The sequence below is a fragment of the Streptomyces sp. NPDC043867 genome, from assembly GCF_056435845.1.
This window is the reverse complement of record NZ_JBWKDS010000012.1, coordinates 122,689-166,613: the sequence shown is the minus strand read 5'-3', so window position 1 is coordinate 166,613 and position 43,925 is coordinate 122,689. Positions and strand designations below refer to the sequence as shown.

Below are 43,925 nucleotides of genomic sequence, written 5' to 3'. Positions count from 1 at the left end.
CGAAGAGGACGGCCTCCGCTTCGGGCGGCTAGACGTTGCAGGGGTTTCTGGGTTTCTGTGGCGGATCCACCCCGTTCCGGCGGTGACGAGGGAGGCGGTTCCGGCCGGAACCGCCGCCCGCGCGAGCGGAGCGCGACGGCCGCGGCCGCCGGGGCCGTTGTCCGACCCGTGGTCCACCATGGACGCATGAGTGAGCTGACCCGCATTCCCGCCCCCGACGGGGTCGCCCCCGCCGCCGCGTACGCGCATGTCGTCACGGGTACCGGGCGCTTCGTGGCCGTCTCCGGCCAACTCGCCCTCGACGAGGACGGAGAGGTCGTCGGCGAGGGCGACCCCGCGGCACAGGCCCGCCAGGTCTTCGAGAACCTGCGCCGCTGCCTCGCCGCGGCCGGGGCCACGTTCGACGACGTCGTCAAACTCACCTACTTCGTCACGGACATGTCCTGCATGCCCGCCGTCCGCGCGGCCCGCGACGCCCACATACCGGCCGACCGCCTCCCGGCCGCGTCGGCGGTCCAGGTCGCCGCGCTGGTCCGCCCGGAGTTCCTGATGGAGATCGAGGCGTACGCGGTGATCGGCGAGTGAGCGGACTCGCCCTCCGCGCCATGACGCGCGCCGACTGCCGCCGGGTGGCCGAGATCCGCGCCCGCGGCTGGCAGAGCGCCTACCGGGGTCTCGTGCCGCAGCCGTACCTGGACGCTCTCGACCTGGAGGAGGAGGTCGCGCGGCGGCGGACGTTCTTCGACCGGGGTGGCGACGGTGTGGTGGACGTCGTCGCCGAGCGGGACGGGGACGTGGTCGGCTGGGCCTGTCACGGCCCCTGCCGGGACGGTGAAACCCCCACGTCGGACGCCGAGTTGTACGCGCTCTACGTCCACCCCGACCGGTTCGGCGGCGGCGCGGGCCGGGCGCTGCTCGGTGCCTCGGTCGCCCGGTGCGCCGCCGCCGGCCACCCGCGCATGCTCCTGTGGGTACTCCGGGAGAACCACCGCGCCCGGCGCTTCTACGAGCGGTCGGGATTCGCCGCCGACGGCGCCCAGGAGCCGTTCGAGGTCGACGGCGTCACGGTCCCCGAGGTGCGCTACGTGCGCGTGCTCGACGGCACGGGGCCCCGCTGAGTCACGGCATCGGCGGCTGCCGCGGCATCAACAGCCGTCACCGCTGCGGCAGTCGGCCCAGGGCCCGGACGGCCGCTTCCGCGAGGGCCGGGTGCGCGAGGCACTCGGTCAGGACGGGGCGGGCGCGGGCGTCGCCCAGCGCGCCCAGCCCCTCCACGCACGCGAGGGCGACCCTGCGGTACGGATCGTGCGGCCGCAGTCTGCGTTCCAGCGTGGTGACGAGCGCGGGCACGGACTCCGGTGCGCGCAGCGCCGCCAGGAGCCGTACCGGGTGCAGCGCGTAGGCGACGCGCAGTTCGTTGGTGGCGAGCGCGGCGGCGGCGCGGGCCGTGCGCGGGTCGCCCAGTACGGCGAGCGCGTGCGCGGCGGACGCGCAGCGCTGCGGATCGCGGTGGTTGAGCAGCAGGACGAGGGCCTCGAAGGCCCGCCGGTCACCGGCGGTGCCGAGCCGGAAGGCGACCAGCTCCCGGGCCCAGAGGGGCTGTCCGGGCTCGGTCAGCGCGGCCGCGAGTTCGTCGGGGTCATCGGTCGCCACGAGCCGGTCGTACGTCGCGGAAGGCCCGGCCTCGGTGCGCAGGCGCTCCGTGAGTGATCGCAACTCCTCGTCCATGGCGCCGAGCCTAGAGCGGCACCCGGGGCGCGGGGACCTACATCACAAACTGGGGGCTGGCGCGCTCGTTACCGGCCGGTTAAGCTCAGACGAGCGAGTTACCCACTCGCGTTCTGCTTGCGGTGGCCTGGTGACGCAGCCGCCGCGAGTGCCAGTCGGTTCGGTACCTCAGGTACCTCAGTGCGACACGGCTCCGGGACAGGGCCGGTCGGTCTTCACCGCTCCAGGGGCGGCTGTGCTGCCACCTCCTGGACGGCTCCGGGCGTGTGCGCTCGTCAGCCCGGCAACACCCGCATCCCACGCACCGTGTGCGCCCCTTCGGCGCACCCGTGTGCTCCTCAGTCGTCACCCTCTTCCTGGAGTCCCGCGATGGCCACTCCCCTGTCCGACACCCCTCTGTCCCCGCTGAAGACCGTCGCCGTCGTCGGCCTCGGCACCATGGGCACCGGCATCGCCGAGGTCCTCGCCCGGGCCGGCCGCGAAGTCGTCGGCATCGACGTCAGCGAGGCCGCGGCCGCCCAGGCCGTCACCGCGGTCGAAGCCTCCACCGCCCGCGCCGTGCAGCGCGGGCGCCTCACGGAGCAGGAGCGCGGGGACGTCCTCGCCCGCTTCCGTACCTTCACCGATCTTCAGGCGGCGGCCGACGCCGACCTGGTCATCGAGGTGACCCCGGAGTCGTACGAGATCAAGCAGCAGGTGTTCCGCGCGCTCGACGAGGTCGTGCGTCCGGAGACGATTCTCGCGACCGGCACCAACGCCCTCTCGGTGACGCGGCTGGCGGCCGACTCGGCGCGTCCGGAGCGGGTGCTCGGACTGCACTTCTTCAACCCGGCCCCGGCCATGAAGCTGGTCGAGGTGGTCTCCTCGGTGCTGACCTCGCCGCAGGCCGTCGCCGCGGTCACGGACCTCGCCGTCCAGCTCGGCAAGGAGCCCGTCGCGGTAGGCGACCGTCCCGGATTCGTCGCGGACGGGCTGCTGTTCGGCTACCTCAACCAGGCGGCCTCGATGTACGAGGCCCGGTACGCCTCCCGCGAGGACATCGACGCGGCGATGAGGCTCGGCTGCGGTCTGCCCATGGGCCCGCTCGCGCTGCTCGACCTGATCGGCATCGACACGGCCCGCACGGTGCTCGAGGCCATGTACGCGGAGTCCCACGACAGGCTGCACGCGCCCGCCCCCATCCTCAAGCAGCTCACCGAGGCGGGTCTGACCGGCCGCAAGGCGGGGCGCGGCTTCTACTCGTACGAGGCTCCCGGCAGCGACACGGTCGTCGGGGACGCGCTGACGCCGGCCGCGGGCGCGTCCACGACGCCGGGACGGGACGTGCGCTCCGTCGGCGTCGCGGGCTCCGGCACGATGGCCTCCGGGATCGCCGAGGTCTTCGCCAAGGCCGGTTACGACGTCGTCCTCGCCGCCCGCAGCGAGGAGAAGGCGGCGGTCGCCAAGGCCCGGATCGGCAAGTCGCTCTCGCGCTCCGTCGACAAGGGCCGGCTGACCGCCGAGGCCGCCGCGCAGACCCTGGACCGGATCACCCCGGCCGGCTCGTACGACGCCTTCTCCGACGTCGACCTGGCCGTCGAGGCCGTCGCCGAGGACCTGGAGATCAAGCAGCAGCTGTTCGCCGCCTTCGACAAGGTCTGCAAGCCGGGTGCGGTGCTGGCCACCACCACCTCGTCGCTGCCCGTCGTCGCCTGCGCCCGCGCCACCTCGCGCCCGCAGGACGTGATCGGCATGCACTTCTTCAATCCGGCGCCCGCCATGAAGCTCGTCGAGGTGGTCCGCACCGTGCTGACCGCGGACGACGTGCACGCCACGGTCCGCGAGGTGTGCGCGAAAATCCGCAAGCACCCGGTGGACTGCGGCGACCGGGCCGGTTTCATCGTGAACGCGCTGCTCTTCCCGTACCTGAACAACGCGATCAAGATGGTCCAGGAGCACTACGCGACCCTCGACGACATCGACGCCGCGATGAAGCTCGGCGGCGGCTACCCGATGGGCCCGTTCGAGCTGCTGGACGTGGTCGGCCTCGATGTGTCGCTGGCCATCGAGAAGGTCCTGCACAGCGAGTTCCGCGACCCGGGCCTGGCCCCGGCGCCGCTGCTGGAGCACCTGGTGGCCGCGGGCTGCCTCGGCCGCAAGACGGGCCGCGGCTTCCGCGAATATGCCCGGCGCTGAGGCGCGCGAGGACCGGCACGGGGAGTCCGCCGACTGGGGCGGGCTCCTCGGCCCGGCCGGCGGCCCCCCGCCCGGGGAGGGCGGGGGGATCTGCGCATCCGCGCACTCCACTGCGCGGATGCAGTACGTTCGGGTCATGTCCCAGCCCGCCAAGTCCTCCCGTACCGCAGCCACGCCCGACGCGCCGGAAAGTGCCGCGGGCAGTCGCGCCGCCGCGCAGCGGCTCAAGATGCGCCGAGAACTGGCGGCCGCGGCCATGGAGCTGTTCGCCACCAAGGGGTACGAGGCGACGACCGTCGACGAGATCGCGGCGCAGGCCGGAGTGGCACGGCGTACGTTCTTCCGCCACTTCCGCTCCAAGGAAGAGGCGATCTTCCCCGACCACGACGACACCCTGATCCGGGCGGAGGCGGTGCTCAACGCGGCGCCCGCGCACGAGCACCCGCTGGACACGGTGTGCCGCGGCATCAAGGAAGTCATGCGGATGTACGCCGCGCGCCCCGAGATCTCCGTGTCGCGCTACAAGCTCACGCGCGAGGTGCCGACGCTGCGCGAGGCGGAGATCGCCTCCGTGGCCCGTTACGAGCGGCTGTTCACCCGGTACCTGCTCGGCCACTTCGACGAGCACGCGCACGACGACGACGCCAACGACGATCCGCTGCTGGCGGAGGTCGCGGCGTCGGCCGTGGTCACCGCGCACAACCACGTGCTGCGGCGCTGGCTGCGGGCGGGCGGACAGGGGGACGTCGAGGCGCAGCTGGATCACGCCTTCTCGATCGTGCGGAAGACGTTCGGCTCCGGTATCGGCGCCGGCCGCGACGTCGCCCCGCAGACGGCGCCGGCCTCCTCCGCCTTCACGGAAGGGGACGTCCTGGTGACCGTCGCCCGGGTCGACGCCCCGCTGGACCAGGTGATGCGCACCATCGAGCAGGCGCTCAAGGACCGGTCGTAGCGCCCTCGCCCCCGACTCGCGGCACGCTGCCGCACCTCAGCGCCGGACGGGCTCTCTTTGAGCCCGTCCGGCGTTTTCGTACCCATTTTTCGGGGCGACTTGATCGATCATCGCTCACGTGTTACGTAAAGATTTCACCTGAGCGGGATTTCTGGCACTGCGTGCCTTGTCAGGTGACACGGCGTGCCATACGTTGAAGGTGTCCGGGCGGCCGGCGTGCAGAGACCTCACGTACGCCGGCTGTCCCCGCAAGCCTCCCTCGGGCACCGCCCGCGGGTACCCCGGCAAGCGCGCCCGGACGCCTGCGTCACAGGCAACCTTCCGCGCCACAAAGCGCCGCCAGCAGCAACTCCGCCGAACCGACGGCACCCTCACACCCAGCAGCACCGACGTGACCCCAAGCGTCTTCCCTCAAGACGCCATTCGCCGGAGGCAACACAGTGAAGGAAATCCTGGACGCGATCCAGTCGCCGGAGTCGACTTCCGCCGACTTCGCCGCCCTGCCGCTCCCCGAGTCGTACCGCGCGATCACCGTGCACAAGGACGAGACGGAGATGTTCTCCGGGCTCGCCACGCGCGACAAGGACCCCCGCAAGTCGATCCACCTGGACGACGTGCCGGTGCCGGAGCTCGGCCCGGGCGAGGCCCTGGTGGCCGTCATGGCCTCCTCCGTCAACTACAACTCGGTGTGGACCTCGATCTTCGAGCCGGTGTCCACCTTCAGTTTCCTGGAGCGCTACGGGCGCCTGTCGGAGCTCACCAAGCGCCATGACCTGCCGTACCACATCATCGGCTCCGACCTCGCCGGCGTCGTCCTGCGCACCGGCCCGGGCGTGAACTCCTGGAAGCCCGGTGACGAGGTCGTCGCGCACTGCCTCTCGGTCGAGCTGGAGTCCTCCGACGGCCACAACGACACGATGCTCGACCCCGAGCAGCGCATCTGGGGCTTCGAGACGAACTTCGGCGGCCTCGCCGAGATCGCGCTCGTCAAGTCCAACCAGCTGATGCCGAAGCCGGACCACCTCAGCTGGGAGGAGGCCGCCGCCCCGGGCCTGGTGAACTCCACCGCCTACCGGCAGCTGGTCTCCCGCAACGGCGCCGGCATGAAGCAGGGCGACAACGTCCTCATCTGGGGCGCGAGCGGCGGCCTCGGCTCGTACGCGACGCAGTTCGCCCTGGCCGGCGGCGCCAACCCGATCTGTGTCGTCTCCAGCGAGCAGAAGGCGGACATCTGCCGCGCGATGGGCGCCGAGGCGATCATCGACCGCAACGCCGAGGACTACAAGTTCTGGAAGGACGAGCACACCCAGGACCCCAAGGAGTGGAAGCGCTTCGGCAAGCGCATCCGCGAGCTCACCGGCGGCGAGGACATCGACATCGTCTTCGAGCACCCCGGCCGCGAGACCTTCGGCGCGAGCGTGTACGTCACCCGCAAGGGCGGCACGATCACCACCTGTGCCTCGACCTCGGGTTACATGCACGAGTACGACAACCGCTACCTGTGGATGTCCCTGAAGCGCATCATCGGCTCGCACTTCGCGAACTACCGCGAGGCCTGGGAGGCCAACCGGCTCATCGCCAAGGGCAAGATCCACCCGACGCTGTCGAAGGTGTACTCGCTGGAGGACACCGGCCAGGCCGCGTACGACGTGCACCGCAACCTCCACCAGGGCAAGGTCGGTGTGCTCGCGCTCGCCCCCCGCGAGGGCATGGGTGTGCGCGACGAGGAGAAGCGCGCCAGGCACATCGACGCCATCAACCGCTTCCGGAACGTCTGAGGTCCCCTGATGACAGAGCGTCAGAAGGACCGGCCGTGGCTGATGCGCACGTATGCCGGTCACTCCACCGCCGAGGCGTCGAACGAGCTGTACCGGCGCAACCTCGCCAAGGGGCAGACGGGTCTGTCGGTCGCGTTCGACCTGCCGACCCAGACCGGCTACGACCCCGACCACGTCCTCGCCCGCGGCGAGGTCGGCCGGGTCGGGGTGCCGGTCTCGCACCTCGGTGACATGCGCCGGCTGTTCCAGGACATCCCCCTGGAGCAGATGAACACCTCGATGACCATCAACGCCACCGCCATGTGGCTGCTGGCGCTCTACCAGGTCGTCGCCGAGGAGCAGGGTGCGGACGTCACCAAGCTCCAGGGGACGACCCAGAACGACATCGTGAAGGAGTACCTCTCGCGCGGGACGCACGTCTTCCCGCCGGGTCCGTCGCTGCGGCTGACGACGGACATGATCACCTACACGGTGAACCACATCCCGAAGTGGAACCCGATCAACATCTGCAGCTACCACCTGCAGGAGGCGGGAGCCACTCCGGTCCAGGAGATCGCGTACGCGATGTCCACGGCGATCGCCGTGCTCGACGCGGTGTTCGCGTCGGGCCAGATCCCCGAGGAGCGCAGGGGTGATGTCGTCGCCCGCATCTCCTTCTTCGTGAACGCGGGCGTCCGCTTCATCGAGGAGATGTGCAAGATGCGGGCGTTCGGCCGGATCTGGGACCGGATCACCCGCGAGCGGTACGGCATCGAGGATGCCAAGCAGCGCCGCTTCCGGTACGGCGTCCAGGTCAACTCCCTCGGCCTGACCGAGGCCCAGCCGGAGAACAACGTCCAGCGGATCGTCCTCGAGATGCTGGCCGTGACCCTCTCCAAGGACGCCCGCGCGCGTGCCGTGCAGCTCCCCGCGTGGAACGAGGCGCTGGGGCTGCCCCGGCCCTGGGACCAGCAGTGGTCGCTGCGCATCCAGCAGGTGCTGGCCCACGAGAGCGACCTGCTGGAGTACGAGGACATCTTCGAGGGCTCGCACGTCATCGAGGCGAAGGTGGCGGAGCTGGTCGAGGAGTCCTTCGCGGAGATCGACCGCATCCAGGAGATGGGCGGCGCGATGGCCGCCGTCGAGTCCGGCTATCTGAAGTCGCAGCTCGTCTCCTCGCACGCCGAGCGGCGGGCCCGGATCGAGGGCGGCACCGAGAAGATCGTCGGCGTCAACGTCTTCCAGTCGACCGAGCCGAACCCGCTCACCGCCGACCTGGACGCGGCGATCATGACGGTCGACCCGACGGTGGAGGCCGGCGTGGTGGCCGCGCTCGGGAACTGGCGCGACAACCGCTACCAGCCGCCGTTCAACCACCCGCGCCCCTGCAAGGCGCTGGAGCGGCTGAAGGAGGCCGCCAAGGGCAGCGAGAACCTCATGGAGGCCACCCTGGAGTGCGCCCGCGCCGGCGTCACGACCGGCGAGTGGGCCGGGGCCCTGCGCGAGGTGTTCGGCGAGTTCCGCGCTCCCACCGGCGTCTCCTCCGCACCCGTCGCGATCGCCGCCGCGGAGGGCACCGCGCTCGCCCTCGTCCGCCGCAAGGTGGAGCTGACGGCGCAGGACATGGGCGTCGGCAAGCTGCGCTTCCTGGTGGGCAAGCCGGGCCTGGACGGGCACTCCAACGGCGCGGAACAGATCGCCGTGCGGGCCCGCGACGCCGGGTTCGAGGTGGTCTACCAGGGCATCAGGCTCACGCCCGAGGAGATCGTCGCCGCGGCCCTCGCCGAGGACGTGCACGGCGTGGGTCTGTCCATCCTGTCCGGCTCGCACGCCCAGTTGGTGCCGGACGTGCTGGACCGGCTGCGCGAGGCGGGCGCGGCGGACATCCCGGTCATCGCAGGCGGGATCATCCCGAACGCGGACGCCGAACAGCTGCGCGCCGCGGGAGTGGCCGCCGTCTTCACCCCGAAGGACTTCGACATCACCGGAATCATCGGCCGTATCGTCGACGAGATCCGGAAAGCGAACAAGCTCGACCCCCTGGAGGTCCCCGCATGACCAGCCCTGCTCCCCAGGTCAACCGCCTGCGTCCGCGGCGCTCCTGCCTGGCCGTGCCCGGCTCGAACCCGCGCTTCCTGGAGAAGGCCCAGGGCCTCCCGGCCGACCAGGTCTTCCTCGACCTGGAGGACGCGTGCGCGCCGCTCGCCAAGCCGGAGGCGCGGCACACCATCGTCAAGTTCCTCAACGAGGGCGACTGGACCGGCAAGACGCGGGTCGTGCGCGTGAACGACTGGACGACCGAGTGGACGTACCGCGACGTCGTCACGGTCGTCGAGGGCGCGGGTCCCAACCTCGACTGCATCATGCTGCCGAAGGTCCAGGACGCGCAGCAGATCGTCGCGCTGGACCTGCTGCTGACGCAGATCGAGAAGACGATGGGCTTCGAGGTCGGCAGGATCGGCATCGAGGCGCAGATCGAGAACGCGCAGGGCCTGAACAACGTCAACGAGATCGCGCAGGCCTCCCCGCGCGTCGAGACGATCATCTTCGGCCCGGCCGACTTCATGGCGTCCATCAACATGAAGTCGCTCGTCGTCGGTGAGCAGCCGCCCGGCTACCCGGCGGACGCCTACCACTACATCCTGATGAAGATCCTGATGGCCGCCCGCGCCAACAACCTCCAGGCGATCGACGGCCCCTACCTCCAGATCCGCAACGTCGACGGTTACCGCGCGGTCGCCCAGCGCGCCGCGGCCCTCGGTTTCGACGGCAAGTGGGTGCTGCACCCGGGACAGGTCGAGGCGTCCAACGAGATCTTCTCGCCCTCCCAGGAGGACTACGACCACGCCGAACTGATCCTGGACGCGTACGACTTCTACACGTCCGAGGCGGGCGGCAAGAAGGGCTCCGCGATGCTCGGCGACGAGATGATCGACGAGGCCAGCCGCAAGATGGCGCTCGTCATCTCGGGCAAGGGCCGGGCCGCCGGCATGCAGCGCACCAGCAAGTTCGAAGCCCCGGAGGCCTGAGCAGCATGCAGTTCGGACGCACGTACGAGGAGTTCGAGGTCGGCGCGGTCTACAAGCACTGGCCCGGGAAGACCGTCACGGAGTACGACGACCACCTCTTCTGTCTCCTGACGATGAACCACCACCCGCTCCACATGGACAGCAACTACGCGGAGCGGACCACCGACTTCGGGAAGAACGTCGTCGTCGGGAACTACATCTACTCGCTGCTGCTCGGCATGTCGGTCCCCGACGTCTCGGGCAAGGCGATCGCCAACCTGGAGGTCGAGTCGCTCAAGCACGTGGCGCCGACCTTCCACGGCGACACCATCTACGGCGAGACGACGGTCCTCGACAAGACCCCGTCGAGGTCCAAGAACGACCGCGGCATCGTCCACGTCGAGACCAGGGGCTACAAGCAGGACGGCACGCTCGTCTGCGTCTTCCGCCGCAAGGTGATGGTCCCCACCGAGACGTACATCAAGGAGCGCGGCGGCGAGCAGCCCGGCCGCCCGGAGCTGAAGGCACAGGAGAAGTAGCCATGGCGCGACTTGCCCAGACCGCCGGTCTCACCGACATCCAGCGGGAGATCCTCTCCACCGTCCGCGGGTTCGTGGACAAGGAGATCATCCCGGTCGCGACCGAGCTGGAGCACCGCGACGAGTACCCGCAGGCGATCGTCGACGGTCTCAAGGAGTTGGGCCTCTTCGGGCTCATGATCCCCGAGGAGTACGGGGGTCTGGGTGAGTCGCTGCTCACCTACGCGCTGTGCGTGGAGGAGATCGCGCGCGGCTGGATGTCGGTGTCCGGCATCATCAACACGCACTTCATCGTGGCGTACATGCTCAAGCAGCACGGCACGCAGGAGCAGAAGGACTACTTCCTGCCGCGCATGGCGGCGGGCGAGGTGCGCGGCGCGTTCTCCATGTCGGAGCCGGCGCTCGGCTCGGACGTGTCGGCCATCACGTCGAAGGCGGTGAAGGACGGCGACGAGTACGTCCTGAACGGCCAGAAGATGTGGCTGACGAACGGCGGCACGTCGACGCTGGTGGCCGTTCTCGTCCGGAGTGACGAAGGACACCCCGAGGGCACCGCGCCCCACAAGTCGATGACGACCTTCCTCGTCGAGAAGGAGCCCGGTTTCGGAGAGGTCCGCCCCGGCCTCACCATCCCCGGGAAAATCGACAAGATGGGTTACAAGGGTGTCGACACCACCGAGCTGATCATGGACGGACTGCGCATTCCGGCCGATCGGGTGCTCGGCGGCACCACCGGCCGCGGGTTTTACCAAATGATGGACGGCGTGGAGGTCGGCCGGGTGAACGTGGCGGCCCGCGGCTGCGGCGTGGCTCAGCGCGCCTTCGAGCTGGGCGTTTCCTACGCCCAGCAGCGGCACACCTTCGGCAAGCAGATCGCCCAGCACCAGGCGATCCAGTTCAAGCTCGCGGAGATGGCTACCAAGGTCGAGGCCGCGCATGCCATGATGGTGAACGCGGCACGCAAAAAGGATTCCGGGGAGCGAAACGACCTGGAAGCAGGGATGGCGAAGTACCTCGCCTCCGAATACTGCAAGGAAGTCGTGGAAGACGCCTTCAGGATCCACGGCGGTTACGGCTTCTCCAAGGAGTACGAGATCGAGCGGCTCTACCGTGAGGCGCCGATGCTGCTGATCGGCGAAGGTACCGCCGAAATCCAGAAAATGATCATCGGGCGCAGGCTGCTCGAAGAGTATCGGCTCCAGGGCTGATTGTCCGGGTACGGGGTGTTTTCTCCGAGAAGAAGATCACACCCCGTGAACGCTCTTCGGCTGCCGACTCGGCTTCCTGGCTTGCCCAGTTGTGGCCCGCGACCGGTACGATTCCGGGAAAGCCGCCGTCCCCCGTTCAGCGCGGCATCATCCGCTACGAAGGTCATCCATGCCCCACAGCCAAACCTCTGCACCTCGCGACAGCCGAGCCGGCGTACGCCTCGCGCGCGGAGCATCGCCGTGGCTTCTCCCGACCGTCGCCACCGCAGCACTCAGCCTCGCCCGCGCGCGCCGCTCCGGCGCCGCCAAGGCCGTGGCCGTACCCGTCACCGCGCTCGCGGCGGGCATGCTGTGGTTCTTCCGCGACCCCGAGCGCGAGATCACCCAGGGCAGGGTCATCTCGCCGGCCGACGGCGTGGTGCAGAGCATCATGCCGTGGAAGGACGGGCGCACCCGCGTCGCGATCTTCATGAGCCCGCTGAACGTCCACGTCAACCGCGCGCCGCTGGCCGGCACGGTGACCTCGGTCGAGCACATCCCCGGTGGGTTCGTCCCGGCGTTCAACAAGGAGAGCGAGAACAACGAGCGCGTCGTCTGGCACTTCGACACCGAGCTCGGTGACATCGAGATGATCCAGATCGCCGGTGCCGTCGCCCGCCGCATCGTGCCCTACGTCCCGCAGGGGACCAAGGTGGAGCAGGGCGAGCGGATCGGCCTGATCCGCTTCGGCTCGCGCGTGGACATCTACCTGCCTGCGGGCATCGAGGTGGACGTGGAGGTCGGTCAGAAGACCGTGGCAGGGGTGACTCGCATTGACCGTGGTTGATCCCGAGACACAAGCCGGCTGGGTGCCGGAGGCCGACGAGCTGGACGACGCGGAGGACATGCCGCTGTCGATGCGCCTGTCGATAGCGGACACGCTCACGCTCGGCAACGCCACGTGCGGCTTCATGGCGGTGTACTTCACCACCACCGGCATCCTGATCCCGCACCTCACGGGCAGCCAGGAGACGGGCATGGCGCGGCACAGCGCCGCCACGGCCGTCATTCTGATGCTCTGCGCGGCGGTCTTCGACCTGTTCGACGGCCTGGTCGCCCGCAAGCTGCGCTCGTCCCCGATGGGCGCGGAGCTGGACAACCTGTCCGACCTGATCAGCTTCGGCCTCGCGCCGGCGTACTTCGTGCTGGTCTACGGCATGGTCGCGGACGACGCGCACCAGCGGGTGGCGGCGGTCGGTGCCATCGTGGTCCTGCTGGCCGTCGTCCTCAGACTCGCGCGGTTCTCCTGCGTCACGGTCAAGGACGGCACGTTCCAGGGCATGCCGAGCCCCTTCGGGGCACTGACGGTGGTGTCGATCGTGCTCCTGGAGCTGCCCTTCGTGGCCACGCTCCTGGCGATCATCGGCACGGCCTGGCTGATGGTGAGCCGGGTCGAGTACCCGAAGCCGCGGGGTCCGCTGGCGGTGGCGATGCTCTCGTGGATCGTCGCGGCGATGGGTCTGCTGGCGGCCTGGGCGTTCGAGGCCCCCGGCGGGCAGCTCCTGCTCCAGACGGGCTGTGCGCTGCAGCTGGTGCTGGGCGCGGTGATCCCGCTCTTCGCCACGGCGCGGCGGGTGAACACCTTCCGCGACAACCGTCGCGAGGCGCGTGCGGCGCAGCTGCCGTAGACGCCCCGCAGGCATCCGAGGGGCCCCGAACCGGACGGTTCGGGGCCCCTCGGCCTTGTGCGGGGCATGTTTCCCGCCCGCCGCGCGGGCCGCTACGGCATCAGGTCCCCTCCGGCCCGCTGCGCGGAGCCGTTCCCGCCGCACGAGCAGCCCACGGCCTCGCTCCGGCCCGCTGCGAGCCGCTTCCGCCATACGGGCGGCCCACGGGCGCAGGATGCCTCCGGCCCGCTGCGAGCCGTTCCCGCCGCACGAGCCGCCCCACGGCCTCGCTCCGGCCCGCTGCAAGCCGTTCCCGCCGTACGGGCGGCCAGCGGGCCGCAGGATGCCTCCGGCCCCCTGCGAGCCCGCCCCTCGCTCTGCGGGTCGCCCCACAGCGTCGAGGCCCTCGCTCGGCCCTGGAGGGCTGTTCCCGCCGCCGTACGGGGTACGTACCGCCTACGGCGGTGTGCGGCGTCCCCGGCCCTGAGGCCCCGTTCCTGCCCGCCAGCGCCGTACGGCCCGCCTACGGCGTTCACAGGCCGCAGGCCCCCGGCGGGCCGCCCCTCGCCCTACGGGCCGCCCACGGCGTACGAGGTCCCTGGCCTCCCGGCGCGCCGCCCCCGCCCTACGGGCCGCCCACCGCGTTCGGCGTCCGTGGCCCCTGGGCGGCTTCCCGCCCCGGAGCCGCCCACGGCGTGTTCGCTGTCCCTGGCCCCCGGGCGGGTTCCCGCCGTGCGGACCGCCCACGGTGGGCCTCTCCCGCGTGGCCGGGACGACGCCGCGCGGGCGCGACGGGCGGCCGTACGGCCGAGGGGCCCCGAACCGAAGTGGTTCGGGGCCCCTCGGCGTCAGGAGCCGGTCACCCGCCGGGGGTGTAGCTTCCCGCCGCGGACGCCGCCGCGGGCCCCCGCACGACCTTCGTGCCGCCCACCGCGCTCTTGTCCGGCTGCAGGATGACGCTCTGCTTCGAGGACGGCGCCGCCGGGTCGGAGAAGTTCTGCGGGATACCGAAGCCCGTGTCGACGTTGTCCAGGGTCAGCAGCGCCTTGTCGACGCCTTCCCGGGTCAGGTCCTTGCTCTTGCAGGCCGTCTTCAGCGCCTCTCCGAAGACGGAGGCCGCCGTCCAGCCGGCCACCACGCCGTTGTCGAGCGAGTCCTTCGGGTACGCGGCCTTGTAGTCCTTCACCAGCTTCTCGGCGGCCGGGGTATCGCCGCCGATGGGCAGGGCGGGCGAGGCCACGTAGTAGTTCTTCGCCAGCGCCGGCCCCGCCTGGGTGGCGAGCAGCTGCGGGGAGAAGGCCGAGTTGTTGCCGATCACCGGGACGTCGAAGCCGCCGGCGGCCGCGACCCCGACGAGCGAGGCCGCCTGCCGCGGACCCGCACTGACCACGACCGCCTTGACACCGGCCTTCTTCAACGCGGCGACCTGCGCGGTCATGTCGTTGTCGGTCGGCTTGATCTTCTGCTCCACGATCTTGAGCCCGGACTCCTTCGCCATGTGCTTGGAGCCGGCCAGGGCGCTCTCGCCGTAGTCGCCCTCGAAGTACACGTGACCGATCTTGTCGCCCTTCCTGACGCCCTTCTCCTTCATCAGGAAGTCGATGGCGTTGATCGTCTCGACGTCGTAGGTGGAGCCGATGACCCGGATGTACGGGCTGCCGAGCAGGGAGCTGGACCACGCCTGCGGCAGCACCAGGCCCTTGTCCTGCCCGTCGATGCGCTTCTTCACGGCGGCAACGAACGGCGAGCCGATGAACTGGGCGAATCCCAGCACCTTCGGTTCCAGCTCGGTGTAGCCGGCCACGGCCTTCTGCGGGTCGTAGCCGTGGTCGCGGATGGTGAGGTCCACCTTGTAGCCGCAGACACCCCCGTCCGCGTTGAGCTGCTTCACGTACAGCTGCTGGGCCTGGGTCACGCTCTTGCCGAGCGTGGCGTAGACGCCGGTCATGTCGGTGAGGACGCCCAGCGTGATGGTCTTGCCGGAGATGCCCTCACCGGTCTTCACCCCGCCCGCGCTCGCCTTGTCCTTGTCGTCGTCCTTGGCCTTGGAGCTGCACCCGGACAGCACGATCAGCGCGGCCAGCGCGCCCGCGGCGGCCCGGGTCGCGTACACCCGTGATCTGCCAGTGGTACCCGTAGTCATCGTTCCTCCACAGAAGTCGTTCCTACGCGACGCCGCGCGGCCACCCTGACCAGGCCGCCCGGCAAGAAGAGCACCACCGCCACGACGGCGGCGCCGTACAGGTACCGGGACGCCTCGCCCGGTGTGATTCCGCCCATGCCCGGCGCGGACACGAGGGGCAGTGCGTCGCTGTACCGGGTCAGCAGCTGCGGCAGCAGCGAGACGAACGCCGCGCCGACCACCGCCCCGGAGACCGAGCCGAGACCGCCGATGACGATCATGGCGAGGTACTCCAGCGAGAGCGTGATGCCGAAGTAGTCGGGCACGGTCCGCTGGAAGATCAGCGCCAGCAGCACACCGGCGAGGCCCGCGTACATCGAGGACAGGACGAAGACCGCGGCGCGGTAGCGGGCCACCGGGACGCCGATCACCCCGGCCGCGATCCGGTGGTCCCGGATCGCGTTCATGGCCCGGCCCGGCCGGCCCCGCAGCACCCCGCGGGCGAACAGCGCGCCGGCCAGCAGCATGACGAGACCGACGTACCAGAGCTTCTCGGCGGAGCCGAAGGGCACGGCCGCGACCATCGTCTCCCGGTCGTCGAAGGTGAGACCGAACAGGCTCAGGGCCGGCACGTCACGGCCGTTGAAACCGCCCGTGAGGTCCCGCGCGTTGAACAGCACGTGCTGGCCGATGAAGATCAGCGCGAGGGTGGCGATGCCGAGGTAGGCGCCGCGCAGCCGTCCGGCGATGGGGCTGAACAGCCCGCCCGCGGCTCCCGCCACCAGCACGGCGAGGATCACCGCGAGCCAGGTCGGCAGCCCGAGCCCGGTCAGGCCGTCGGAGCCGTCGCCGGCGAACACGCAGTAGCCGTACGCGCCGACCGCGAGGAAGAAGGCGTGTCCCATCGACAGCTGGCCGGTCGCGCCGGTCAGCAGGTTGATGCCGATGGCGCCGATCGCGGCGGCCATCGCGAACAGCCCGGCCTGGAGCCAGAAGCGGTCCAGGTAGAACGGGAAGGCCAGCAGCAGGGCCGCCCCGGCGGCGAGGACGTACGGCCGCGGGCGGGTGAGGCGGGCGGGCCGGCGGCGGACCGGGGCCGTTTCGGTGCGGGTGAGGACCTCAGACACGGGCCAGCTCCTTCGTACCGAACAGTCCGGCGGGCCGGACGAGCAGGATCGCGACCATCACCAGGTAGGGGGCCAGGTCGCCGAGGCCCCGGCCGAGGAAGGTCAGATCGCTCTGGTAGCCGGTGGCCAGCGACTCGGTGATGCCGACGAGCAGGCCGCCGACCAGGGCGCCCGTGGTCGAGTCCAGACCGCCGAGAATCGCCGCCGGGAAGGCCTTCAGCGCGGCCAGCGAGGTGGCCCGCTCCAGCCCCGGGGTCGGGAAGACGGTCAGGAAGAGCGCCGCCACCGCCGCGAGACCGCCGGCCACGGCCCAGGCGCCCAGCGACACCCGGCCCAGCCGTATGCCCATGAGCGCGGCGGTCTCCGAACTCTCGGCGGCCGCCCGCATCGCCACGCCCCAGGAGGTGTAGCGGAAGGCGAGCAGGAACACCGTGATGAGCAGGGCCGCGGCGACGAACGCGGCGATCCTGGTGTGGGCGAGCGAGATCGGCCCGATCCGCAGCACCGCGTCGCCCCAGGGGTCGCCGGGTGACAGGACGTCGGTGCCGATCCGGCGGGTCAGCTCGGTGGTGAGCAGGATGTCGACGCCGATGGTGACGATCGCCAGCACACTGTGGTCGGAGCCCCGGTAGCGGCGCATGACCAGGAACTCGACCGCCGCGCCGACCAGCGCGGCGCCCAGGATGCCCGCCAGCAGGGCGGGCCAGAAGCCGATGTCGTCGTGCAGGACGGCGGTGACGTACCCGCCGGCGAGCAGCAGCGAGGCGTGCGCGAAGTTGACGACCTCGGTGGCCCGGAAGATGACCACGAAGCCGAGTGCGATGAGCGCGTAGACGGAACCCATCGAGACGCCGTTGAGCAGGAGTTCGGCGAAGGTGCTCATGAAGCGGTCTCCTCCCCAAGGTAGGCGCGGACCACGGCCGGGTCGTTCTGGACGTCCGCGGGGGCGCCGTCCGCGATCCGGCGCCCGAAGTCGAGTACGGTCACCGCGTCCGCGAGCCGCATCACCACCCCCATGTCGTGTTCCACCAGGACGATCGAGATGCCGAGGCTGTCGCGGACACCCGCGATCACCGCGGCGGTGCGGCGCCGTTCGTCGCCCGTCATGCCGGCGACCGGCTCGTCGAGGAGCAGCAGGCGCGGCTCCATGCACAGCGCCCGGGCCAGCTCGGCGAGCTTCTGCTGCCCGTACGGGAGGGAACCCGCCGGCCGGTCCAGACAGTCGCCGAGACCGACGAAGTCGGCGATCTCCCGGACGCGTTCGCGGTGCCGGCGTTCTTCGCGGGCCGCCGCGGGCAGCCGGAGCCCCGCGGCCACGAAACCGGCCCGGGTCAGCCGGTGACGGCCGAGCAGCAGGCTGTCCTCGACCGTGGCGAGCGGCGGCAGCGCGAGGTTCTGGAAGATGCGGGCCACGCCGAGCCCGGCGATGCGGTGCGGCGGCAGCCCGGTCAGTTCGTGCTCGCCGAAGCGCACGCTGCCCGCGGTGGCGCGGTAGACACCGGACAGCACGTTGAAGCAGGTCGACTTGCCGGCTCCGTTGGGGCCGATCAGCGCGTGCACGGTGCCCGGACGGACGGTGAAGCTCACGTCGTCCAGGGCCAGCAGCCCGGAGAAGCGGACGGTCAGCCCGCTCACCTCGAGGGCGGGGACGTCAGCGGTTCCGGTGTCCTCCGCAGCGGCGGTCTCGGTCTTCATGCGGCGCGTCACCCCTTCCACCGGGACAGGGCGGGCAGCGCACCGCCGGTTCGTGCGGCGTCGGCGGCCGCGTCCTCGTCGACCACGCCCAGATAGCGGCGGCGCACCTCGTCGGAGGCGGCCAGCTCGTCGGCCGGGCCGGACAGCGTGACCTCGCCGACCTCCAGGACGTAGGCACGGGAGGCGAGGCGCAGCGCGAGCGCCGCGTTCTGCTCGACGAGGAGCACCGAGGTGCCCTGGGCGTTGATCTCCCGCACGGTGTCGGCGATCCGGGCGGCCATCAACGGGGCGAGACCGAGGGAGGGTTCGTCGAGGAGCAGCACGCCGGGCGCCGCCATCAGCGCGCGGCCGACGGCGAGCATCTGCTGCTCGCCGCCCGACAGCAGCCCCGCGCGCTGCTGGGCACGGTCGGCGAGCACAGGGAACAGTTCATGGACGCGGCGCAGGGCGGCGGCCCGGTCCGTGCGCCCGCCGCTCGCGCCGAGCGCTCCGGCCCGCAGGTTGTCCGCGACGGTCATCCGGGCGAACACCTGCCGTCCCTCGGGCACCTGGGACACCCCAGAGGCCACCACCCGGTCCGGCGCCACGCCGTCCAGGCGCCGCCCGCCGAGGGTCACCGTGCCCTCGGTCACCGCGCCTCCGTGGAACGACAGCGTCCGGCACACCGCCCGCAACAGCGTCGACTTGCCCGCGCCGTTGCCGCCCAGCACCGTCACCACGGATCCCTCGGGCACCTCCAGGGACACCCGGCGCAGTGCGCGCACCGGGCCGTATCCGACCGACAGGTCCCGTACGACCAGACCGGAACCGTCCATGGCTTCTCCCTCCTGCTCGTCCTCGCTCGCCGACCTCGCTCGATGGCGCTCAGCCCAGCACCGCCGGAGCCGCCCGTCCACGGACGGGTGGCGAAACGCTGCGGGTGACCAGCGAGGGCGGCCGGCCGTTGTGCGCGCGCACAACACCGCGTGTCAGGGGCCTGCCGGGGGCGTCGCACCGGTGGCATGCTGCGGCCATGGGAGCGCGCAGAAGGCGTACCGGTCATGACTGGAAACTGCTCGCGGAAGCCTGTGCCGCGCTGCTGCGGCGGCTGCCGGAACTGGTCGACGAGCACGTGCGGCAGCTGGCGGAGCACTCCCCCGTCTACGGGCAGGTGCTCGCGTACGACCAGCAGTGGCGGGAGGCGGAGGAGGCGATGCGGATCGGGATCGAGACGATCTCCGCGCCGCGGGACGCACCGCGCCGCGACCTGGCGCACGCGGAGGACGCCGGGCGGCGGCGGGCCCAGCAGGGGCTGCCGCTGGAGCTGCTGGTGCACGCGTACCGCAGCGCGGGCTATCTGGTGTGGGACGCGCTGATGGAGGGAGCCGCCGGGAAGGAACCGGAGCGGCTCGGGGCGCTGATGCGCTCGGCGACGATGGTGTGGTCGGCGGTGGACGCCCAGGCCGCGGCGGCGTCGGAGGCGTACCGCGCGACGGAGCTGGAGCTGCGGCGGCGCACCGACGAGCAGTTGCAGGCCCTCCTCGATGCGCTGCTCGAGGGCCAGGAGGCTCCCGGGCTCGCGGCGCGGGCGGCGGCCGGGCTGGACCTTCCTGAGCGGGGGCCCTACGCCGTGGTGGTGCTGCGGGCGGAGCGGCGGGACGGCCGGGAGGCGTTCCACCGGCCGGTGCAGGGGGCGGGGTTCCGGTTCGTGTGGCGGATGCGGGCGGACTGCGAGGTCGGCGTGGTCGCGCTCGGGCCCGGCCAGGATCTGGACGGGGTGGCCCGAGTGCTCGCGGGGCGCTGCGTGGGGCCCGGCGGGATCAGTCCCGTCGTGGCGGGCCTCGCCGAACTGGGGCGGGCCCGGCGCCTGGCCGAACTGGCGCTGCGCACGTGCCCGCCGGACGCGAGCGAGGTCGTACGGCTGGACCAGCGGATGCCGACGGCTCTCGTGGTGAGCCAGCCGGAGCTGGCGGGGCGGCTGGTGTCCGACATCTTCGGGGAACTGCTCGCGCTGGAGCCGGCGGACCGGGCGGTGCTGCTGGAGACGCTGGACGTGTGGCTGGCGTGCGAGGGGTCGGCGGGGCGGGCCGCGGGGCGGCTGTACTGCCACCGGAACACGGTCTTCAACCGGTTGCGGCGGCTGGAGCAGCTGACCGCGCGGTCGCTGGCGCGGCCTCGGGATCTGATCGAGATGACGTTGGCGTTGGATGCGTATCGGTTGTCGGGGGTGCGGGGGTGACGCTGGACGAGCGGCCGTGCCGTCCCGCCCGGCACTTGGGAACCCCGGCGGGTTTCGGCCCGCCCGGCGCTTGAGAGGGCGGATCGTTAGTCATTGAGTGCCCCTCCGCCGCCTGCGCCTGAATTGGACAGTGCACCTCCGCGCACCAGCACCCTCCATGGTGACCTGTCCGTTCGCGTGCATCCGCCAACGGCCCTTCTGCCTGCTGACCATGCTTATTGCGGCCGTAGTACTTCGCGCCTGAAGGAGGTGTGTACTCGGAGGCAAACTTCACCCCAGGTTCGTTGCGAACACTGTCGGCATAGTCAATTAAGCTGCAGTTGTGTACGAGGACCGGCGTAGCCCCTGCCAGCACATAGTACGTGTGCTAGGCGGCACGCCTCTACCTGCTTTTTCGCTGGTCAGCGCGGGTTTCGCGTTCCGCTGGCGTACGTGGTTGTGCGGGGAAATCCGTGGCTGCTGCCGACAGGAGTCGGGCGGCTGGCGCTGGTGCCATTTCTTGCCCCGCCGGTCACCGCGGAGTTGGTCGGGCCACCGTGTACGCAGTTGGGCCGGTGAGCCCTCCATCTGTGCCGTCGCTCATGTCCAGGACCTCGAAGCCGGCGCCCTCCGCGTAGCGTTCCAGTTCGCGGGGGAACAGGACGCGCCTGCGGATCTCGTCTCGGGCCTCGTCACCCGAGGGGAGCGCCCAGTGCCGGTGCATGGTGTTGATCTGGGTCCGTAGGTCCCACGTGTGGCGGATGGTGACGGTGGCGGGGCCTTTCAGGGTGTCCACGGTGGCAGTGGTCGGCCCGGTCCGGGTGATCGGGGCGACGGGGGAACACAGCACGAGCAGCCCTCCTGGCCTGGCATGTGCCGCGAAGGTGGCGAAAACCTGGCTGATCGCCTTGTTGTCGTGTACGTAGGCGAGGCTGTTGCCCATGCAGGTCACCACGTCCATGCGCGTGCCGAGTCGTGCCGTGCGCATGTCGCCGGTGCGGATGTCCAGTTCCGGCCGGACCTGGTGTGCGTAGTCGACCATGCCGGGCTGGAGGTCCACGCCAGTGCACTCGTAACGCTTGGCAAGGATCTCCAGGTCCCGCCCGGTACCGCATCCGAAGTCGACCAGGGTCCGGGCGTCCGGCCTGTGCAGCTTGATCAGGGTCTGGCACCCCAAGGTGCAGTCCGGCCGCGCCGACGACCGCGTAAAGGCAATATTCGGCCTCTTGCGCCCTCATCTGAAAAACGCGACGGCCCGCGACCTGTACGACCGAGCACGGACGATCGCAACACCGTCGCTGGTCACCTGATCCCCGTCGCACCTTGAAGCTGCCACAGAAAGCCAGCGAAGGCATTCTTCGCCGCAGGACCAGCATGGGTCACGATCAGCAGGACGTTCCCACTCTGATCCTGGGGGATGGAAAGAAGTTGTCTGGATGCATCGGCCACTCCCTGACCGAGGTCCGAATGAGGGAAGCGACCCAAAGCCGCATGCGCCGCCTGGTAGGCCCCGTAATCCCCTCAGCTTTCAGGGAGGGAAGAATCGATCGCAGCGACTAATATCATCCACGTCCATCTGCATAGCGCCCCGGAAGTCGCCGCCGTCTATCAGCTCCTTCTGCCTCATGCGCCACGCCTTCGACTCAAGCGAGGATCCGGTGCTTTAAACGGCACGATGGTCGGCAATTATTACGACCGACTCACCAAAGGAGATATTCAGCCAAAGACTGATCTGATGCCGGATGACACAACTTTACGGAAACCAGGTGGAAGGACCTTTTTCGCGGCACGGAGATTCCCCGTTACCTTTCCGTCGCCCCGCTCCCTCGAGCGTGTGCCGGCCGCGTCTGGCCTACCCCTACATCCAGGCTCTCCTCCATCGCCAGAGCCCCGGCCAGGCTGAAAAAGCCGGGCCCTGCCCGCTGCGAGGCCCTGCTGGAGGCCCGCCCGCGCACCGGCACCACCACTCTGGCCCTGCCAGCCACCGGCTGCCCATTGGCCACCCGATCTGCCGGGAACATACGGGACGGGAAGGGGCGGAGGGGGCGGCCCCCCAGGAAAGCCCCACCACCACCGTCACCCAGGGCGGGGCGCCCGGCCCCTCGGGCACGGGCCGGGCAGAGGTCCCCTAGGGCCTGTCGTTTGGATCACGCCGGCGTCGCGGGGTCTGGCACGCACATCTGCGGCGTTGTCGTCGGTCGCCGACGCTCCGCGTCGACTCCCTCCTCCGCCTTGCAGCTGCACGCGCCAGACCCCGCTCGGGTCGGTCAGGACGAACCGTCGGTCACAGCCAGCCTGATCCAAACGACAGGCCCTAGATCAGGAAGTCCCGTCCGATGTTCTCGGCGACCTGCTCCAGGATGGGGCCCGCGTTCGCGATGCACTCGGCGAGGTCGGGTTCGACGTCGGTGAGGGCGTAGGCGCGGCGGATGCCGGCCTTGCCGAGGGCCTCGGGGGGAAGGGCCAGGCGGCCGCAGACCGCGACGACCTCCTTGCCCGCCGCGCGGGCCGCCGTGGCGACGCCCGCCGGAGCCTTGCCGTGGAGGGTCTGCTCGTCGAGGGAGCCCTCGCCGGTGATCACCAGGGTGGCGCGCTCCACGGCGGGCGCGAAGCCGAGGACGTCGAGCATGACCTCGATGCCGGGGCGGAAGCGGGCGCCGAGGACCAGGGCCCCGTAGCCGATGCCGCCCGCCGCGCCGGCACCGGGCGCCCGGGCGTACTCGGCGGCCTGTGAGCCGACGGCCTTCTCGAGCACCGTGGCGAAGTGGGCGAGGGAGGCGTCCAGTGCCGCCACGTCGTCGGGGCTCGCGCCCTTCTGCGGGCCGTACACCGCGGGCGCCCCCTCGGGGCCCGTGAGCGGGTTGTCCACGTCGCTGGCGAGGACGAGGTCGACGCCCGGCAGGCGCGGGTCCAGGCCGGAGAGGTCGGCGGTGGCCAGGTCGCCCAGCGAGCCGCCGCCGGGAGCCACCGGCTCCCCGTCCGCGTCCAGGAAGCGTGCCCCGAGGGCGGACAGCATGCCGGCGCCGCCGTCGGTCGTAGCGCTGCCGCCCACACCGAACACGATGGTCCGCGCCCCGGCGTCCAGCGCGGCGCGCAGCAGCTCCCCGGACCCGTACGTCGACGCGGTGAGGGGCGCGAAGACCCCCGCGGGCAGCCGCTGGAGCCCGCTCGCCTCCGCCATCTCCACCACGGCGGTGTCGCCGCGCAGCGCGAACGCGGCGGTGACCTCGTCGCCCAGCGGCCCGGCGACCCGGACCTCGCGGCGCTCGAACCCGGCCGCGACCGCGGCGTCCACGGTGCCGTCCCCGCCGTCGGCGACGGGCAGCGCCTCGACCTCCGCGTGCGGGGCGACCCGGCGCAGCCCGGCCGTCACCCGTTCCGCGACCTGCACGGCCGTCAGTGATCCCTTGAACTTGTCCGCGGCGATGAGCACGCGCGCCGCCCTCGGAGTCCGATTCACAGCGTCCGCCACCTTGCATTCCCCTTGCTTTCGCGCCTTGCTCACGTCAAGGCAGTCGCGCCGCTGCGACCTTAACCGGAGGAGGGGTGCCCCGTCATGCCCCGTCCCGCGCCTCGAAACCCGCGCGGAGCAGCCCGGAATCGGGTAGACCGGAGCCATGACCCCTGTGGGCACCGAGCTGGACGACCGCGTTCTCGGGGGCTGGCTGGGCCGGATCGCGGGCAACATGCTCGGCAAGCCGGTCGAGCAGGGCGACCACTGGACGCGGGAACGCATCGACCGCTATCTGCGGCAGGCGGCGGCGCTGCCGCTCACCGACTACCTTCCCGCGCCCGTCGACGAGGCCTCCGGGGCGGCCCTGCGTCCCGAGTGGCGCCAGTGCGTCCGGGGCCGGATCCACGGCAGCTGCCGGGACGACGACGTGGACTACGCGATCCTCGGGCTCGACCTGCTGGAGACGCACGGCTTCGGGTTCAGCACCGAGCAGGTCGGTGACCTGTGGCTGCTCCGGCTGCCGTATCTGCAGACGTTCACCGCGGAGCGGGCCGCCTACCGCAACCTCGCCAACGGCATCCGACCGCCGCTGACGGCGACGTACGACAATCCGTACCAGGAGTGGATCGGCGCCCTCATCCGTGCCGACGTCTACGGCTGGACCTCCCCCGGTGATCCGCGGCGGGCGGCGGCCCTCGCTCGCCGGGACGCCGTCCTGTCGCACACGGGGAACGGCGTCTACGGCGCGATGTGGGCGGCCGCGCTGATCGCGGCGGCGTTCACCGCGCCCGGTGTGCGGCACGCCCTGGACACGGCACTGGCGGTGATTCCGGCGAGCAGCCGCCTCGCCCGGACCGTGCGCCGGGTGCTCACGCTGCACGAGGCGCGGCTGAGCTGGGAGGACACCCTCGGCACCCTCGCCGAGGAGACCGCGGGGCTGCACTGGATCCACACGGTCCCGAACGCCGCCGTCCTCACCGCCGGGCTGCTGTACGGCGACGGTGACTTCACCCGCAGCATCGCGCTGACCGTCCGCGGTGGTCTGGACACCGACTCGAACGGGGCGACGGCGGGCTCGGTCGCGGGGGTCCTGTGCGGGGCCGCCGCGATCGCGCCCCAGTGGCGGGACCCGCTGGAGGACACCGTCCGCAGCGCGGTGTTCGGCTTCGACGGGGTGCGGATCAGCGAGCTGGCGGAGCGTACGGTGCGGCTGGTGGCGGCGGGCGGCGCCTTTACCCTTTCCGGATGACCACTTCACAGACCGCGGACTTCGCCACGTACATCGCCGGTCTGCCCCGCGTCATCGCCGGGGCGGCCGCGCTCTTCCGCGACGCCGAGGGGCGCGTGCTGCTCGTCGAGCCGAACTACCGGGAGGGCTGGGCGCTGCCCGGCGGCACCGTCGAGTCGGACGACGGCGAGAGCCCGCGGCAGGGGGCGCGGCGGGAGACGGCCGAGGAGATCGGGCTCGACGTGCCCCTGGGGCGGCTGCTCGCGGTGGACTGGGTGCCGGGAGCGGACAGGCCGCCGCTGGTGGCGTACCTGTACGACGGCGGGGTCCTCGGCGCGGACGGCTTCCGGGCGATCCGCCTGCAGGAGGAGGAACTGCTGTCGTGGCGGCTGGTCTCGCCGGAGGATCTCCCCGACCACCTGCCGGGCGCCCTGGGCCGCCGGGTGCTGGCCGCGCTGGACGTCCTCGCGGAGGGCTCGGGCACGGCGGAGCTGGAGAACGGGCACCGGGTGGGCTGAGCCGCGGGGGGCTCAGGGCACCGGGTGGGCTGAGCCGCGGGCGGGCTCCGCGGGAACAACGCCCGTTCCCGCGATATCCGTTGGCCGCGCCCGTGGCCCGGGTCCTACCCTCGGCCGTATGAACAAGCCCCTGGTCGCGATCCTCAGTGGTGCCGGGATCTCCACGGACTCCGGGATCCCGGACTACCGCGGTCCCAACGGCCTGTGGCGGCGGGACCCCGAGGCGGAGAAGCTCGTCACGTACGAGTACTACATGGGCGATCCGGAGATCCGGCGCCGGTCGTGGCGGATGCGGCGCGAGAACGGCGCGCTCCGGGCGGAGCCGAACGCGGCGCACCGGGCCGTGGCCGGGCTGGAGCGCTCCGGGGTGCCGGTGCGGGTGATCACGCAGAACGTGGACGGGCTGCACCAGCTCGCGGGGATGCCGGCCCGGAAGGTCCTCGAACTGCACGGCAGCGCACGGAGCGTGGTGTGCACGAAGTGCCACGCGCGGGGGCCGATGGAGGACGCTCTCACCCGGATCGACGCCGGTGAGGACGATCCGCCGTGCCTGGAGTGCGGCGGGATCCTGAAGCCGGCGACCGTCATGTTCGGCGAGCGGCTCGACCCGGTGGTGCTCGGCGAGGCGGTCTCGATCACGAAGGCCTGCCAGGTGTTCATCGCCGTCGGCAGCACCCTCCAGGTCCAGCCGGCGGCCGGTCTCGCGGATGTCGCCGCCGACCACGGGGCCCGCCTCGTCATCGTCAACGCCGAACCGACCCCGTACGACGACCGCGCCGACGAGATCGTACGGGAACCGATCGGCACGGCCCTGCCTGCGGTGCTGCACCGCCTGAGCCCAGGGAACGGTTCCTGAGCCCGCGGCAGTGGCGCCGGGTCAGTCGAAGAGGGCGGCTCCCCGTTCGAAGTCGAGGAGGCGGCGCTTGCGGTCGAGGCCGCCGCCGTATCCGGTGAGGCCGCCGTCGGCGCCCACCACGCGGTGACAGGGCACGATGATGCCGACGGGGTTCCTGCCGTTGGCGAGGCCCACCGCGCGGGACGCGCCCGGGTTGCCCAGGAGTTCGGCCAGTTCGCCGTACGAGCGGGTCTCGCCGTAGGGAATCAGGCGCAGTTGTTCCCAGACGCTGCGCTGGAACGGTGTGCCGTCGAGGTGCAGGGGGAGGTCGAAGGCCTTCGACTCGCCCGCGAAATAGGCGTCCAGCTGGGCGCGTGTCTCGGCGAACGGCGTGTCGTCGGGGTCGCCGAAGTGCTCCTCGGGCGGGCGGTGGCGCTGGCCGGCCATGTAGAGGCCGGACAGGACGCCGTCGGTGGCGACGAGGGTGAGCGGTCCGTACGGGCTGTCGGTCACGGTGTGCTGTTTCACAGGCGGGGTCCTCGAAGTCGTCGTGTCGTCAAGTCGCTCATACGGGAAGGAAGTTGATGGGGTGGCTGTCGGTCGCCCACAGGTACTGGACGGCGTACGCCCGCCAGGGGCGCCAGGCCGCGGCGCGTGCGGTGAGCGCGGACGGTGTGGCGGGCAGACCCAACTCCTCTGCCGCGCGCCGGATTCCGAGGTCGGTGGGCAGGAAGGCGTCGGGGTCGCCGAGGGCGCGCATCGCGATGACGTCGACGGTCCAGGGCCCGAAGCCGGGCAGCGCGAGGAGGCGGGCCCGGCTCTCCGCCCAGTCGCTCTCGACTCCCAGGTGGAGTGACCCGTCGGCGAGTTGACGTACGAGTGTGGTGAACGTGGTGCGGCGGGTGCGCGGCATCGCAAGGGAGTCGGGGTCGAGGGCGGCGAGCGCCTCGGGCGTGGGGAAGAGGTGGGTCAGGCCGCCCTCCGGATCGTCGACGGGTTCGCCGTGCGCGAGGACCAGACGGGCCGCGTGGGTGCGGGCGGCGGCCGTGGAGACCTGCTGTCCGAGCACGGCCCGTACGGCGAACTCGGCCTCGTCGACGGTTCGCGGCACCCGGCGGCCCGGCGCCTTGTCGACGAGCGGGGCGAGCAGCGGGTCGGTGCGCAGCCGGTCGTCGACCGCGACCGGGTCGGCGTCCAGGTCGAGCAGGCGGCGGCAGCGGCTGATGGCGACGGGCAGGTCGCGCAGGTCGCTGAGGGTGAGGCGGCAGGCGATGTGGTCGGACTTCGGGGTGAGCGCGGTGACGCCGTGGCCGTACGGCAGGCGCAGCGTGCGCCGGAAGGCTCCGTCGCGCCACTCCTCGACGCCGGGTACTGCGGTCGCCGCGAGGTGGCCGAAGAGGTTGTCGGGGTTGAGCGGGGCGCGGAAGGGGAGCCGGAGGCTGAGCGCGCCGGGTGTGGGCGCCGCCTTCCGCGGGATCCGGGTGCGCAGCTCGCTCGGGGTGAGTGCGAAGACCTCGCGCACGGTGTCGTTGAAGGTGCGGATCGAGGCGAAGCCGGCGGCGAAGGCGACCTCCGCCATCGGCAGGGTCGTCGTCTCGATCAGGAGTCGCGCGGTCTGGGCTCGCTGGGCCCGGGCGAGCGCGAGGGGACCGGCGCCCAGTTCGGCGAGGAGCTGCCGCTCGATCTGGCGGGTGCTGTAGCCGAGGCGGGCGGCGAGGCCGGGTACGCCCTCGCGGTCCACGATCCCGTCGCCGATCAGGCGCATGGCGCGGGCGACGAGGTCGGCGCGCTGGTTCCATTCGGGCGAGCCGGGGCTGGTGTCGGGGCGGCACCGCTTGCAGGCCCGGAACCCGGCCTGCTGGCAGGCGGCGGCGCTCGGGTGGAACGTCATGTTCTCCGGCTTCGGCGGCACCACGGGGCAGCTGGGCCGGCAGTAGATCCGGGTGGTCAGGACCGCTGTGTAGAACCAGCCGTCGAAGCGTGCGTCCTTGGACTGGACGGCGCGTACGCAGCGCTCGGTGTCGGTGTGCATCCCGTTCCGCATGCCTCAAGGATCCGGCACCGGCCGGGTCCCTGGCTCGCGGAAATCCGACCTGTACCTCGCGCGGGGCCCGCGGCCCGCCCGCCCGCCGCCGGGGCGGGCTCGGCGCGGAGACCGGCGGGGGCGCCGTCCCTCTCGGGCTCACCCCAGCCGGTCGGCGAACACCGCGTGGGCGCGCTCGTCGAAGAGCACGAACCGCACCTCCTCGACGGGGGGAGCCGCGGCCTGCCGAACGGTCTGTACCGCGATCCGCGCACCGTCGTCCATCGGCCAGCCGAAGATGCCGGTGGAGATCGCGGGGAAGGCCACGGTCCGCGCGCCGAGTTCGGCGGCGATCCGCAGGGACTCCCGGTAGCAGGAGGCGAGCAGCTCGGTGCGGTCCTCGTCGGCGGACCAGACCGGGCCGACGGTGTGGATCACCCAGCGCGCGTCCAGCTCGCCCGCGGTGGTCGCGACGGCCCGGCCGGTGGGCAGGCCCTTGCCGTACCGGGAGGCGCGGAGCCTGCGGCAGTCGGCGAGGACGGCGGGGCCGCCGCGCCGGTGGATGGCGCCGTCGACGCCTCCCCCGCCGAGCAGCGAGGAGTTGGCCGCGTTGACGACGGCGTCGACGGTCTGCCGGGTGATGTCGCCCTGGACGAGGGTGAGGGTGGTCATGACTGGCGCAGCCTCCTCCAGACGGCCTTGGCCGCGTTGTGCCCGGACATGCCGTGCACACCCGGCCCGGGCGGGGTGGCCGAGGAGCAGATGAAGACGGCAGGGTGCGGGGTGCTGTACGGGGACAGGGAGAGCTTGGGCCGCAGCATGAGCTGGAGGCCTGAGGCGGCTCCGCAGGCGATGTCCCCGCCCACGTAGTTGGCGTTGCGGACGGCCAGCTCGGGCGGCCCGGCCGTCGCGCGGGCGAGGACCCGGTCGCGGAAGCCCGGCGCGAAGCGCTCCAGCTGGCGCTCGACGGCGTCCGTGAGGTCTCCGCTCCAGCCGTTCGGGACGTGTCCGTACGTCCAGAAGACCTGCTTCCCGGCAGGTGCCCGGGACGGGTCGGCGACGCCGGGCTGCACGGTGATCAGGAAGGGCACGTCCGGTGCGCGGCCCGCGCGGGAGGCCGCGTGCAGCGCGGTGGCGATCTCCTTCCGGCTCGCGCCGACCTGTACGGTCCCCGCGGCGCGCGCCTCCTCGGCCGTCCAGGGCACGGGCCCGTCCAGCGCGTAGTCGATCTTGAAGACTCCCGCGCCGTACCGGTAGCCCTCGTAGTAGCGGCCGAAGCCGGCGATACGGGCCAGGGCGGCGGGCGAGGTGTCGAAGACGTACGCCCGGGCGGGCGGCAGGTCGTCGAAGTGCTTGACCTCGTAGTCCGTGTGGACGGTGCCGCCGAGGTCCTTCAGGTAGGCGGTGAGCGCGTCCGAGATGGACTGGGAGCCGCCGCGGGCGACGGGCCAGCCCCGGGCGTGCGCGGCGAGGGCGAAGACGAGGCCCACCGCGCCCGTGGCGATGCCGCCGAGGGGGGCGATGACGTGGGCCACGAGGCCGGCGAAGAGCGCCTTGGCCCGTTCGTCGCGGAAGCGGCGCATCAGCCAGGTGGAGGGGGGCAGCCCGGCCAGTCCGAAGCGGGCGAGGGTGAGGGGGTCGCGTGGCAGCGAGCTGAGCGGCAGGGACATGAAGTCGTGGACCAGCGTGTCCCACCTGGGCAGGAACGGCTCGACCAGTCTGCGGTACGCGCCCGCGTCGCGCGGGCCGAAGGAGGCGGCGGTCTCGGCCACCGAGCGGGACAGCACCGCGGCCGTGCCGTCGGGGAACGGGTGCGCCATGGGCAGCTCGGCGTGCAGCCACTGCAGTCCGTAGCGCTCCAGGGGCATGGCGCGGAACGCGGGCGAGTTGATTCCCAGCGGGTGGGCCGCGGAGCACGGGTCGTGCCGGAAACCGGGGAGCGTGAGCTCCTCGGTGCGCGCTCCCCCGCCCACGGTGCCGTGCGCCTCGAACACCGCCACCGAGAAGCCGCGCCGGGCCAGCTCCACGGCAGCCGTCAGTCCGTTCGGCCCCGCACCCACCACGACCGCATCGAGCATCGACGGCACCTTCGGACTCCTTTGTCAGCCGATGGCCACTGAACATCAGGATAGGCCGGGGGACGGACGGCCTTGGCGGCGAGGCCGGTTGAACGCGCGTGCCGCCCCGCGTCGGCTCCCCCGCGCCCGCTCCCGCCCGCGGGCCCCGGACCCGGTCTTCGCACCGGGCGGCACCCGCGAGCCGGCCGCTCTCCCGGCCGGACGGGCCGGTGAGGACAGCGGCTCTTTGGCCGCCGCGGGCCCGTGAAGACACCGGTCCTCCGGTCGGCGCAGGCCGATGAGCGGCCGATCCGGTCGGCGCGCGGGCCCGCAAGTTCACCGGTCCTCCGGTCGGCGCAGACCCATGGACCCGCCCGTTCCTCCCCACTGCCCGCCGTGAGTGTCCGGCTCGTCAGACGCCCTGTGCCAGCAGGTCCACCACGCGTCGGGCCGTGTCCGCGTCCCGGGCCGCGATGAAGGGCAGCGCATTGCCCCCGGTGATGCGGAACGGTTCACGCGCGAGCGTCAGATGCGCGCCGCCCGCCTCCTCGACCAGCAGCAGACCGGCCGCGTGATCCCATGCGGCCTCCCAGCTGAACGCGGTCGCGTCCAGCTCGCCGCGGGCGACGGCGAGGTACTCCAGGCCGGCCGAGCCGCACGGGCGCGGCCGGACGCCCTCGCCCCGCAGGCCGAGCAGGGCCCGCTTCTGCTCGTCGGTGGTGTAGTCCGGGTGGGACGTGGCCACGCGCAGGTCGCTGCCGGGGTCCGGGGAGCCGCAGCGCAGGGGCGCGCCGTCCAGCAGGGCGCCCTGGCCGCGGACCGCGGTGGCGAACTCCTCGCGCACGGGGGCGAACGTCCAGGATGCGTGCACGACTCCGTCCAGCGCGAGCGCGACCAGGGTGCAGAAGCCGGGGTCGCCGTGGACGAACTGCCGCGTCCCGTCGACGGGGTCGACGATCCAGACCGGGGCGTCGCCGCGTATGGACGCGTAGGTCGCGGGGTTGGCGTGCACCGCTTCCTCGCCGACGACGACCGAGCCGGGCAGCAGCGCGGTGAGCGCCCCGGTCAGGTGCTCCTCGGCCTTGCGGTCGGCGTCGGTCACCAGGTCGTGCGGGCCCGTCTTCTGGTCGATCTCGTGCGCGGCGAGCTGCCGGAACCGCGGCATGATCTCGGCGGCGGCCGCCTTGCGGACCGCCTCTTCGACGTCGGCCGCGCGCTGTGCGAGAAACTCTTCGATCATGCCTCCATGACAGCACGGCCCTCTGACAATCCCTACCCTGCCGGTGTACGCCGGGTGGAATCGCCATGAAACCGGAGGCCCGCGCGCCCGTGCGGGGCCGGGCGCACGCGGCCCCGCATAGGTCAGCGCCCCACCGCGTAGCCCTGCATCCCCCGCGGGTTCGCCGCCGCGGACAGCACGCCGGTGCGCGGGTCCCGGGCGACCGCGCACAGCCGCCCCTCGGTCCACGCCCCGCCCACCAGCACGTCGTGGCCCCGGCGCCGCAGTTCCGCCACGACCTCGGGGTCCGTGCGGGACTCGACGGTGACACTGCCGGGGCGCATGCCGCGGGGGTAGAAGGAGCCGGGGAAGCTGTCGGTGTGCCAGTTCGGGGCGTCGACGGCGCCCTGGAGGTCGAGACCGCCGCGTACCTCGGGGCGCAGGGCGACGGCCAGGAAGAAGTGCGTCTGCCACTGGTCCTGCTGGTCGCCGCCGGGGGTGCCGAAGGCGAGGACGGGCACGCCGTCGCGCAGGGCGAGGGACGGTGTGAGGGTGGTACGGGGCCGGCGGCCCGGGGTGAGGGAGTTCGGCAGTCCCTCCTCCAGCCAGGTCATCTGGAGCCGGGTGCCGAGCGGGAAGCCCAGCTCCGGCACGACGGGGTTGGACTGCAGCCAGCCGCCGCTCGGGGTGGCGGCCACCATGTTGCCCCAGCGGTCCACGACGTCGAGGTGGCAGGTGTCGCCGCGGGTGCGCCCGTCCGCCGCGACGTCCGGTTCGCCGGGCACGGGGGACAGCGGGCTCCCGGCGACGGTGGGCTCGCCGGCGCCCGGCACGCCGAGCGGGTCGAAACCGGCCTCCCCGGTGGCCGTCACGAGCGCGTGCCCGCTGAGCCGCGGGGTGCGTCCCCCGGGGCTGCCGGGCCGCAGCTCGTAGGAGGCCGTGTCACCGACGAGGGCGCGCCTCGACGCGTTGTACGGCTCCGACAGCAGTTCGCGCAGGGGCACTTCGGCCGCGTCGCCGTACCAGGCCTCCCGGTCGGCCATGGCGAGCTTGCAGCCCTCGACCAGGAGGTGCACGTAGTCGGCGCTGCCGGGGGCGGGCAGTTCCTCGGGCAGCAGGGCGAGCTGCTGGAGCAGGACCGGGCCCTGGCTCCAGGGGCCCGCCTTGCACAGGGTCCAGCCCCGCCAGTCGTACGTCGCCGGGGCCTCGTAGGTCGCGGACCAGGAGGCCAGGTCTGCGGCGGTCAGGGTGCCGCTGTGGCGCTCGCCGCTGGTGTCCAGGGTGGGCCGTTCCGCCTGGCGCACCAGGGCCTCGGCGATGAAGCCGGAGCGCCACACACGGCGGGCGGCCTCGATCTGCGCCTCCCGGTCCCCGGCGTCGGCGACCTCGGCGACCTCGGCGAGCAGCCGGCGCCAGGTCGCGGCGAGGGCGGGGTTGCGCAGCAGTTCCCCGGGGCGCGGGGCACGGCCGCCGGGCAGGTACACCTCGGCCGACGACGTCCACTCCGTCTCGAAGAGTTCGCGCACCGTCTCCACGGTCTCCGTGACGCGCTCGACGGGCGGGTGGCCGTCCTCGGCGTACCCGATCGCGTACGTGAGGACGTCGGCGAGGGTGCGGGTGCCGTGGTCGCGCAGGAGCAGCATCCACGCGTCGAAGGCGCCGGGCACCGCGGCGGCGAGCGGACCGGTGCCGGGGACGAGGTCCAGGCCCAGGGACCGGTAGTGGGCGACGGTCGCTCCGGCCGGTGCGACGCCCTGCCCGCACAGCACGCGGACCTCCCCGCCCGCCGGGGCGAGGATGATCGGGACCTCACCCGCGGGCCCGTTGAGGTGCGGTTCGACGACGTGCAGGACGAATCCCGCGGCCACCGCGGCGTCGTACGCGTTGCCGCCGTCCTCCAGGACGGCCATCGCCGACTGCGAGGCGAGCCAGTGCGTGGAGGACACCATGCCGAAGGTGCCCTGGAGTGTCGGTCGGGTGGTGAACAAGGGCGGACTCCTCGCTGCGGGGCGGGCGTTCGGTGAGCGTGCGCGTCCCGGCCCGCCCGCCCGGCGGCCGTGCGACGCCCGGCTACCGGGCCGTCGGGGCCCAGGCCGTCGTCCCGAGGGTGTTCTCCGGTCCGATGTCGAGGGGTTCCCGGGCGCGTACGGTCACGGTGGCGCGGCCCCGCTGCGGGCCGACGCGGAGGTAGGTGGCGTTCCCGGCCGCCATCCGCCAGTACAGCCCGGACCGGGCGCTCCCGCCGGGAGCGAGGGTGAGCGGCTCGGGGCCCGGGTCCTCAGGCGCCATGAACACCTCGTCGGTCCCGGCGACGGTGCGCACTCCGGTGAGGAGGGCGCCCGTCTCGTCGAGGATCCGCAGCGTGGGGTGGCCGTTCAGCCGGTACGGCCGGTCGCCGAAGTGGGTGAGGGTGAGCGTCATGCTCCGCGGTCCCATGGCGGCGTCCTCGTCACCGGTGTCGAGGCGCACACCGGAACTCGGGCAGCCGGTCCGCGGCTGGACGGGCACGGCGTGCGGGCGCCCGGGGGCGGGCGCCCCTGGGGCGGGGGGCACGGGCGGCGGGACCGTGCGGGTCCGCGACGGGGTGGGCGTGGGCCGGCCTTCGGGATGGCGTTCCCGGTCCAGCTCGGCCGAGACCCCGCATCCACTCGCTCCCAGCGACGGCGCACAGGCCAGGGCGGCCCCGCGGGCCCCTCTCGCACGTATCGCGATCACCCGCCGATCATCGCAGGCGGCCCGTGTCGGGGCCACGGCTTCGGCCGCGCTCCCGGCAAGGGCCCTCATCCGAGGGTCCGCCGCGCCGTCACCAGTCCCGACTCGTAGGCGAACACGACCAGTTGGGCGCGGTCGCGGGCGCCGAGCTTGGTCATCGCGCGGCTGATGTGCGTCTTGGCCGTGAAGGGGCTGATGACCATGTGGGCGGCGATCTCCTCGTTGCTCAGGCCACGCGCGGCGAGGGCGGTGACCTCGCGCTCGCGGCGGGTGAGGCTCTCCAGGCCGGGAGCGGTGGCCCGGTCCGGGGGCCGGGCGACGAACTCGCCGATCAGGGTGCGGGTGACGGACGGCGACAACAGCGCCTCACCGCCCGCGACCACCTCGATGGCCTGCAACAGGTCGGCGGGTTCGGTGTCCTTGAGCAGAAAGCCGCTGGCCCCGGCGCGCAGTGCCTCGAAGACGTACTCGTCGAGGCCGTAGTTGGTGAGCATCACGACGCGGACGGCGGACAGGTGCGGGTCGGCCGCGATGCGGCGGGTGGCCTCGATGCCGTTCATGACGGGCATCTGCACGTCGACGAGGGCGATGTCGGGGACCTGGGCGCGCACCAGCTCCAGGCCCTGCCGGCCGTCGGCGGCCTCGCCCACCACCTCGATGCCGTCCTCGGCCTCCAGCAGGGCCCGGAAACCGGCCCGCATCAGGGCCTGGTCGTCCACCAGGGCGACCCGGACGAGCCTGCGTGCCGCGCTCCCGCCGCACGCACCGTCCGGACCGCTCGCCCCCGCCGCCCCGCGCCCGCCGCCCACCGTGCCCTCGCCCGTCACGCGGCGCTCTCCGGCAGCCCGAGGGGCAGTACGGCGTGCACGGAGAAGCCGCCTTCCGGGCGGGGCGCGGTGTGCAGGGTGCCGCCGAGTGCGGTGACCCGTTCGCGCATGCCGATGAGGCCGGTGCCCGGCTCGGGCGGCCGGGACGGTACGGCGCTTCCGTCGTCGTCCACGCGTACCGACAACTCGTCGCGTCCGTAGTCGAGTCGCACGCTGACCTTCGCCGGTCCGGCGTGCCGGGCCGCGTTCGTCAGGGCCTCCTGGACGATGCGGTAGGCCGCGCGGTCCACCGTGGCCGTGAGCGGGCGTTCGTCGCCGGTCACGGTCAGCTCGGCGGCGAGTCCCGCCGCGCGGGCCCGCTCCACGAGCAGTGCGGGCGTCCCGGTGGGCTCGTCGGTGCGCAGCACGTCGAGGGTGGCGCGCAGTTCACGCATCGCCTCACCGCCCGCCTCCTGGATGGCGAGCAGGGCGGGCGGCACTTCCTCGCCGCGCTTGCGGGCGAGGTGGACGGCAACGCCCGCCTGGAGCTTGACGATCGAGATGCTGTGCGTGAGCGAGTCGTGCAACTCCCGTGCGATGCGCAGCCGTTCCTCGCCCGCCCGCCGTAGGGCAGCCTCCTCACGGGTGCGTTCGGCCTCCAGCGCGCGCTGTTCGGTCTGGCGCAGGTATGCCTGCCAGTTGCGGTCGGCCAGCCCGGTGACGAGTGCGCACAGGAACCATCCCGCGAGCAGGGCCGCCCGCTCGACGGCCTCCCGCGCCGTGGGCCCGGTGGTGAGGCAGCCGGCGAGGAACACGGCGCTCGCGGCGCCCGCCACCGCCCGGTGACCGGCCCGTGCCGCGGTGTGCACGGCGGCCAGCACCGGCAGGGCGGACAGGGTGCCCGGCTGGGCGTGCAGGACGTGGCCGGTGAGGGTGGCCGTGCTGACGGCCAGGACCACGCGCGGCGCCCGCCGGTAGGCGGCGAGCGCCAGCGAACCGATGACGATCAGCGCGAGGTCGAGCGGGGTCGTGTCCCGGTCGAAGGCCGCGGCGGTCACGACGATCGTGCCGACGACGACGGCGAGTGCCGCGTCGGCGAGGTCCCTGCGCGTCAGCCGCTCCCCGTGCATGTCCGCACCCTAGACCGGCGTCGGCGGGGAACGCGTCAGACCTGTGAACGGTAATCGGGCTACTCCCGGGGCAGTAGTCCGCGGTGCGAAGGGCCCTGCCGACGCAGGCCCGGTTCCGTCCGCCCGTACGACGCGCGAGGGCACGCCCGGGAGCCAGGCTTCCGCCATGACTTCGCCCTTCCGCCACACCGAGCCCGTCCCGCCCGAGTCGGCCGCCGGCCGCACCGCCGAGGTCTACGCCCAACTGGCCCGGGACTTCGGCATCGGCAACCCCCCGACCTTCGTCGTCCTCTCCGCCGACCCCGAACTCCTCGCGGCCACCTGGGCGTTGATGCGCGAGTCACTGATCGCGGGTGACGGCAGCCGCACCGGCAAGGAACTCGCGGCGTTCGGGGTGTCGCGTGCCAACAGGTGCCCGTTCTGCGTGGACGCGCACACCATGCTGCTGCACGCCACCGGGGACCACGCCCTCGCGGAGCGGCTGGCACGCGGGGAGTTCCCGCGGGACGGCGGACACGCGCGCGTGCTCGCCTGGGGCGAGGCGACCCGCGTCCCGGGCAGCCCGGACGTGGCGTCGCTCCCGTTCCCCGCCGGGCACACCCCCGCGTACCTGGGCACGGTGCTCTCCTTCCACTTCATCAACCGGATCGTCTCCTCCCTCCTGACCGAGAACCTGCTCCCCGGCAACGTCCAGCGGTTCCGGGCGGTACGCAGCCTGGTGGGCCGCTCGGTGTCGGCGGCGGTACGGCGGGACGTCGCTCCGGGTGCCGCGCTGGCACTCCTGGACGAGCCGGGCACCGGACCCTCCTGGGCGGCCGGGACGACGGTCGGCCCGGCGTACGCGGCGCTGCGGACGGCGGCGAGCGCGGGTGCCGCCCTGCTGGCCGAGGAGGACCGTGCCCTCGTACGGGAGGCGGTCGAGGCGTGGGACGGCACGCATCCGCCGCTCGGCTTTCCGGGGCTGCCCGGCCGCGCGGACCGTCCCGGCGCGCGTCTTGCGCTGCTGGCCGCGCTGGCGCCGTACCGCATCACCGGCGAGGACGTGACCGCGTGGAAGCAGCCGCCGTACACGGACCACTGCCTGGTCCGGCTGATCGCGTACGGCGCGTTCGCCGCCGTCGACCGCATCGAGCGCGAACTGCCGTTGCGCATCCGCGAGGAGATCGCATGACCGGGGCCGCCGACCGCGGTCCCGGGCGGGCGGTCCCCACGGGCACCCGCGCCGCTCCCAAGGGCCCGTCGCGCCCGTAGGAGAAGGAGCGCGGGGTGCGGCCCGCCCGGGCGTCCGGCCGGTGACGGCCGCTCGGCCCGGTGCACCGGGGTCCGTCGACGGCGTGTCACTGTCACCGCTCAGGCACGGAGCGAGTTCGCCCTTCCGCCCCACAGGGACTCGTGTGACACTGTCGTCCCGTCCGCAGTGCGGACTCCTTCCGCACCGTCCCCCACGAGAAGTGCGCCGTGCGTTCCCTTCCTCTGCCGCTCGCTCTCACCGCGCGTCTGCTGCCGGTCGCCGTGCTCGCCTCGGCGGGCTGGGCCCTGACGTCCGGCCCGCTGGCCGCGGCTCCCGCCGCCGACCACGAACCGGCGCCGAGGACCTCCACCGGCACGACGTCCACCCCCTCCGCCTCGGCGGCGCCCAGGACGTACACCGCCGCGCCCGCCCCGTGCGAGGGCGTGAGCGAAAAGACCGTCAAGTCGCTCGTCCCCGGTGCCAAGACGGCCGGGCAGGAGATCGCGTCGACGGACAAGTCCGCGCGGCGCACCTGTTCCTGGAACGCGCTGAAGGGCTTCGACTACCGCTGGCTCGACATCTCGTACGAGATCAAGAAGTCGGACGAGGCGGCCGTCGGCGCCTACCGGCAGCGCACCACGGAGCGGAGCGGCGGCGGGGCGGTCCCCGGCCTCGGGGACGCGGCCTACTCCGTCGTGGACCTCACCACCAAGGACAAGCAGCAGACCCGCGAGGGCGTGGTCGTCGCCCGCGCGTCGAACGCGCTGGTGATCATCACGTACAACGGCAGTGACTTCGAGACGAAGAAGGCGCCCGGTACGGACGAGATCAACAAGGGCGCCATCAAGGCCGCGAAAGAGGCGGTGGCCGCGCTGAAGGCCGCCGGGTAAGCACCGGCTCCGGCACGGCGCACCCCCGGTTCACGCGCTCTCGGGTTCCTTCCCCCGCAGGGTCATCAGCACCAGGTACAGCAGCATCGACGTGCCGAGACCCACCGCCCAGCCGTAGTCGGCGAGCGGTTCAAGGACCGGTACGGGCCGCCCGTCGATCAGCGGGTGGAAGTCGGCGCCGCCGACGGCGAGGACACCGCCGGTGACGAAGGCGACGACCGCCCGCCAGTTCCAGCCGGCGTGGTACCAGTAGCGGCCGCCGGCACGGTACAGGTCGGCGAGGTCCAGCTTCGTGCGGCGCAGGATCCAGTAGTCGGCGATGAGGATGCCCGCGACCGTGCCGAGCAGACCCCCCACCAGGCCGAGCCACGTGAAGATGTAGCCCTGCGGGTCGGCGTACAGCCTCCACGGGAAGATCAGCACGCCGAGTACGCAGGTGACCAGCGCGCCGGTGCGGAAGCTGATCCTGCGGGGGGCGATGTTGGAGAAGTCGAAGGCCGGGGAGACCAGGTTGGCCGCGACGTTCACGGACAGGGTCGCGACCAGCACGGTGACCAGGGCGAAGAGCAGACCGAAGACGTTGTCGGTCCTGGCGGCCAGCTGGACCGGGTCCCAGACCGCCTCGCCGTACACGGCCTGGGAGCCGGAGGTGACCATGACGGAGAGGAAGGCGAAGAGCGTCATGGTGGTGGGCAGGCCGAGCGCCTGGCCCCAGGTCTGGGCGCGCTGGCTTCTGCCGTACCGGGTGAAGTCCGGGATGTTCAGCGACAGGGTGGACCAGAAGCCGATCATGCCCATGAGGGCGGGTGCGAACAGCTTCCAGAAGTCCGGGCCCCACCCCAGCTCGGAGGGCTGGTCGAAGAGCGGTCCGAAGCCGCCCGCCTTGCCGCTCATCCACCACAGCAGCACACCGGCACCGACGAGCACGAACGGCGCGGCCCAGTTCTCGAAGCGGCGGATGGTCTCCATGCCCCGGTGGATGATGGCGACTTGAAGGACCCAGAAGAGGGCGAAGGACAGCCACATGGTCCAGGCGTGGCCGCCGACCCGCGAGGCGTCCGCCCAGCCGTCGCCGAAGAGTTTCCCGGCGAGGAAGTAGATGGCCTCGCCGCCGATCCAGGTCTGGATGCCGAACCAGCCGCAGGCCACCAACGCCCGTACGACCGCAGGCAGGTTGGCGCCCCGGACACCGAAGGACGCACGGGCGAAGACCGGGAACGGTATGCCGTACTTGGGTCCGGCGTGCCCGGTGAGGAGCATCGGGACCAGCACGATCAGGTTGGCCAGGGCGATGGTGAGGACGGCCTGCCTCCAGTCCATGCCGACGGCTATCAGCCCCGAGGCCAGGGTCCAGGAAGCGGTGTTGTGGGCCATGCCGACCCAGAGTGCCGAGAAGTTGTACGTGGTCCAGGTGCGCTTCTCGACCGGGACCGGGAGCAGGTCCTCGTTGGCGTAGGGACCGGTGGGCCGGGGTGCGCCCGGTGCGATCTCCACCCGGCCGTCGGCGAGGGTGACTTGGGCGGGACGGGGGCTGTCGGCGGGGACGGTGTCGGTCATGAGCAGGCCCATCGGGTGAGGAGTGTCGGGAAAGGCCGTGCGGGTGTCGCGAGGGGGGTGCGGGGAGCACGCCGGCCCCTCCCCGGGACGGCGGGGAGGGGGAGGAACCGGGGAGGGGCACAACAGCCCTCGTACGGGCGGCCGTCGACAAGAGGGCGGCCGTGACCGGCCTACCGGCCGTTGACGGCGGGGATGACCTTCGTCCCGTACGTGTCGATGACGGCTTCCTGAGCGTCGTGCATGTCGTAGAGGGCGAACTGGTCGACGCCGAGGCCGCGCAGGGCGCGCAGCTTCTCGATGTGCTTCTCGACCGGCCCGATCAGGCAGAACCGGTCGACGATCTCGTCGGGCACGAACGCCGTGTCGGGGTTGCCGCTGCGCCCGTGGTGCGCGTAGTCGTACCCCTCGCGGGCCTTGATGTACGCGGTCAGCTCGTCCGGGACCATGCCGGAGTGGTCGCCGTACCGGGACACCAGGTCCGCGACGTGGTTGCCGACCATGCCGCCGAACCACCGGCACTGCTCGCGGGCGTGGGCGAGTGCCCCGGGCGAGTCGTCCTCGGTGACGTACGCCGGCGCGGCGACACAGACCGTCACCTCGGCCGGGTCGCGTCCGGCCTCGGCCGCGGCCCGCTTCACGGCCTTGACCATGTACTCGGTCAGATAGAGGTCGGCGAGCTGGAGGATGAAGCCGTCGGCCTCCTCCCCCGCCATCTTCAGCGCCCTGGGCCCGTACGCGGCCATCCAGACGGGGAGTTCGGCGCCGGGCCTGACCCACGGGAACCGGACGACCGTGCCGCCGAGGTCGGCCTCGTCGCCGCGGCCGAGGGCGCGGATGACCTTCATGGCCCCGCTGATCCTGGCGAGGGTGTTGGGTTTGCGTCCGGCGACCCGCATCGCCGAGTCACCGCGCCCGATGCCGCACACCGTGCGGTTGCCGTACATGTCGTTGAGGGTGGCGAGGGTGGAGGCGGTGACTTCCCAGGTGCGCGTGCCCGGGTTGGTGACCATCGGGCCGACCGTCAGCTTCTCGGTGTTGGCGAGGATCTGGCTGTAGATGACGAAGGGTTCCTGCCACAGGACGGCCGAGTCGAAGGTCCAGCCGTGGCTGAAGCCGTTGCGCTCCGCGCGCTTCATCAGGCTGATGACCCGCGAGGCGGGCGGGTCGGTCTGCAGGACGAGTCCGAAGTCCATGGGCGCCGCTCCTAGTTCAGGTACTGACAGGTCGAGCGGGGGGTGTAGACGCCGTGCCCCGCACGTCCGGTGAACTCCCGCTCGGTGATGACGAGTTCGCCCCGCGAGAGCACCGTCTCCACCCGGCCGGTGACGTGCTTGCCCTCGTAGGCGGAGTAGTCGACGTTCATGTGGTGCGTCCCGGCGGACATGACCTGTTCGGCGCGCGGGTCGTAGATGACCACGTCGGCGTCGGCGCCGGGTGCGATGGTGCCCTTCTTCGGGTACAGGCCGAACATCCGGGCCGGGGTCGCGCAGGCGATCTCGATCCAGCGGCGACGCGAGATGTGCCCGTCGACGACGGCCTGGTGGAGCAGGTCCATGCGGTTCTCGACGCCCGGCAGACCGTTGGGGATCTTCGAGAAGTCGCCGCGGCCGAGGTCCTTCTGGCCGGTGAAGCAGAAGGGGCAGTGGTCGGTGGAGACCACCTGGAGGTCGTTCGTCCGCAGCCCGCGCCACAGGGCGGCCTGGTGCTCCCTCGGGCGCAGCGGGGTGGAGCACACGTACTTCGCGCCCTCGAACCCGGGTTCGGCGAGGTTGTCCGTCGAGAGGAACAGGTACTGCGGGCAGGTCTCGCCGAACACGTTGAGGCCCTCGTCGCGGGCGCGGGTGATTTCGGCGACGGCCTCCTGCGCGGAGACGTGCACGACGTACAGGGGTGCCCCCGCGACCTGCGCGAGCTTGATGGCGCGATGGGTTGCCTCGGCCTCCAGGAGGGCCTTGCGGACCTCGCCGTGGTAGCGCGGATCGGTCTCGCCGCGGGCCAGCGCCTGCTCGACGAGGACGTCGATCGCGATGCCGTTCTCGGCGTGCATCATGATCAGGCCGCCGTTCTCGGCGGAGCGCTGCATGGCGCGCAGGATCTGGCCGTCGTCGCTGTAGAAGACGCCGGGGTAGGCCATGAACTGCTTGAAGGAGGTGACGCCCTCCCCCACCAGCAGATCCATCTCCTTGAGCGTCTCCTGGTTCACATCGGACACGATCATGTGGAAGCCGTAGTCGATCGCGCATGTGCCGTCGGCCTTGGCGTTCCAGGTGTCCAGGCCCTCACGCAGCGAGTGGCCGGGGCTCTGCACCGCGAAGTCGATGATCGTGGTGGTGCCGCCCCAGGCCGCGGCCCGGGTACCGGTCTCGAAGGAGTCGGAGGCGGAGGTGCCGCCGAACGGCAGCTCCATGTGGGTGTGGGCGTCGACGCCGCCCGGAATCACGTACTTCCCGGTGGCGTCGATCAGCCGCTCGGCCGTCCACGCCCCGGCGGCCGGGGTGCCCGACGCGGCCAGCGCGGCGATGCGTCCGTCCTCGATCAGGACGTCGGCGTGGATCTCGTCGGACGCGGTGATGACGAGGCCACCGCGGATGACGGTACGGCTCATGCTCCCTCTCCTTCCGGTTCGCCCGCTGCGCCGGATCCACCGGGCCCGCGGGCACTGAGGCAATACCGCTGCTGTGAATCCGTGGGATCGAGGGTCTGCACCTCTTCGTTCAACTCGCTGAGGGGGAAGGGACGATGGGCCACCCTGGCCGGCCCCGGCTCCCCGCGCCGGGCGGGGGACGACCCGTCACCGCTGCAGGGTGCTTCTCAGCGCCCGGTCGAGGATCGCGGCGCCCTCCTCCGCCTCGGCGACGGTCAGCGACAGCGGAGGGGCGATGCGCAGCACGCTGGTGTCGTGGCCACCGCCCTTGCCGACCAGGAGGCCCGCCCCGCGGGCCGCCTCCAGGACCGCCGCGGCGGCCTCCGGGTGCGCCTCGCCCGTGCCGGGCTTGACCAGCTCGATGCCGATCATGAGTCCGCGCCCGCGCACCTCCCGTACCTCCGGCAGTTGCGCGGCGACGGCCCGCAGCCGCTCGATGAGCAGACCGCCGACCCGGCGGGCGTTGCCCTGGAGGTCGTGTTCGAGGAGGTAGGTGAGGTTCGCGAGTCCTGCGGCCATCGTCACCGGGGAGCCGCCGAAGGTCGAGATGCTGTTGGAGTCGAGGCAGTTCATGACTTCGGCGCGGGCCACGACTCCTCCGACGGACATGCCGTTGCCGATGCCCTTGGCGAAGGTCAGCATGTCGGGCGGGCCTGCCGCGGCGTGTGCCTGCCAGCCCCAGAAGTGCTCGCCCGTCCTGCCCCAGCCGGTCTGCACCTCGTCGGCGATCCAGAGGATGCCGTGCTCCGCGAGGACCTCGCGGAAGGCCGCGTACAGGCCGTCGGGGGGTGCCGTGAAACCGCCGACGCCCTGGACGGGTTCGGCGATCAGGGCCGCGGGCGCGCGCACGTGGCCGAGCAGGTCCTTCAGGTCGGCGACGCAGGCGGCGATGAAGTCGGCGTCGCCCAGGCCGGCATACGGGCCGCGGGAGCGGACACCGCCGTGGACGTACAGCGTCTGGAGGGGTGACAGCGAGGTGGGTGACCAGCTCTTGTTGCCGGTGATGCCGACCGCGCTGAAGGAGCGGCCGTGGTAGCTGTTGCGCATCGCCAGGATCTGGTTGCTCCGCCGGTACGCGGTGGCGAGCAGCAGGGCGGTGTCGTTGGCCTCGGTGCCGGACGTGGTGAAGAAGACCCGCGCGTCCGGGATTCCGGACAACTGGGCGATGCGCTCGGCGAGTTCGACCATCGGCCGGTTCAGGTAGAGCGTCGAGGAGTGGATGATCCGCCCGGCCTGCTCGCTGACCGCCTTGGTCACCTCGGGCAGGGCGTGCGCCGTCATCGTCGTGAGGATGCCGCCGAAGAAGTCGAGGTACTTGTTGCCGCCGGCGTCCCAGACGTGACGGCCCTCGCCGTGGGTGATCTCGATCGGTTCGGCGTAGTAGAGCGCGAGCCAGTCGGGCAGGACGGCCCGGTGGCGTGCGTACAGGCCGGTCACGGCCGCACCAGCCCCTCGTACGCGTCCGGA

Annotated in this window: 39 protein-coding genes (1 of these 39 running past the window's edge); 17 read left to right on the top strand and 22 right to left on the bottom strand. The window is 72.1% G+C overall.

Features of this window, described 5'->3' with window-relative positions:
• The first annotated feature begins 186 nt into the window (after positions 1-186).
• Positions 187-585, top strand: a complete 399-nt coding sequence (locus AC069T_RS14865) for a RidA family protein (RefSeq protein WP_478783115.1) — start codon at positions 187-189, stop codon at positions 583-585.
• A 20-nt stretch (positions 586-605) separates the two neighbouring features.
• Positions 606-1,118, top strand: coding sequence for an N-acetyltransferase family protein (locus AC069T_RS14860; protein ID WP_478783156.1), 513 nt, complete (start codon positions 606-608; stop codon positions 1,116-1,118).
• A gap of 37 nt (positions 1,119-1,155) precedes the next feature.
• Here the strand turns inward: AC069T_RS14860 and AC069T_RS14855 are convergent, their stop codons facing one another.
• Entirely contained in the window at positions 1,156-1,728 is a 573-nt protein-coding gene (locus AC069T_RS14855; protein ID WP_478783114.1) for an adenylosuccinate lyase, read from the bottom strand.
• 369 nt (positions 1,729-2,097) lie between these two features.
• Between AC069T_RS14855 and AC069T_RS14850 the strand changes: the two genes are divergently transcribed.
• The 9 genes from AC069T_RS14850 (at position 2,098) to pssA (ending at position 13,034) form a co-directional block, all read left to right on the top strand.
• Complete coding sequence (locus AC069T_RS14850; RefSeq protein WP_478783113.1) at positions 2,098-3,903, top strand: 3-hydroxyacyl-CoA dehydrogenase family protein; 1,806 nt, start codon at positions 2,098-2,100, stop codon at positions 3,901-3,903.
• A gap of 136 nt (positions 3,904-4,039) precedes the next feature.
• Positions 4,040-4,855: a TetR family transcriptional regulator gene (locus AC069T_RS14845; RefSeq protein ID WP_478783112.1), complete on the top strand. Its 816-nt coding sequence runs from the start codon at positions 4,040-4,042 to the stop codon at positions 4,853-4,855.
• 440 nt (positions 4,856-5,295) lie between these two features.
• Positions 5,296-6,633 (top strand): crotonyl-CoA carboxylase/reductase, encoded by a 1,338-nt coding sequence (gene ccrA, locus AC069T_RS14840; RefSeq protein WP_478783111.1) that lies wholly within the window; start codon positions 5,296-5,298, stop codon positions 6,631-6,633.
• Between the two features lie 9 nt (positions 6,634-6,642).
• Positions 6,643-8,670, top strand: coding sequence for a protein meaA (locus AC069T_RS14835; RefSeq protein WP_476749744.1), 2,028 nt, complete (start codon positions 6,643-6,645; stop codon positions 8,668-8,670).
• Positions 8,667-9,641: an HpcH/HpaI aldolase/citrate lyase family protein gene (locus AC069T_RS14830; protein WP_478783110.1), complete on the top strand. Its 975-nt coding sequence runs from the start codon at positions 8,667-8,669 to the stop codon at positions 9,639-9,641. Before AC069T_RS14835 ends, AC069T_RS14830 begins: the two co-directional genes overlap by 4 nt.
• Positions 9,642-9,646: 5 nt before the next feature.
• The gene (locus AC069T_RS14825) at positions 9,647-10,159 is read left to right on the top strand and encodes a MaoC family dehydratase (RefSeq protein ID WP_476749746.1); all 513 of its coding nucleotides are present in this window, start codon (positions 9,647-9,649) and stop codon (positions 10,157-10,159) included.
• A 2-nt stretch (positions 10,160-10,161) separates the two neighbouring features.
• On the top strand, positions 10,162-11,367 hold the full coding sequence (locus tag AC069T_RS14820; RefSeq protein WP_478783109.1) for an acyl-CoA dehydrogenase family protein: 1,206 nt from the start codon (positions 10,162-10,164) through the stop codon (positions 11,365-11,367).
• A 169-nt stretch (positions 11,368-11,536) separates the two neighbouring features.
• A complete protein-coding gene (locus AC069T_RS14815; protein ID WP_478783108.1) occupies positions 11,537-12,193 on the top strand; it encodes a phosphatidylserine decarboxylase in 657 nt (218 codons plus the stop codon).
• Positions 12,180-13,034, top strand: a complete 855-nt coding sequence (gene pssA / locus AC069T_RS14810; RefSeq protein WP_476749749.1) for a CDP-diacylglycerol--serine O-phosphatidyltransferase — start codon at positions 12,180-12,182, stop codon at positions 13,032-13,034. Before AC069T_RS14815 ends, pssA begins: the two co-directional genes overlap by 14 nt.
• An 838-nt stretch (positions 13,035-13,872) precedes the next feature.
• Here pssA and AC069T_RS14805 read toward each other — a convergent pair.
• From AC069T_RS14805 to AC069T_RS14785, 5 genes are read right to left on the bottom strand one after another with little or no spacing between them, the layout of a single operon-like run.
• Positions 13,873-15,156: an ABC transporter substrate-binding protein gene (locus AC069T_RS14805; RefSeq protein WP_478783107.1), complete on the bottom strand. Its 1,284-nt coding sequence runs from the start codon at positions 15,154-15,156 to the stop codon at positions 13,873-13,875.
• On the bottom strand, positions 15,153-16,262 hold the full coding sequence (locus tag AC069T_RS14800) for a branched-chain amino acid ABC transporter permease (protein WP_478783106.1): 1,110 nt from the start codon (positions 16,260-16,262) through the stop codon (positions 15,153-15,155). Before AC069T_RS14800 ends, AC069T_RS14805 begins: the two co-directional genes overlap by 4 nt.
• Positions 16,255-17,145, bottom strand: coding sequence for a branched-chain amino acid ABC transporter permease (locus tag AC069T_RS14795; protein ID WP_358851501.1), 891 nt, complete (start codon positions 17,143-17,145; stop codon positions 16,255-16,257). Before AC069T_RS14795 ends, AC069T_RS14800 begins: the two co-directional genes overlap by 8 nt.
• Entirely contained in the window at positions 17,142-17,957 is an 816-nt protein-coding gene (locus AC069T_RS14790; protein ID WP_478783105.1) for an ABC transporter ATP-binding protein, read from the bottom strand. The genes AC069T_RS14795 and AC069T_RS14790 overlap by 4 nt, the downstream gene beginning before the upstream one ends.
• Positions 17,958-17,965: 8 nt before the next feature.
• Positions 17,966-18,772: an ABC transporter ATP-binding protein gene (locus AC069T_RS14785; RefSeq protein ID WP_478783104.1), complete on the bottom strand. Its 807-nt coding sequence runs from the start codon at positions 18,770-18,772 to the stop codon at positions 17,966-17,968.
• Positions 18,773-18,969: 197 nt separating this feature from the next.
• On the opposite strand from AC069T_RS14785, the gene AC069T_RS14780 reads away from it, so the two are divergent.
• Positions 18,970-20,175, top strand: a complete 1,206-nt coding sequence (locus tag AC069T_RS14780) for a PucR family transcriptional regulator (protein ID WP_478783103.1) — start codon at positions 18,970-18,972, stop codon at positions 20,173-20,175.
• Positions 20,176-20,686: 511 nt separating this feature from the next.
• Here the strand turns inward: AC069T_RS14780 and AC069T_RS14775 are convergent.
• Positions 20,687-21,331 carry a class I SAM-dependent methyltransferase gene (locus AC069T_RS14775; protein ID WP_478783102.1) on the bottom strand — a complete coding sequence of 215 codons (645 nt, stop codon included), beginning with the start codon at positions 21,329-21,331 and terminating at the stop codon, positions 20,687-20,689.
• 1,137 nt (positions 21,332-22,468) lie between these two features.
• Positions 22,469-23,587, bottom strand: coding sequence for a glycerate kinase (locus tag AC069T_RS14770; RefSeq protein WP_478783155.1), 1,119 nt, complete (start codon positions 23,585-23,587; stop codon positions 22,469-22,471).
• Positions 23,588-23,771: 184 nt separating this feature from the next.
• On the opposite strand from AC069T_RS14770, the gene AC069T_RS14765 reads away from it, so the two are divergent.
• From AC069T_RS14765 to AC069T_RS14755, 3 genes are all read left to right on the top strand, one after another.
• Positions 23,772-24,857 carry an ADP-ribosylglycohydrolase family protein gene (locus AC069T_RS14765; RefSeq protein ID WP_478783101.1) on the top strand — a complete coding sequence of 362 codons (1,086 nt, stop codon included), beginning with the start codon at positions 23,772-23,774 and terminating at the stop codon, positions 24,855-24,857.
• Entirely contained in the window at positions 24,854-25,354 is a 501-nt protein-coding gene (locus tag AC069T_RS14760) for an NUDIX domain-containing protein (protein WP_478783100.1), read from the top strand. Before AC069T_RS14765 ends, AC069T_RS14760 begins: the two co-directional genes overlap by 4 nt.
• A gap of 118 nt (positions 25,355-25,472) precedes the next feature.
• A complete protein-coding gene (locus AC069T_RS14755; RefSeq protein WP_478783099.1) occupies positions 25,473-26,210 on the top strand; it encodes an SIR2 family NAD-dependent protein deacylase in 738 nt (245 codons plus the stop codon).
• 21 nt (positions 26,211-26,231) lie between these two features.
• On the opposite strand, the gene AC069T_RS14750 is transcribed toward AC069T_RS14755, so the two are convergent.
• The 9 genes from AC069T_RS14750 to AC069T_RS14710 form a co-directional block, all read right to left on the bottom strand.
• Positions 26,232-26,717, bottom strand: coding sequence for a methylated-DNA--[protein]-cysteine S-methyltransferase (locus AC069T_RS14750; protein ID WP_478783098.1), 486 nt, complete (start codon positions 26,715-26,717; stop codon positions 26,232-26,234).
• 37 nt (positions 26,718-26,754) lie between these two features.
• Positions 26,755-28,233 carry an AlkA N-terminal domain-containing protein gene (locus AC069T_RS14745; RefSeq protein WP_478783097.1) on the bottom strand — a complete coding sequence of 493 codons (1,479 nt, stop codon included), beginning with the start codon at positions 28,231-28,233 and terminating at the stop codon, positions 26,755-26,757.
• Between the two features lie 138 nt (positions 28,234-28,371).
• Positions 28,372-28,884 carry an O-acetyl-ADP-ribose deacetylase gene (locus tag AC069T_RS14740; protein WP_478783096.1) on the bottom strand — a complete coding sequence of 171 codons (513 nt, stop codon included), beginning with the start codon at positions 28,882-28,884 and terminating at the stop codon, positions 28,372-28,374.
• Positions 28,881-30,290: a phytoene desaturase family protein gene (locus AC069T_RS14735; protein ID WP_478783095.1), complete on the bottom strand. Its 1,410-nt coding sequence runs from the start codon at positions 30,288-30,290 to the stop codon at positions 28,881-28,883. Before AC069T_RS14735 ends, AC069T_RS14740 begins: the two co-directional genes overlap by 4 nt.
• Positions 30,291-30,681: 391 nt before the next feature.
• Positions 30,682-31,509: an inositol monophosphatase family protein gene (locus tag AC069T_RS14730; protein ID WP_478783094.1), complete on the bottom strand. Its 828-nt coding sequence runs from the start codon at positions 31,507-31,509 to the stop codon at positions 30,682-30,684.
• Positions 31,510-31,631: 122 nt separating this feature from the next.
• Positions 31,632-33,476 carry a gamma-glutamyltransferase family protein gene (locus tag AC069T_RS14725; RefSeq protein ID WP_478783093.1) on the bottom strand — a complete coding sequence of 615 codons (1,845 nt, stop codon included), beginning with the start codon at positions 33,474-33,476 and terminating at the stop codon, positions 31,632-31,634.
• Positions 33,477-33,558: 82 nt separating this feature from the next.
• Positions 33,559-34,272 carry a DUF4232 domain-containing protein gene (locus AC069T_RS14720; RefSeq protein ID WP_478783092.1) on the bottom strand — a complete coding sequence of 238 codons (714 nt, stop codon included), beginning with the start codon at positions 34,270-34,272 and terminating at the stop codon, positions 33,559-33,561.
• Positions 34,269-34,922: a response regulator gene (locus tag AC069T_RS14715; protein WP_478783154.1), complete on the bottom strand. Its 654-nt coding sequence runs from the start codon at positions 34,920-34,922 to the stop codon at positions 34,269-34,271. The genes AC069T_RS14720 and AC069T_RS14715 overlap by 4 nt, the downstream gene beginning before the upstream one ends.
• A gap of 101 nt (positions 34,923-35,023) precedes the next feature.
• Positions 35,024-36,136, bottom strand: a complete 1,113-nt coding sequence (locus tag AC069T_RS14710) for a sensor histidine kinase (protein WP_478783091.1) — start codon at positions 36,134-36,136, stop codon at positions 35,024-35,026.
• A gap of 166 nt (positions 36,137-36,302) precedes the next feature.
• Between AC069T_RS14710 and AC069T_RS14705 the strand changes: the two genes are divergently transcribed.
• Entirely contained in the window at positions 36,303-37,307 is a 1,005-nt protein-coding gene (locus AC069T_RS14705) for a carboxymuconolactone decarboxylase family protein (protein WP_478783090.1), read from the top strand.
• Between the two features lie 287 nt (positions 37,308-37,594).
• Entirely contained in the window at positions 37,595-38,257 is a 663-nt protein-coding gene (locus tag AC069T_RS14700) for a hypothetical protein (protein WP_478783089.1), read from the top strand.
• 30 nt (positions 38,258-38,287) lie between these two features.
• Here the strand turns inward: AC069T_RS14700 and AC069T_RS14695 are convergent, their stop codons facing one another.
• The 5 genes from AC069T_RS14695 to AC069T_RS14675 form a co-directional block, all read right to left on the bottom strand.
• Entirely contained in the window at positions 38,288-39,814 is a 1,527-nt protein-coding gene (locus AC069T_RS14695; RefSeq protein WP_478783088.1) for an NCS1 family nucleobase:cation symporter-1, read from the bottom strand.
• Positions 39,815-39,984: 170 nt separating this feature from the next.
• Positions 39,985-41,007, bottom strand: coding sequence for a TIGR03842 family LLM class F420-dependent oxidoreductase (locus AC069T_RS14690; RefSeq protein WP_478783087.1), 1,023 nt, complete (start codon positions 41,005-41,007; stop codon positions 39,985-39,987).
• 11 nt (positions 41,008-41,018) lie between these two features.
• A complete protein-coding gene (gene hydA / locus AC069T_RS14685) occupies positions 41,019-42,419 on the bottom strand; it encodes a dihydropyrimidinase (protein ID WP_478783086.1) in 1,401 nt (466 codons plus the stop codon).
• Positions 42,420-42,605: 186 nt separating this feature from the next.
• On the bottom strand, positions 42,606-43,895 hold the full coding sequence (locus tag AC069T_RS14680; RefSeq protein WP_478783085.1) for an aspartate aminotransferase family protein: 1,290 nt from the start codon (positions 43,893-43,895) through the stop codon (positions 42,606-42,608).
• Positions 43,892-43,925: the final stretch of a nitrilase-related carbon-nitrogen hydrolase gene (locus tag AC069T_RS14675; RefSeq protein ID WP_478783084.1), read on the bottom strand. 809 nt of this gene lie beyond the right edge of the window; 34 of the gene's 843 nt are visible here — the last part of the coding sequence; its start codon lies beyond the right edge, outside the window; it ends in the stop codon at positions 43,892-43,894. Before AC069T_RS14675 ends, AC069T_RS14680 begins: the two co-directional genes overlap by 4 nt.

Bases quoted from the DNA above. Each gene is read 5' to 3' on its own strand.
- AC069T_RS14805 (WP_478783107.1), bottom strand. From the start codon at position 15,156: ATGACTACGGGTACCACTGGCAGATCACGGGTGTACGCGACCCGGGCC.
- AC069T_RS14820 (WP_478783109.1), top strand. From the start codon at position 10,162: ATGGCGCGACTTGCCCAGACCGCCGGTCTCACCGACATCCAGCGGGAG.
- AC069T_RS14860 (WP_478783156.1), top strand. From the start codon at position 606: ATGACGCGCGCCGACTGCCGCCGGGTGGCCGAGATCCGCGCCCGCGGC.
- AC069T_RS14760 (WP_478783100.1), top strand. From the start codon at position 24,854: ATGACCACTTCACAGACCGCGGACTTCGCCACGTACATCGCCGGTCTG.
- AC069T_RS14695 (WP_478783088.1), bottom strand. From the start codon at position 39,814: ATGACCGACACCGTCCCCGCCGACAGCCCCCGTCCCGCCCAAGTCACC.
- AC069T_RS14745 (WP_478783097.1), bottom strand. From the start codon at position 28,233: ATGCGGAACGGGATGCACACCGACACCGAGCGCTGCGTACGCGCCGTC.
- AC069T_RS14855 (WP_478783114.1), bottom strand. From the start codon at position 1,728: ATGGACGAGGAGTTGCGATCACTCACGGAGCGCCTGCGCACCGAGGCC.
- AC069T_RS14765 (WP_478783101.1), top strand. From the start codon at position 23,772: ATGACCCCTGTGGGCACCGAGCTGGACGACCGCGTTCTCGGGGGCTGG.
- AC069T_RS14735 (WP_478783095.1), bottom strand. From the start codon at position 30,290: ATGCTCGATGCGGTCGTGGTGGGTGCGGGGCCGAACGGACTGACGGCT.
- AC069T_RS14705 (WP_478783090.1), top strand. From the start codon at position 36,303: ATGACTTCGCCCTTCCGCCACACCGAGCCCGTCCCGCCCGAGTCGGCC.
- AC069T_RS14730 (WP_478783094.1), bottom strand. From the start codon at position 31,509: ATGATCGAAGAGTTTCTCGCACAGCGCGCGGCCGACGTCGAAGAGGCG.
- AC069T_RS14785 (WP_478783104.1), bottom strand. From the start codon at position 18,772: ATGGACGGTTCCGGTCTGGTCGTACGGGACCTGTCGGTCGGATACGGC.
- AC069T_RS14845 (WP_478783112.1), top strand. From the start codon at position 4,040: ATGTCCCAGCCCGCCAAGTCCTCCCGTACCGCAGCCACGCCCGACGCG.
- AC069T_RS14830 (WP_478783110.1), top strand. From the start codon at position 8,667: ATGACCAGCCCTGCTCCCCAGGTCAACCGCCTGCGTCCGCGGCGCTCC.
- AC069T_RS14835 (WP_476749744.1), top strand. From the start codon at position 6,643: ATGACAGAGCGTCAGAAGGACCGGCCGTGGCTGATGCGCACGTATGCC.
- hydA (WP_478783086.1), bottom strand. From the start codon at position 42,419: ATGAGCCGTACCGTCATCCGCGGTGGCCTCGTCATCACCGCGTCCGAC.
- AC069T_RS14755 (WP_478783099.1), top strand. From the start codon at position 25,473: ATGAACAAGCCCCTGGTCGCGATCCTCAGTGGTGCCGGGATCTCCACG.
- AC069T_RS14690 (WP_478783087.1), bottom strand. From the start codon at position 41,007: ATGGACTTCGGACTCGTCCTGCAGACCGACCCGCCCGCCTCGCGGGTC.
- AC069T_RS14740 (WP_478783096.1), bottom strand. From the start codon at position 28,884: ATGACCACCCTCACCCTCGTCCAGGGCGACATCACCCGGCAGACCGTC.
- AC069T_RS14825 (WP_476749746.1), top strand. From the start codon at position 9,647: ATGCAGTTCGGACGCACGTACGAGGAGTTCGAGGTCGGCGCGGTCTAC.
- AC069T_RS14720 (WP_478783092.1), bottom strand. From the start codon at position 34,272: ATGAGGGCCCTTGCCGGGAGCGCGGCCGAAGCCGTGGCCCCGACACGG.
- AC069T_RS14850 (WP_478783113.1), top strand. From the start codon at position 2,098: ATGGCCACTCCCCTGTCCGACACCCCTCTGTCCCCGCTGAAGACCGTC.
- AC069T_RS14790 (WP_478783105.1), bottom strand. From the start codon at position 17,957: ATGAAGACCGAGACCGCCGCTGCGGAGGACACCGGAACCGCTGACGTC.
- AC069T_RS14795 (WP_358851501.1), bottom strand. From the start codon at position 17,145: ATGAGCACCTTCGCCGAACTCCTGCTCAACGGCGTCTCGATGGGTTCC.
- AC069T_RS14815 (WP_478783108.1), top strand. From the start codon at position 11,537: ATGCCCCACAGCCAAACCTCTGCACCTCGCGACAGCCGAGCCGGCGTA.
- AC069T_RS14780 (WP_478783103.1), top strand. From the start codon at position 18,970: ATGGGAGCGCGCAGAAGGCGTACCGGTCATGACTGGAAACTGCTCGCG.
- AC069T_RS14865 (WP_478783115.1), top strand. From the start codon at position 187: ATGAGTGAGCTGACCCGCATTCCCGCCCCCGACGGGGTCGCCCCCGCC.
- AC069T_RS14710 (WP_478783091.1), bottom strand. From the start codon at position 36,136: ATGCACGGGGAGCGGCTGACGCGCAGGGACCTCGCCGACGCGGCACTC.